Below are 55,815 nucleotides of genomic sequence, written 5' to 3'. Positions count from 1 at the left end.
GGAGGCCGAGGAACAGCGCCAGGCCGAGGAGGAGGCCCGTCGCCAGCAGGAGGCCGAGGAGCAGCGCCAGGCCGAGGAGGAGGCCCGCCGCCAGCAGGAGGCCGAGGAACAGCGCCAGGCCGAGGAGGAGGCCCGCCGCCAGCAGGAGGCCGAGGAACAGCGCCAGGCCGAAGAGGAGGCCCGCCGCCAGCAGGAGGCCGAGGAACAGCGCCAGGCCGAAGCGGAAGAGGCCGCTCGCCGTGCCGCCGAGGCGGCCAGCCAAGGCCTGGACCGAGCGATAGAGGGCGAATCCGACGCCGTCGCCAATGCTCGTCAGGCCCAGGAAGCGGCAAACAGCTTCATCAACCTGGTACGACGGGCCGTAGAGCAGGCCTGGGTGATCCCGCCGGGGGCAGAGGGTGGGTTGGATGCCACCGTTCAGGTTCAGTTGGGCCCCTCAGGGGAGCTATTTGGCGTTACCATTAGTCAGAGTAGTGGTGACAGTGCCTTTGATCGTTCCGCCATACAGGCGGTGGAAGCCGCCGCACCTTTCAGTGAGCTGCGCCAATTGCCCGCAACGGCACAACGAGACTTCCGTCAATTCAACCTGCGCTTTAGACCGGGAGATGTACGCTGATGAAAGCCCTGACGACCGCCTTGCTGAGCGCCATGTTGCTGATATTCAGCACTCTGGCGCAGGCTAATTTGACCATCGAGATCACCCGTGGCAGCGACCGGGCGACACCCATCGCCGTGGTGCCTTTTGCCGCAGACGGGGAAAGCCTGCCGGAAGACGTGGCCCAGATTGTCAGTGATAACCTGGAGCGCAGCGGTTTCTTCGAGCCCCTCGAACGTGGCGCCATGTACGACCAACCCACCAGTAGCGAGGAAGTGGGCTATGGGCAGTGGCGGGCGCTGGATGTTCGCTATCTGGTAGTGGGGCGCGTTGCCCGTGAAGGCGAGGGTTACCGGATTCGCTACGAGCTGATGGATGTCAGCGGCTCTCGGCGCATGCTGGGTGAAACCGTTACCGCAAGCAGCAATGAGCTGCGTGGCGGTGCCCACTACATCAGCGACCAGATATTCGAGGCGATCACTGGCATACGGGGGGCATTCTCGACCCGCATTGCCTATGTCACCGCCCAGGGCGCAGGGGATGACATGCAGTTTGCGCTCTATGTCGCCGATGCCGATGGCCGCAACAGTCAGCAGGTATTGAATTCGCGTGAGCCGATTCTTTCGCCGGCATGGTCGCCGGATGGGCGTAAGCTGGCGTATGTTTCCTTCGAGACCGAGCGACCTGCCATCTATATCCAGGAGCTGTCCAGCGGCCAGCGGGTCAGGGCGACTGCCTTCGAGGGTGTCAACGGTGCACCGGCCTGGTCGCCGGATGGTCGGAAGCTGGCCATGTCCCTGTCCAAGGACGGTCAGCCCGAGATCTACGTGATGGACGTGGCGGAACGCAGTTTCGAGCGGATCACCAACAGTTCCAGCATCGACACCGAGCCCGCGTGGGCCCCGGACGGACGCAGCCTGCTGTTCACGTCGGATCGCAGTGGCGGGCCACAGATCTATCGCCATGATCTGGGAAGCGGTCAAGTGGAGCGTCTGACCTTTACCGGCAACTACAATGCCCGTGGGCGCTTCGCTCCGGATGGTCAATCGCTCTTCCTGGTCCATCGCAGCAACAACGGCTATCAGATAGCCCGGCAGGATCTCGAGTCGAGCCGGCTAGTGGTTCTCAGCGATTCACACTGGGATGAATCGCCCAGTGTTGCGCCCAACGGGACCATGGTAATCTTCGCCACCCGGCAAGGAAACAGTGGGGTGTTGGGAGCCGTATCGGCCGATGGACGCGCGTCCTATCGGTTGCCATCGGCACAGGGTGACGTACGCGAACCCGCGTGGTCGCCGTTTCTGAATTAACGCTCAATCTACGTGTCATTCGTATCCATCAAGGAGTTTGACGATGCAATTCAAGTCGCATGCCAGGAGCCTGGCACTCGTATTGTCCCTGGTTCTCGTGGCCGGCTGTTCCAGCAGGGGCGGCACTCAGGACGGCAGCATGGATGGCACCAACGGTGGCGCCGCCGGTACCGGCGTGTCTGGCACGGGCCAGGTCAGCGGCACCGGAACCGGAACCAACGGTGACCGTGCCGGCCAGCAGGCCGATGGCCGCATCCCTGAAGTCCGCATCATCTATTTCGACTTCGACCGCGACAACATCCGGTCCGAGTTCGAATCGGTGCTGGTGGCTCACGCTCGCTACCTGCGCTCCAATGGCAACGCCCGCGTCGTGCTGCAGGGCCATACCGATGAGCGCGGCACCCGTGAATACAACATGGCTCTCGGCGAGCGGCGCGCGAACTCCGTAAAGCGCTTTCTCGAAGTTCAGGGCGTCTCTCCCTCCCAGCTGGAAGTCGTCAGCTACGGTGAAGAGCGTCCGGCGGTGCGTGGCCACAATGACGCTGCATACGATCAGAACCGCCGTGTGGTCTTCGCCTATTGATCGAACAGATGCCTTTGCGCATCGATGGAGACATGCATGAGACACAGTCTGAAGAGGCTGTGCGGCGCGGGAGCCCTGGTGCTCCCGCTGTCCGTCATGAGCCTGGCGGTAGCACAGCAAGGCCCGGTGGTCGAGGACCTGACCTCCCGGTCCGGTGGCGGATTCCTCGACCAAGCGGAAATCCGTGAGGAGGCTGGCGGCAGCCTGGTGATTTTCAATCAGGTCCAGGAGCATCAGCGCGAGATCCAGCAACTGCGTGGCGAGATCGAGGAACTGCGTCATCAACTGCAGCAGTTGCGCAACCAGACACGGCAGCAGTATATCGATCTCGACGAGAGGATCATGGCCGGTAGCGCCGGTATCGAGGCAACGCCCGAGGTCGACCAGGAGTCCGCCCGACAGGTCGCCGAAACGCCATCGCCAAGTGGTGCGAGTCCTGATGCCCAGGCTGCCTACCAGGCCGCCTTTGCCAAGGTCCAGGCACGCGAATTCCAGGAGGCGATCCAGGCCTTCGAAACCTTCGTTGCCGAGCACCCTGACAACAACCTCACCGCGAATGGTCACTACTGGCTGGGTGAGCTGCACTCCGCCGAGTCGAACCTGGGCGAAGCGGAAGCCGCCTTCCGCCAGGTGATCGACAATTACCCACAAAGCAGCAAGGTGCCCGATGCGCTCTACAAGCTGGGTCTGATCAAGGCTCGTCAGGGTGAGCCGGACGAGAGCCGAGCGCTGCTGGAGCGGGTGCGGGACGACTATTCCGACAGCGCCGCCGCCGGGCTTGCCAATGACTTCCTGCGCCAGTCCCTGTAAGGGCCGGCCTAGCTCTAGGAGCCGAAATGATCTGCAAGATTGACTACCAGGCGCCGGGCGACCTGCTCGAGGGCCGTGTCATTCTGGTGACCGGCGCCGGGGACGGCATCGGGCGTGCGGCGGCCATGACCTTTGCCCGCCACGGTGCCACGGTCATTCTGCTTGGGCGCACCATCGGCAAGCTGGAAAAGGTTTACGACGAGATCGAAGCCGCGGGCGGCGCCCAGCCGGCCATTTTCCCGCTCAATTTCGAGGGCGCCACGCTCAAGGATTACCACGACATGGCCGAGACGCTCGACAAGGAGTTCGGACGGCTCGACGGCATCCTGCACAATGCCGGCCTGCTGGGTCGTATCACGCCGTTCGAGCAGTACAACCCCGAGCTTTGGGAACAGGTGATGCAGGTCAACCTGAACGGCCCGGTCTGGATGACCCAGGCACTGTTGCCGTTGCTGGAAGCCTCGGCCGATGCCTCGGTGGTCTTTACCTCATCAGGGGTGGGGCGCAAGGGCCGTGCCTTCTGGGGTGCCTATTCGGTATCGAAGTTCGCCACCGAAGGCTTCATGCAGGTGCTGGCCGATGAGCTGGAGCACCGTGGCACCCTTCGCGTCAACTGCATCAATCCCGGCGCCACCCGAACCCGCATGCGTGCCAACGCCTACCCCGGCGAAGACCCCGAGACCCTGCGTGCCCCGGAAGAGATCATGCCGACCTACCTGTGGCTGATGGGGCCTGACAGCCGTGGTCATAACGGCGAGAGCTTCGACGCCCAGCCACCTCGCTCATAGCCAGGCCCCGCGTGCAAAAAGCCCCGCCCAGGGTTCAAGGGCCGGTTGAGGGCAACAGCGCCTTCACCAGCTCCTCGCTGGTCTCGAACCAGAGGTCGGCGGGCCAGTCGTGGAAGTCGTCACCCTCTTCGATGTAGCCGTAGCCCACGGCCACGGCCGGCATGCCGGCGGCGCGGGCTGCCTGCATGTCGCGTAGATGATCACCGATATACCAGCACTGCTCCGGTGGCACCTCGAGCCGGCGCGCGGCCTCCCACAGTGGTTCGGGAGCCGGTTTCTTGACGGAGAGGTCATCGGCACACAGCAGCGCACCGGGCACCAGTCCCAAGGCATCGATCAACGGCGCGGCATAGGCGCGGGGCTTGTTCGTCACGATTCCCCAGGGGCGGCGCAGAGCCTCCCAGCTTGCCAGCAGTCGCTCCAGCGGCGCGAAGACCCGACTCTCCTCGGCCACTGCCTGGCCATAGGCTTCCAGAAGGAACTGACGCGCATCGTCGTGCTGCGGATGCGCCTGTTCGAATCCCAGTGCCAGCATCACCAGGGCGCTTCCCCCGTTGGATACCTGGGAACGAATCATCGGGTAGGGCAGGGGAACCAGGCCATGGTGGGCACGCAGGGCATTGGTGGCCCGAGCCAGGTCGGGGGCCGTGTCGACGAGTGTGCCATCGAGATCGAAAAGCAGTGCCCGTGGCGTCGCCATCACGCCGACTCCCGACGACAGTGCATCAGGTAATTGACGGAGACATCATGGGGCGACAGCCGATACTGGCGGGTCAGCGGGTGATAGACCAGGCCACTCTGTTCACGCACGTCAAGGCCGGTTTCACGACACCAGCCGGCCAGTTCGGAGGGGCGGATGAACTTGCGATACTCATGGGTGCCCCGGGGAAGCATCTTCAACAGGTACTCGGCGCCGACAATGGCCAGGGCGTAGGCCTTGGGATTACGATTCAGGGTGGAAAAGAAGACGTGTCCGCCCGGCTTCACCAGGGTGGCGCAGGCGTGAATGACAGAGGCTGGGTCGGGTACGTGCTCCAGCATTTCCAGGCAGGTCACGACATCGTATTCACCGGCATGCCCGGCCGCCATTTCCTCCGCACTGGCCTGGCGATAGTCCACCTCGACGCCGCTTTCCAGGGCATGCAGACGCGCCACGCCGAGGGGTGCGTCTCCCATGTCGACGCCCGTCACACGGGCGCCACGGTGGGCCATGGCCTCAGCCAGAATGCCGCCGCCACAGCCGATATCCAGCACCTTTCGCCCCGCCAACCCACAGCGGGCATCGATGAAATCAAGACGCAGGGGGTTGATGTCGTGAAGTGGCTTGAACTCGCTCTCCGGGTCCCACCAGCGGCTGGCCAACGCCTCGAACTTGGCAATTTCGGCCTGGTCGACATTGTGGTGATGGAGGCTTGCGCTCATGTGTTCTCTCCGTGTGAATTGATCGGGCGCCCTGGCAACATTCAGCGCCTTCGGTATCATGCTTTATTCTACCCGTAGCTGCCCGGGCTTCCCATGACCGAATCGACGACCTGCCCGGGTGGTCATCCACCCAATGACAAGGAAGGCATAATGATTCGCAAGGCCGTTCTCCCCGTGGCCGGTTTCGGCACCCGTTGTCTGCCGGCCTCCAAAGCGATTCCCAAGGAAATGATCACCATCGTCGACCGCCCCGTCATCCAGTATGTGGTGAACGAAGCGGTAGCCGCCGGCATTCGAGACATCGTGCTGGTCACCCACGCCAGCAAGAGCGCCATCGAGAACCACTTCGACAAGCACTTCGAGCTCGAGGCCAGCCTGGAAGCAAAGGGAAAGCAGGAGTTGCTCGAGGAACTGCGTGCCATCGTGCCCGAGGATGTCAACATCATCAGCGTTCGCCAGCCCGAGCCCCTGGGGCTGGGTCACGCGGTTCTCTGCGCCCGCCCCGTGATCGGCGACGACGAACCCTTCGTGGTGCTGCTGCCCGATGTCCTGGTGGATGACGAAGGACAGCCCCATAATGACCTGGCGGGCATGATCGACGCCTACGAGACCACCGGGCGCTCGCAGCTCATGGTGGAAGAAGTGCCCTGGGAGCAGGTCCACAAGTATGGCATCGTGGATCCCGCGGGGGATGCCCCGGCCCCGGGCGAGTCCTGCCCGCTGGCTGGGGTGGTGGAGAAGCCATCCCGGGAGGAGGCGCCCTCCAACCTGGCGGTCATCGGCCGCTATGTCCTCCCCGGCAGCATCTTCACGCTGCTCGCCGACACCCCGCCGGGGGCCGGTAACGAGATCCAGCTCACGGACGCCATCGAGACCCTTCGACAATCCGAAGGTGTCGATGCCTGGCGCATGCGTGGCAAGACCTATGACTGCGGTCACCAGCTCGGCTACCTGGAAGCCATCCTGGTCTATGCTCGTCGCCATCCCCGCTTTGGCGAGGGCTTTCGTGAGCTGCTCGCTCGCTACAGCCAGACGGAGTAAATGCCATGCGCCTCGAAGTACATGGAAGCGAACTGGCGGCGGCCACGGCCGCCGCGGCTCTTTCCTGGGTAGGACACCAGGTGCACTGGGTTCCCCACGAAGCGATGCCCTGGCCGGCGCTGATGGAGGCCGACTGGCTGCGGCGGGAGCCGGATATCCTGGCCAGCCTGGCGGAAGGGCGTGAGCAAGGCACCCTGACGGTAGCCGGTAGCGATACGCCGAGGATGACCGGCCGTATCGATATTCTCTGGCTCGCGCTGTCACCGGAACAGCGGGACGGGGCCGGCGATCTGGTGGAGCGGGCGGCACGTCAGCACGGTGGCCCCCTCGTGCTGATCAACAACTCCACCTTTCCGGTGGGGGAGACCGAACGCCTGGAGGCCCGGCTTGGTGGAGCGGACCGTCGAGCCGTGTCCCTGGTCGATATGCTCGAAGAGGGCAGGGCCTGGGCCAGCTTTACCCGCCCGGGGCGCTGGCTGCTGGGCTGCGACGACGACCACGCCGATGCCCAGGTGCGCGAACTGCTGCGTGCCTTCAACCGCCGCCGTGATGTGGTCCAGCGCATGCCTCGCCGAGCGGCAGAGCTGACCAAGTTGGCAACCATCGGCATGCTGGCCACCCGCATCAGTTACATGAACGAGATTGCCGGGCTTGCCGATAGCCTGGGTGTGGATGTCGAGCACGTTCGCCAGGGCATGGGAGCCGACTCCCGTATCGGCTACGAATATCTCTATCCGGGCTGCGGTTTCGGTGGCCCCAATTTCTCTCGCGACCTGATGCGTCTGGCGGACGTTCAGGAAGCCAGCGGACGACGGTCGGCCCTTCTCGAGCAGGTACTGGACATCAACGAGCAGAAAAAGGAAACCCTGTTCCGCAAGCTTTGGACGCATTTCCAGGGGCGCCTCGAAGGGCGCACCATGGCGATCTGGGGAGCCGCCTTCAAGCCGGGGTCGGCACGCATCGACCATGCCCCGGTGCTGACACTGCTCGATGCCCTCTGGGCCCAGGGCGTCAGGGTACAGCTGCATGACCCCGCCGCCACCCCCGCATTGCGTGCCGAGGTAGGCGATCATCCCCTGCTGCGGCTGTATGATGGCGACCCCTACGCAGCCTGTGAGGGCGCCGACGCCCTGATGCTGGTAACCGAGTGGAAGCATTACTGGAACCCGGACTGGGCACGCCTTGCCGGACAACTGCAAGAACGCTTGCTGCTGGATGGCCGCAACATTTACGATCCTGCCCATGTGGCCGGCTGGGGACTGACCTACCGCGGTATCGGCCGTCGCGCCGACCCACCCGAACAGCGTTCATCTCGTTGAGGCGGCGGCGTGCGCGCAGGCGTCTTTCCCGCCTACAATGGGCAGGCGCCCGTCGTCGCCGCTAAAAGGAGTCTGCCATGCCCGAACCGCGTCCGCCCGAGCGACGCCCTATCGTGCCCGATCCGGATACCAGCCTGTCACGCGCACGTCGACAAGCCCAGCCGGTTCCCAGGCTATGGCCGCTGCAGCTCATGGTGCTCCTGTTGGTGATCGGCCTGGTCGGGCTGGCATGGTTCAGCTGGCAGGAGCAGCAGCGGTTCGATGCCCGATGGCAACAGCTCTCCGCCGAGATATCCAACGTCCATGCCCGCTTCGATGCGGAAGAAGGGCGAGGAGACCGACTGGAAGGATTGGCGTCTCGTCTGGCGTCCGTGGAAGGCCGGGGTGATTCCCTGGAAGCACGCACGTCGAACCTGGAGCTCGACGTGCGGCAGGTAGCCGAAGGCGAAGGGGCCGAGCTCAGCTCGCTCGGTGAGCGGCTGGACGAAATGGCGGTCCGCTTGGATACGCTGACCGACGAGGCCGATACCCGCGACGCCTTCCTCTCTGCCACGCAAGTTTCCCTGGATGCGCTCGAACGGGCCGGAGAAGAGGGTCGACAGGTGTTGGCAACGCGCATCGAGACCCTGGCCGAGACCAATGAGCGCCAGGCCGAGCAGTTGGACGCCTGGCAATCGCGACTCGATGAACTGGCTGACATGCGAGAGAATATCCAGTCTTCGCTGGAGACGGAACTTGCGGCCGTGGACGAACGGGCCCAGTCACATGTCGGGCAGGAGCTGGTAGCATTGGAAGGGCGACTCCAGGAGCGGGATGGCGTTCTGGAGAGTCGTCTTGATAGCATGGCAGGACAGTTGGAAACCGTTTCCGAGGAGCTCGATGCCTTGGCGTCAGGTCAGCAGGATGGCCAGCAAGCCGTCTCGGGATTGCAGGGTAGAATTTCCGCCATCGAATCGGAATTGATCGAGCTGCGACAGGCGCAGCTTGCCCTGAGTGCCGGGCTGGAGGCCCTGCAGTAAGTTGTTTCCTGTGCGAGTCGTCGGCTCGCCAGGTGATCATGGAGTCAGTCAGGAAGCCGTTGATATGGGAAGATGCGTGTTATCACGCTTGGGAGCAGCGGCCTTGTGTCTTGGCATGACTCATGGAGCGCTGGCCCTCGAAGCCCGCATCGATGGGCTGGAAGGCGATGTTGCGGACAACGTTCGCTACTACCTGGGTAGTCTGGATGCCTCTCAGTATGGCAGGCAACGTCTGGAGGGCGAGGTCCTGAGGCGAACCCGGGAAGCGATGCGTGTCTATGGGTACTACGAGCCCCAGGTCTACCAGCAGTTGGAGGACCGGGATCCCCCCCGCCATGTCACGCTCACCATCGAGCCTGGGTCCCAGGTGGTCATCGAGGTATTGGAGATACGCCTTGAAGGGGCCGCTGAGAATGACCCGCCTTTCCGTGACGTCGTGGACGCGTTTCCTCTCTCTGAGGGCGACGCGCTGCAGCATGCCCCCTGGGACCGAATGCGCAACCGGCTGGCCAACCTGGCACTGGAACGTGGCTACTTCGATTGGCGCTTCGATGACCGGCGCATGGAAGTGCGGCCCTTCGACGAGAGCGCCCGGCTCTACCTGAGCTTGAGCAGTGGTCCCCGCTACCGGTTCGGCGACGTCACCATCCAGGGCAGCCACATCGAGGAAGAGCGGCTACGCAACATGACGCCCTTTACCCCGGGAGAGCCCTATCTGGCCGGGGACGTGGCGCTCTATGCGCAACGGCTTGGGCAGGCCGGCTGGTTCAGCTCGGTCAGCGTACGCCCGCGACTGGATGCCCGGCGCCAACTGGCACTGTCGCCCCCCACGGTGGGATGGTGGAACGAGGTCGGTACCGAAGGCGAGGCGGCACTGCCACGTGACACCGCGGCCCGGGCGCAAGCCCCCGTGGGGCCCCGGCTCTCGGCCGAGGCGCTTGCCGCCGTCACCAATCTGCATGCCCCCTCCCAGCCCGAGATGCCGATCGACGTGTCGCTGACGCCCGCCGAACGGCATCAGTTCGAGGTCGGCGTCGGCTATGCCACCGATGTGGGACCACGGCTGCGCTTCGCCTGGTCACAGCCATGGATAAACCAGCTGGGCCATAGCCTCAACCACGAATTCTTCCTTTCACAGCCGGAACAGCAGTTGACCGGTACCTATCTGATGCCGCTGGCCGACCCACTGCGTGACCAGTATCGACTGCAGTACGGCCTGCGCCACCGTGATAGCGATGACACCCGCACCAGCGAAAGCACGATAGAGTTTGCCCGGCGCTGGGAGTTCGATAACCGTTGGATACAGACACTTTTCGTACGGGCGACGTTCGAGGATTTCACCCAGGGTGGCGAGGCCGATAGCGTATTCCTCTATTACCCCGGCGTCAGTTGGTCCCGCACCCGCACCCGCGATCCCCGCTTCCCCTCCTGGGGGGATCGCCAGCGCATCGCCTTCGAATATTCCGACTCCATGTGGGGCTCGGATGCGGATTTCCTGCGCATGACCGGTGACACGGAGTGGATTCGAATGTGGAGCGAGGACCTGCGCTTCGTGACCCGAGCCGGGGTGGGTGCCATCGAGACCAGTGATTTTTCGCAGATTCCCCCCTCGCTACGTTTCTTCACTGGCGGCGACCGCACGGTACGTGGCTACAGCTACGAAAGCCTGGCTCCACGCAACGAGGAAGGGCGGCTTCGCGGTGGGCAGCAGCTATTGACGGCCAGTGCCGAGATTCAGCGTCGCGTCACCGGCAACTGGTGGGGCGCCGCGTTCGTGGACACCGGGGATGCCTTCGATGACTGGGGCCCCGGCTCGCTCAATACCGGCGCCGGCCTCGGTGTTCGCTGGATATCGCCGGTCGGCCCCGTACGTTTCGACGTTGCCCACCCATTCGATGACGAGGATAACGCGTGGCGCCTTCATTTCGCCATCGGCCCGGAGTTCTGAGGACACGATTGCTGGTCTGGTCACTCTTGCGGCTGCTGATCGTGCTGCCGCTATGGTTTCTGGGCTTGGCGATCCTGGCCCTGGGCATCGCCCTGTCGCCCTGGGGGGCGGGGCTGTTGCTGGAAGAGGGAGCCAAACGGGGCTTCTATCAGTTGGAGAGTGCCGAAGGCGCCCCCCTGGATCGCCTCGTCCTCCACGGCCTGCGGCTGGAAGCCGGCCCAGCCTCGGTGTCGCTGCAACGTCTCGAGCTGGCCTGGGCCGACGACTGTCTCCTCAGGGGACGGCTATGCATCGAGCGCCTGGCCGTGGAGGGTGCCCGCATACGACTGACGGGCGGGGAAACCGCCCCTGCCACGACACCGGAAGCAACGGCAAGCGAGCCCATGGCGGATATCCAACTGCCGTTTCCCGTGGCGATACGGGCGCTGTCACTGGTCGACGTAGACATCGAGCTGGCTGACGGTACACGAGTTGTCGTCGATGAATTCTCTTCAGGCATTGACGCTCGAGCATCGCATCTGACCCTGCTACCTACACGCCTGGCCGGCCTGGGGGTTCACCTCCCCGTGTCGCCCGGCGCCCGGTTGGCCCTGGAAGATACCGGTGACGACATGCCACGCCTGGCCGCCGATGCCATCGATGCCACCATCGCGCTACAGTCACCGGCGACCGTGCCCGAAGCCGCAACCGACGTGCCACTGGACGAGCGGGAGCGGCTGAGACTTCCGGAGGTACACCTTCCGCTGTCGATATCGATTCCTCGTCTCAGGGTGGAGGACATCGAGCTGACCGGGCCGCTCGACTATGCGATACGTCATGTCACCCTCGGCCTCGAGGCCAGCGGACGGGAAGTCGAGATAACGTCCCTGGACGTCGCCACTCTGGATATCGATGCGCATCTCACGGCCAGGGTCGAGCTGCGGGAGGATTACCCGCTCCAGGCCCGCCTTCAGGCGGCGCTCTGGACGCCGGAGATCATGCCGGAGCTGGCGGGCCAGCGCCTCGAGCTGTTGCTGGATGGCAGCCTGGGAGACCTCACGGTCGAAATGACGGCAACCGGGCCCTTCGATGCCGACCTTTCGGCGCGTCTCGATGCCCTGTCGCCAACGCTACCGTTCACTGCCGCGCTGGATAGCGAGCTGCTGCAGTGGCCTCTGCCAACCCGCCTGACCACCGAAATGCCTGACCCGGTGGAAGCGATACACACCGATCCCTACGTGGTCGAGGACCTGGCGCTGCGCCTCTCAGGCAGCCTGGCGGACTACAGTGCCTCCCTGTCGCTGTGGCTGGAAGGGCCCGAGATGCCGCGTAGTCGGGTGGCGCTTTCGGGCAGTGGCGACCTCGAGCATTTCGCCTGGCTGCCGTTGTCGCTGACCCTGGGCAATGCCTCACTGGTCAGCCGTGGGCGAGTCGAGTGGTCCGAGGGGCTGGATATCGGTGCCGTCATGCGCCTCGACAACGTCGATCCCGGTCTCTTTACCGACGCAATCGAAGGGCGGTTGAATGGCGACATCGAACTTGCCTTTGCCCAGGGGCCCCATGGCTGGCAGTTGGACGTGCCGCGCCTGGAAATCGGTGGCGAATTGCAGTCGCTGCCGCTTTCCCTGCAAGCCCGTCTGACCGGTGACAGCCAGATGCGCTGGGATATCGCCCAGTTCGATTTCCGACAGGGCGACAATCGACTCAACGCCAGCGGCACGCTCTCCGAGCAGCGCATGGACCTGGACGGTGACATCAATCTGCCCGACCTTGCCAGCCTGCACGACGAGTTGGGGGGCAGCCTCGTCGGACGCTTTACCGGTGCGGGCAGCCTGGAGGCGCCTCAGCTCGATTTCTCTCTCGACGGCGACAGCCTGGCCTTTGCCGACAACCGCATGGAGTCCCTGAGCCTGGCTGGGCGCGTGCGCGGACTCGACGATCCCGCTCTTGATGTCAGTCTCGCCATCGAGCGGCTCAATGCCGGTGGCCAACGCTTCAGCGAGGTAACGGCCAACCTGGATGGCCGCCTGTCGGCTCACCAGTTGCGGCTGGACGCCGTGGCGGGCCGCGCCATGCCGCTCTCACGGGCCGCCCTGGCAGTGCAGGGCGGCCTCTCCGAGGACCGCCAACGCTATGCGGGGCGAATCGACCCGCTGGAAGTGGATAGCGACTTCGGCGACATGCGTCTCGACGATGCGCTGGTATTCAATGCCGACCTGGAGGCCGGCAGTGCCACCGTGCAGCCATTCTGCCTGCGTCGGGAGCAGGGTGGTCGCCTTTGCCTGGACGAAACGCTTCAGGCCGGTGCCGAACAGGGTCGTGCCGCGCTCACGATTCGCGACCTGCCGATGGACATGCTGGATGAGCTATTGCCGGAGGACTGGAGCGCCGCTGGCGAGACACGCCTGGAGTTGCTGGCGGAATGGCGCCAGGGTGGAGCCCAATGGCGCGCCGTGGGTGACATGCAAAGCGACCTGTCCTTGCAGGGACTGGATATCTATGGTCAGCCCTGGTCGTTGCCGGATGCCCGATTGAGCGTGGCGCTGGATGCCAGCCAGGTACGCGCCGAGCTTGGCGCGACCCTGCAACTGGCCGAGTCCGGTCAGGCGAGTCTTGCGCTGGCGATCAACGATCCCATGGGAGCCGGTGAGCTGGAAGGCAGCTTCACTCTCGATTCGCTGGACCTGTCTCGCTACCGTACCCTTGCCGCCGGTATTGACACCCTTGAAGGGGTCCTCGATGGCCGCGTCCAGATCGCCGGTGCCCGTGAAGCCCCCCGCCTGGACGGCGCCATCGAGCTGACCGGCCTGCGGGTGAGTGGCATTGACGTACCGCTGATCGTGCAGGATGGCCGCATACGGGTGGAACTGACCGGCGAGAGCGCTCGCATCATGGGCTTCGTTGCAAGTGACGAGGGGCGGCTCGTCATCGATGGCGACGCCGCCTGGCCATCGCCGGACGACTGGCGTATCGCCGTCGACCTGGATGGCACACGGCGGCCGCTGCTGGTCACGATGCCCGAGTTCGGTCGCCTGCGTGTCGCACCGGCAGTCCGCGTTCGGATCAACCCGAGCCTGCTGCAGGTCCGCGGCGCGGTGCAGGTACCCTGGGCTCGACTCGAGATAGGCGAGTCACCGCCCGCCGCGGTCAGCCCCAGCCCGGATGAGATCATCATCACACGCCGCGATGAAGCGCGTGCCAGACGCGCCGCCGAACTGGCGGAAGATGCCGGTCAGGACGAGGCGGCTGCCGTTGCCTTGCGCGAGGCGGGCATGGCTCTGGACGTGCTCATCGAGCTGAACCTGGGGCCCGACATGATACTGGATACCATGGGGCTGGTGACCGGGCTGCGCGGCACGCTCGAGGTGCGCCAGCAGGATGGGCCGGTTCAGCTGTTCGGCGATGTCACACTGACCGACGGGCGATTCCGTGCCTTCGGCCAGGATCTGTTGATCCGCCAGGGCCAACTGCTCTTCAGTGGACCACCGGACCAGCCGCTGCTCGACTTCGAAGCCATCCGCAATCCGGACATCACCGAGGACGATGTGATAGCCGGCCTGCGTGTCGGGGGTTTTGCCGCGGAGCCCAGCCTGACGATTTTCGCGGAACCCGCCATGGACGAAGCACGGGCGCTCTCCTATCTGCTCCGGGGGCGGGCACCCCGTGACGGTGATGCCGATGGCGCCCTGACATCGGCGCTGGTAGGGCTGACGCTGGGGCAGACGGGTGGTGCCGTAGGCGCCATTGGCCAGGCCTTTGGCATCGACGACCTCGCGCTCGAGACCGCCGGTACCGGTGATGAAAGCCAGGTTGTGGTGAGCGGCTATCTCACCGAAGATCTACGTATCAGCTACGGTGTGGGTATCTTCTCGCCCATCGCCGAGCTGACCCTGCGCTATACCCTGTGGCGCAACCTTTACGTGCAGGCGGTATCCGGGGCGGCCCAGGCGGTTGATCTGGTCTACACCTTCAGCCGGCCCGGCAGGCCGCCCCGGATTGATTGACGCCCCATAGCCGAAGCGGTGCGACATTCGCGCCAGGAGACCGAACATGATCATCGACCCAAGCCGCGCCTTGCCGGGGCGCGATACCCCTCTTGCCATCTCCGGCATGCATGCCGTCAATGGCCGATCCATGCTGCCCCCCTTTCCGGAGGGCACGGACAGCATCGTGCTGGGGCTGGGGTGTTTCTGGGGCGCGGAGCGACTTTTCTGGCAGCTTCCGGGGGTGTATGTCACTGCCGTGGGTTATGCGGGCGGCGTCACGCCCAACCCCACCTACGAGGAGACCTGCTCGGGCCAGACCGGACATGCCGAAGTGGTCAAGGTGGTCTACGATCCATCGACAATCGATATCGAGCTGCTGCTGCGAACGTTCTGGGAAGCCCACGACCCGACGCAGGGGATGCGACAGGGTAACGACATGGGGAGCCAGTACCGCTCGGCCATCTATACCACCAGCGATGCGCAGCTGGCGGCGGCCAGGCGCAGCCGGGATGCCTACCAGTATTCACTGGCGCAGGCGGGGAAGGGGAAGATCACCACCGAGATAACCCCGCTCACGGATTTCTATCCGGCAGAGGAATACCACCAGCAGTACCTGCACAAGAACCCGGGCGGCTACTGTGGATTGAAAGGTACCGGAGTCAGCTGTCCGATCGGCTGACAACCCTGCCCCGGCGCTCCTGCCAGGGCAGGGAGGGGTCTCCCCAGGATTCCAGCTCCCTGGCCAGGCGCCGGGCCAGCCAGGGTCGCAGGCGTCCATTGCGCCACTCCATGAAGCCCACATGCCCGCCATGGCGGGCGATTTCCAGGCGCACGGCATCGGATGGCGCGGGCAGGTTCTCGTAGAGGCTGGCCGGCATGAACGGATCGTCATCCGCATGCAGAATCAGCGTGGGGAGTTCGATCGCTCCCAGCAGAGGACCCGCGGAAGCACGCTGATAATAGTCCTCGGCGCCGTCGAAGCCATGCAGGGGAGCGGTTACGGCATCGTCGTAAGCGCGCAGGCTGTCCAGCTCCGCCAATCCATTCAGATCCAGCGGCAAGGGAAGCGCGCCTTGTTCGAGCTTGGTGCGAACCTTCCGTTTCAGTGCTCTCAACAGGTGTGACTCGTAGAGACGTGAAAATCCGCGATGCAGGGTATCGGCACTGGCCGCCAGATCCAGCGGAGCACTGACGATGATCGCGCCAGCCAGGTCGAGGCCGTCGCCGCCCTGTTCCGCCACCAGCTTCAGCAGCATGTTGCCACCCAGCGAGACACCGGCCGCCACCTTGAGCGCCTGGGGAAATCGATGGGACAGGTGGCCGAACAGCCAGTAGGCGTCGGCGGTATCGCCGCTATGGTATGCCCGCGGCAATCGGTTGGGATAGGCGCCGCAGCCACGAAAATGCATGAGCACCGCACGCCACCCAAGCCCCATGGCCGCTGCCAGCAACCAGCGGGCATAGGGCGAGTCGAAGGAGCCTTCCAACCCATGGAACAGGACGAATATCGGAGCCAGGGGGTCTTCTGTCACCGGTTTGGCCCAGTTGAGCTCTACGAAGTCGCCATCGGGGAGTTCGAGCACCTCCACGTCACGCGGTAGAAACGGGCGCGGCATGAGGCGGGGAAGCAACGTTTGCACATGAGCGTTGGAAAGCCCGCGTGGGGGGAGGAAATCGGCGATGTGATACGGCTCGCTCATGATGGCGTCACTCGGCCTCGCGCGTCAGGTTTTCTGCTCCATTCACCGTGATCAACAGGTCGTCCTCGATCCGGATGCCTCCATGAGGGGCGAGCCGGTCGACGTTATGCCAGTTTACATCACGACTGGCCGGCCCCTGTCTCAGGGGGTTCAGCAGCATGGGTATCACATAGAGACCTGGTTCAATGGTGACCACCATTCCCGGCTCCAGTTCACGCGTCAGACGCAATGCAGGATGGTCGGCAGGCGCTGGCAGGGGAGTCCCGTCAGCGGTGCAACGTCCCGCCACGTCATGCACCTGGATGCCAAGCAGGTGACCGAGCCCATGGGGGCAGAAGGCTCGCGTGATGCCAGTCGCCACTGCGGCTTCGACAGAGCTCGTGACGAAGCCGTGCTCGACCAACAGTGCTGCCAGCCCCTGGTGCATGTGGCCATGCAACTCCACATAGTCGGTCCCGGGGCGCAGCCCGGCGATCAGGCGCTGCTGCAGCCCGGCGACCCCCTCGACAAGTGCTGGAAACGACGCGTCTGCCTGGGGACCCGCCCAGGTGCGGGTAATGTCCGCGCAGTATCCGCGAAAGCGATGGCCGGCATCCACCAGCAGACTATGTCGTCTTGCGGGTGGTGTCGTGTCGTAGTGCTGATAATGAAGCACGCCGCCATGCTCATTGATGCCGACGATATTCCCGTAAGGCACTTCGCCTTCCCGTTGTCGCGAGGCCTTGAGGTAAGCAAGCTGCACGTCCAGCTCGGCACCGCCAGCCAGAAAGGCGTCGTGCGCCGCGCCATGTCCGGCCATGGCCTGTCGGTTCGCCTCGCCAATGCAGGCGACCTCGAACCCACTCTTGCGTACACGCCCCTCATCCAGGGCTACCAGCAGCGCCGGGGGATTCGCTTCGGCGCCCATGGACTCGGCCCTGGTCGCACTCACATCCCCAACGACCGCCAGCCGACCGTGGGGCAGGGCGGGAGGGACTTCGAAACGCCCTTCTACGATGTCGACACGCTCCGTCCAGGCCTCGTCCGGTAGCCGGGCGGGCAGGTGCCAGAAGTCGTCGGGAGCGTGCAGGTAGAGCACCGGGGTGTGGCCCGGGCGAATCAGCAGCCAGCTGAAGGCGAGGTAGGCCTGGCCGATCCAGTGCTGGAAATGGCCATAGGCCTGGAAACTGGCGAACTGATCGTCGCCGTAGTGACGAGCGGGATGACCGCTGTAGATCAGCACGCCATCGTAGCCCAGGCGGGACAGCACCTCGGCATAGTGCCGTTCGAGACGGTCGAGGTGCTGGAGCTGGAGATCGGCAATCGTGTCAGTCATGAAGAGGAGGCCTTCCGGCAGTCTGGAATCCAGGCCAGTGTAGCGCTCTGGACGAAGTTCGCGCGAGCCCGGAACTTGCCAACTCAGCGGAGACTGGAGCCTCACTCAGCGGAGGGCAGGGGGTCGATGCGATCGATCCGATAGAGCGTCTCCACCTGATCCAGCCCCTGGACGGTGCACTTGAGATCGGTGATACGACCATCCCCGAGCCCGTAGATCCAGCCATGGACAGCCAGTTGCTGGCGACGCTGCCACGCAATCTGAAGGATCTTGGTACGGCAGAGGTTGTTCACCTGAGCCTTGACGTTGAGCTCGCACATGCGGTCGACCTGGACGTCAAGCGGCAGGCCCTCCAGGGCTTCCCGGTGACGGCTATATAGCTCGCGTACCGAGTGGAGCCAGTAGTCCACCATGCCGCACTCGCCACCGGCCACCGCCGCGCGGACCCCCCCGCAGCCATAATGGCCGACGATCATGATGTGTTTCACCTGCAGGACATCCACCGCATACTGGACCACGGAAAGGGCATTCATGTCGTTGTGGTGGAGCAGATTGGCCACATTGCGATGGACGAACACCTCGCCGGGTGGCAGCGAGATGATCTGGTTGGCCGGCACCCGACTGTCGGAACAGCCGATCCAGAGGTAGTCGGGGTTCTGCTGGCGAGAGAGCCGGGCGAAATAGTCCGGATCTTCCTGGCACATGCGTTCGGCCCAGGAGCGGTTGTTCTCGAGCAGAGCGTCGATTTCCTTCGTCATGTCAAAGCATACCCGGTGTGTGAGAGGAGCGGTCTTCAAGCCAGCCAACCTCTTGTACCGCCGGCCGGAGCGGTGGTCAACAGTCACTCTCCCTGACAGGGGCCAGCACTGGTATTATCGCCACCATCCCAATGGGCTCCGGATCGGGCAGCCCGGTGTGACAAGGAGAACTTCGTGCCAGATTTCGACTATGACCTCTTCGTCATCGGTGCCGGCTCCGGTGGCGTACGGGCTGCACGCACCGCAGCGGCGACAGGTGCTCGAGTGGCTGTTGCCGAGGACCGCTATCTGGGCGGCACCTGCGTCAACGTGGGGTGCGTTCCCAAGAAGCTCTACTCCTACGCGGCCCACTTCCACGATGCCTTCGAGGATGCGGCAGGCTTCGGTTGGCGCCTGCCCGAACCGCCAGTCTTCGACTGGAGCACATTGCGCGACAACAAGACGGAAGAGATCGAACGCCTCAACGATATCTATGGTCGGCTGTTGGAAAACGCCGGCGTTCGTCTGATCAGCGGGCGGGCGCAAGTAGTGGATGACCATCATGTGGCAGTGTCCGGCGAGACCTTCAGTGCCGCCAAGATTCTGGTGGCCGTGGGTGGCTGGCCCTGGGTGCCGGAGTTTCCTGGCAGCGAGCTTGCGTTGACCTCCAACGAGGTCTTCGACCTCGACCAGTTTCCGCAACGCTTCCTCGCGCTGGGCGGTGGCTATATCGCCGTGGAGTTTGCCAGCATCTTCAACGGATTGGGCAGTGAATCCCACCTGGTCTATCGTGGCGAGCTGTTCCTGCGCGGCTTCGACCGCGAGGTAAGGGAATTCACGCGGGAGCAGATGGAGCAGAAAGGCGTCAGGCTGCATTTCGAAACCACTATCGAATCCATCGAGAAGGTCGAGACAGGTCTACTGGTTTCCCTGACCAATGGCGAGACGATAGAGGTGGATGCCGTGCTGGCCGCCACCGGACGCAAGCCGCATCTGGCGGGCCTTGGGCTCGACGATCTGACGATCCAGCTGAACCCTGACGGCACCCTGAAGGTGAATGACCGCTTCGAAACCTCGGTACCGTCCATCCTCGCCCTGGGCGATGTCACGGGTGGCCCGGAATTGACACCGGTGGCCCTGGCCGAGGCAATGCATCTGGTACGGCAACACTTCACGGATTCGCCGGCACCGCCGCTGGACTACCACAATATCGCCACAGCGGTGTTCTGCCACCCCAATATCGGTACCGTGGGGCTATCCGAAGAGCAGGCGCGTGAGCACTGCGGGGCCATTCGTGTCTACCGGACCGACTTCCGGCCGATGAAACACACCCTGTCCGGAAGCCAGGAACGCTGCCTGATGAAGCTCGTCGTCGATGACGCCAGTGACATCGTGGTAGGCGCTCACATGGTAGGAGAGGAGGCTGGTGAGCTGATCCAGGGCATCGCCATTGCAGTGCGAGCCAAACTCACCAAGGCGGACTTCGACGCCACGGTCGGGATTCACCCTACGGGAGCCGAAGAGTTCGTCACGATGCGCAGCGTGACCCGGCGTTGATGGGCGGGCGCCCCCGATGGGGCGCTTTACACGTCATTGACCGATGCTCGTCGTCTACTCCATTTGCACGAAATGCCCAGGGGCGACCTCGCGATAATTGCGCTTGGGTGGCTGATAGCCGCGTGGACGGACGGGGTTCTTCAGCTCGTCCACGGCAATGTTGCGTTTCATGCTCCTGCGAGCGGGGTCGGGCACTGGCACTGCGGCAATCAGCTTCCTGGTATAGGCGTGCTGCGGATTGCCGAATACTGCCGCACGGGGACCGATTTCGACGATCTCGCCGAGATACATGACGGCGACCCGGTGGCTGACACGTTCCACCACCGCCATATCGTGTGAGATAAACAGGAAGGCGAGACCGAGGCTTTCCTGAAGGTCGAGGAGCAGATTGCAGACCTGTGCCTTGATCGAGACGTCGAGCGCCGAGACGGACTCGTCGGCGACGATCACCTTGGGCTCGAGGGACAACGCGCGAGCGATGCTGATGCGCTGTCGCTGCCCACCGGAGAATTCATGCGGGTAGCGCCGCATCATGTCGGTGGTCAAACCGACACGTTCAAGGAGATCGGCCGTTCGCTCGCGCGCCTGCGCCTTGCTGCCGAGACCATGGGCGAGGAAGGGCTCGGAGATGGCGGTGCCCACGCTCATCCGCGGATTGAGGCTGGCGAATGGGTCCTGGAAGACCATCTGAACGCTGCGCCGCATGCGGCGCAGGTCCCTGGGGCCGAGCTTGAGGACATCGTAGCCGTCCAGTTGCACCTCACCGCTGCATGGCTCGACCAGGCGCATGATCGAACGCCCCGTGGTCGACTTGCCACAGCCCGATTCACCTACCAACGCCAGCGTCTCGCCCTGGGCAAGATCGAAGGAGACGTTCTCGACCGCATGTACGGCCGCCGTCTTGCGCTGCAAGAAGCCGGAGCGGATATCGAAGCGAGTGACGAGGTTGCGTACCGAAAGGATCGGCGTTCGGCTTCTATCGAGCGTGCCGGCCACCTCGGTCGGCTCGCTGGCCTGGCCTGTCTCGATGTCGACGATGGGAAAGCGCAGTGGCCAATCTCGATCGCCCATCGAACCGAGACGTGGCACGGAGCTGAGCAGTGCTCGCGTGTAAGGCTCGCGGCCACGGCGAAAGATCCCTTCCGTCGGTCCACTCTCCACCACATCGCCCCGGTACATGACCAGGGTGCGCTCGGCGATTTCCGCCACCACGCCCATGTCATGCGTGATGAACAGTATCGACATGCCATCTTCCTCTTCTTGAAGAAGCTTGAGCAGATCGAGGATCTGTCCTTGTATGGTCACGTCGAGCGCAGTGGTCGGCTCGTCGGCGATCAGCAGTTTCGGCTTCGATGCCAGCGCCATGGCGATCATCACTCGTTGGCGCATGCCACCGGAGAATTGGTGGGGGTATTCCCTGATGCGGGCGCGGGCGTTGGGAATACGCACCTTCTCCAGCAGCTCGATCGATTCGACCTTTGCCTGTGCCGCCGATATCCGCCGATGGCGGATCAGTGTCTCGGCGATCTGCCGTCCGATAGTGAAGGTCGGGTTGAGACTGGTCATCGGCTCCTGAAAGATCATCGCGATGTCGTTGCCCCTCACATCGCGCATTTGCTCCTCCGGAAGAGCGAGGAGATTTTGTCCGTTGAGCAGCACCTCGCCCTCGATACTGCTCGCCCCCTTCGCCAGCAGGCGCATGATGGCCAGTGATGTCACGCTCTTGCCGGATCCCGATTCACCAACGATCGAGACTGTTTCGCGTGGACCGACGTCGAAGGAGACGTCCCTGACCACAGGACGCCAGATATCGGCGGAACGGAAGGAGACGGTGAGATTACGCACCGATAGCACCGGTTCGGTCATCGCTGAGTCGGTCATGGCATTTCCTTCGGGATTACTGTCGGTGATCATACTCATCTGCCGATGGCGTAGGCTTGCATCAGACGCGGCGTGGCGGCTGCACGGAGCAGCCCGTCGCCATCGCGCCGTGCGGCGGTGAGTCGACCGATCGACCAAGGGTCGGCGACACTGACCAGGTGACCTTTATCCTTCAGTTCGCGCAGTGCTGCGGTGCCAATCGTTTCCTCGACCATCAGATTGCCCGGGCTGCGGGTGCGTGGATAAAAGGAACTCGGGAAGTGGGTGGTATGAAACAGCGGTTGATCGATGGTCGCCTGCAGGTCGCCCCCGTGGTGGACATAGCGCAGGAAGAAGGCGAGCTGCCACTGGTCCTGCTGGTCGCCGCCGGGGGTGCCGAAAGCCAGTGTCGGCACACCATCGCGCAGGGCGATGCTGGGAGTGAGCGTGGTACGTGGGCGCTTGCCGGGAGCGAGCGAAGTGGGTAGTCCCGGCTTCAGCCAGAACATCTGGGCACGCGAATTGAGGCAGAAGCCAAGGCCAGGGATGGTCGGTGACGACTGTAACCAGCCACCCGACGGTGTCACCGAGACCATGTTGCCCTCGCGGTCGATCACGTCGACATGGACGGTGTCGCCACGCTTTTCGCTTAGATGCGCCATGGTCGGTTCATATATCGCTCCCCCGATCATCCCTGCCGTATCCAGCATCGCCATCGTGGCGTCATGCTGAGTTTCGAAGCCGGATAGCCGACCGGGGCGCAGTTCGAGCGATGCGGTATCGCCAATCAGCCGGCGGCGCACATCGTTGTAGTCATCCGAGAGCAGTCGCTCGATCGGTATCTCGGCGAAGGCCGGGTCGCCGTAATAGACTTCGCGGTCGGCATAGGCGAGCTTCATCGCTTCAATGACCGTATGCACGAACTCGGCACCGGTCGGGTCCATGTCACCGACATTCAGTCCCTTGAGCAACGCCAGTGACTGGAGCAGCACCGGCCCCTGGCCCCAAGGCCCGGTCTTGGCGATCGTCCAGCCATGGTAGTCGTAGGTCTGCGGTATCTCGATGGTCGGCTTCCAGCGATCCAGGTCGTCGGCGGTCAAGACCCCCTTATGACGCGCACCGCTGGCGTCCATCACCTCTGCATGGCGGAAATAGTCGCTGATCGCCTCGGCGACGAAGCCGCGATAAAAAGCCTCACATGCCGCCTCGATCTGCGCTTCTCGTCCCTGTCGACTCTCCGCTTCGGCCACCATACGCCGCCAAGTCGCCGCCAGGGTGGGATTGCGAAAATTGGCGTATGGAGCGGGCGCCGTTCCATTGGGTAGCCAGGTCGCGAACGACGTCGGCCATTCGCGGCGAAAGAACTCGCCCAGCCCCTCGATGGTTGCGGCCACGCGCGGCAGCAGAGGATGTCCATGCTCGGCGTAATGGATCGCCGGTTCCAGTACGTCGCGCACCGACAGCTGGCCATATTCCTTGAGCATCAACATCCAACCGCCGAAAGCGCCGGGAATGACCGTCGAAAGCAAGCCATCGCCGGGAATGATCGACAAGCCCTCGCCAGTATAATGCTCGATGGAAGCGCCAGCCGGTGCGGTGCCTTGCGCGCATAGCACCTCCACCTTGTCCTTCGCTTTGGAATAGAGCAGTGCAGGCATGTCGCCGCCGGGGCCGTTCAGATGCGGCTCCACCACCTGAAGCACGAAACCGGTTGCTACCGCCGCGTCGAAGGCGTTACCGCCTTTTTCCAGAATGCTCATGCCGACGGCAGAGGCGATCCAATGGGTGGAGGTGACAACCCCGAAGGTACCGAGGATCTCGGGACGGGTAGTGAATGTTGGCATGGTGGACCTTTCCAGTAGAGGTTCGTGGTGCTGAACGGCGTTGATCCGATGTCTGACGGTTATACGTCAGGATTCGCGAGGATCGAGGGCATCGCTCAGCCCATCGCCAACCAGGTTGAAGCCGATCACCACGAGAAAGATCGCAGCACCTGGCCATACCGCCATCCACGGCGCCTGTGACATGAAGTTCATGGCAACGTTGAGCATCGAACCCCAACTGGGATTGGGTGGCTGCTGACCGAGACCAAGGAAGGAGAGACTCGCCTCGGCGATGATCGCCGTGGCCACGGTCAGCGTCGCCTGGACCAGTATCGGGGGGAAGACGTTAGGCACGATGTAACGACGCAGGATCGCCAGGTTGCCGAGTCCGATCGAACGCGCTCCCTCGACATAGTCTTCGGTTTTGACCGATAGCACCTGGCCGCGGGTCAGCCGCACGAATATCGGCATTGCAGAGAGGCCGATGGCGATCATGGCGTTGGATAGACTCGGCCCCAGAAACGCGGCCAACGCGATCGCAGTGATCAGGAAGGGCATGGCGAGGAAGGCTTCCGTCACCCGGGAGATCAGCATATCGATCCAGCCGCCGAAGTAGCCCGAGACGAGACCGATCGGTACGCCGATCACGACGGCGATCGTGACGGAGAATATCCCCGCCATGAGCGAGGCCTGCGCCCCCCAGATCAAGCGTGAAAGCAGGTCGCGCCCTATCTCGTCGGTACCCAGCCAATGGGCGGCGGAAGGAGGCTGACGGATCGCCGACCAGTCAGTCGCGATCGGATCGGCGATCGGTAGGATTGGGGCAGCAAGCGCGAGCAAGGCGGAGATCAAGATGATACAGAGTCCAACCAGCGCCGCCTTGTTGGCCTTGAACTTGCGCCAGGCGCGGCGTCCAGGCGTCTCCTCGTGCGTCACCGGTAGCGCATGGGTAAGAGGCATCATAGCGAGGCCCTCATGCGAGGATTGAGCAGGACGTAGAGAATGTCGGCAAGCAGATTCATCAGGATGAAGGCAGCCGCGGTGCAAAGGACCACGCCCTGTACCACCGCGTAGTCGCGGTTGAAGACGGCGTCGACGATGAGCTTGCCAAAGCCGGGGATGGTGAATATCTGCTCGGTCAATACCGCGCCGGCAAGAAGGTCACCGAACAGCAGGGCAGACAGCGTGATGATGGGCAGCAACCCGTTGCGGAGGCCGTGCTCGATCACTACCGTGCGTTCTGACAGCCCCTTTGCCCGCGCGGTGCGGATATAGTCGGCGCGCAGCACACCGAGCATCGAGGAGCGCGTATGGCGCATCAGCATCGCGGCGAGTGGTGTCGAAAGGACGAAGGCTGGCATGACCATGGTCTTGAGCGAGCGCAGCGGGTCGACGAAGAACGGGTAGTAGCCCGAGGCGGGAAGCCAGCCGAGGTGAACGGAGACGAGAAGAATCAACATGATACCGAGCCAGAAGTTCGGGATCGACAGGCCGGAAAGTGCGACGAGATTGGCGAGGTAGTCCAGGGCCGTATTCTTGTGTACGGCGGCGAGAATTCCGGCAGGGATGCCGATCAGTACCGCGAAGATCATCGCCATCACGGCGAGTTGAATGGTGACCGGTAACTTCTGCAGAATCAGTTCCGTCACCGGCTGATTGGTCCGCAGCGAGGTGCCGAGATCACCACGCAGTACGTCACCGAGCCAGTAGAAATATTGGTAGACTACCGGGTCGTTGAGCCGATATTGCTCCCTGAGATAGGCGATGACCTCGGGGTCGCGCTCCTCGCCCGCCATGGCCAGTACCGGGTCGCCCGGCAATAGCTTCTGGAGCAGAAAGACGAATATCGAAATGATCAGGAGCGTTGGAATCGCAACGAGCAAGCGCTTGGCTATATAAGCGTACATGAGAGCATCGACCGAGTCAGAGAGACTGGAAGGGGCGCTTGGATCATCGGGCCCGTGCGCCCCCGCGAGGCAAAAGGCTACTCGGCGATCTGCATGCCGGTCAGTCGGATCATGCCATCCGGAGAGGGAACGAAGCCCTCGATGGCCTCATCCATCGCCCAGATATAGGACTGGTGGCCAAGATAGATGACTGGCATGTCGTCCTGAAGAATCTGCGTCGCGGCGTCGTACCGCTCCTTGCGCGCCGACGGCTCGGTGAAGGTGCGCGCCTCATCGAGCAGTGCGTCGACCTCGGGATTGCAGTAACGCACGTCATTGATGCCGCCTTCGCAAGTGACGAACTGGTGAAGGTTACCGTCTGGATCGATGCGCCCGGACCAGTCGGAACGGCTGAGCTGGAAGTTGCCAGCGGTCTGCTCCGACAGCAGTGTCGTGTATTCGGTCGCCTGGAGGCGTACGTCGAAGCCGGCTTCGGCCACCATCGATTGCACGACCTGCATCATCTGCATCTGCACGGGATTGTTGCCGACCTGCAGCTCGACTTCCAGTCGCTCGAAGCCAGCCTCCTGCATCAGCGCACGGGCCGCCTCGACGTCACGTTCGGGAACGGGAATGTCGGCGTTATACCAGGGGCTGCTCGGTGGGAAGGGTTGGTTACCGGGCGACTGGGTGCCCTCGAAGACGACCTGATTGATGGCATCGCGGTCGATGGCCAGCGAGAAGGCCTGACGCAGCCGGTTGTCGTTGCCCATCGGGTTGTCGGCGCGCGGGCCGTTATCGATATTGACGTAGAGTGCCTGGTAGCCAAGGCCAACGACTTCCTCGTAGGTAAGGTTGGCAGCATTCTGGACAGCCGTCGCATCGGAGGCGGCCAGGCGTTCCAGCATATTGATATCGCCGGAGCGGAGATTGGCGAGGCGCACCGTGGCATCCGGGATAGGTAGATAAGTTACGCGGTCGATGAAGATATTCTCCGCGTTCCAGTAGTCCTCGAACTTCTCCAGGACGATTCGGTCCTGTTGCACGCGTTCGACGAAGCGCATGGGGCCGGAGCAGACCGGATTGGAGCCAAAATTCGCGCCCATCTCCTCGAAGGCTTCGGGTGACAGCATCATCCCTGCTCGATCGGTGAGCTGGGCCAGTAGCGATGCATCCGGGCTCGTCAGCGTGAAGGTGACCTGATAGTCGCCGGTTGCCTCGACGGTGTCGACGGAGGCGAGTTCGCTCCGGCGGCGCGATTCCGGCAGCGTCATGGCGCGCTCGATATTGGCGACGACGGCCTGAGCATCGAATGGCGTGCCATCATGGAAGACGACGCCTTCGCGAAGGTCCATGACCAACTGCGAAGCGTCGTCCGACCATTCCCAATCGGTGGCGAGTTGGGGCACGATCTCGAGCTCCGGAGTAATGTCGACGAGCTTGTCGCAGAGCCCCGCATAGACGATACGACCGACGAAGGTGCGCGACTGGTGGGGATCGAGAACGTCCGGGTCGTCCTGAAGACCGATGCGCAATTCTGCCGCCATGATGGGGAACGAGAACAATACGCCTGTCAGCGCACCACCGATGCAAGTCAGTTTTTTCATACTGTTACCACCCTCTGTCATAGCCTGGTTGTTGTTGATCGTCTTGCGTTCCATTCCTGGCTGGGGCGTCCTGCAGATATTTATTCTTGTTATTCGGGCTGAAGTTTGTCGGGTCTGGGGTTAGAGCAACCGGGCGGGCATACTTCCGATTGACTCATCGATGTCGTTCATTTCCAAATGGTCCATCGATGTCTGACGGATGATGCTCTCCTGAAGTCTCAGCAAATGGCAGCGCATGGCTTCTCCAGCGCGTGCGGGATCTCTTGCCTCGATCGCCTCGATGATCGCGAGGTGCTCGGAATAGGAGCGTTGCCGTGTATTTTCAGCCAGCCGGGCGCGTTGACGGATGGCTCGCCATGCTTCGTCTTGACGAACACGATTGACGACTTCGAAGAGTGAGAGGAAGAACTGATTTCCCGCACTCTGGGCGATCTGGCGGTGTAGTGCTCCATCCCACAGCTCACGGGCATCGGAATCCTCACCTTCGAATGTCTTGTCGGCGAATCGGCGCATCGCCGCAGCTTCCTCACCCTTTGCACGCATGGCGGCCAGCTGTGCCAGCTGCGGCTCGATTCTGAGCCGTACCTCCATCACCTCCATGAAATTGGTCCCGGCGACGATGGTCTCGACCTGCTCATCCCAGCCATCGGGCTTGCGACCGGTGTAGGTCCCTGAGCCCTGCCGTCGCCAGATCGATCCTTCGGCTTCCAGTACCTCAAGCGCGCGCCTCACGGCTCGACGGCTGACACCAAACATCTCTGACAGAGTACGCTCGGTAGGCAGCTTGCCATCGGGGGCGAACCGGTCCGCCTTCAACAGATCATGAAGCTGTTCGAGCGCGAAATTGGAGTTTTCATGCATGTCAGCGGCTCTTTCTTGATTTGTTCCGGACCAATACCTCATTGGTCCAATGTGTTGTAGGGGGAAGAGGAATGTCAAGAATTAAATCAACTTTTTTAAGATATACTTTCCAAAAATAGATATGGCCCACCTTCCCAAGAACCTGGCCCCCATGAATCGAATCGGACATGGTGGATGCATGGACCCTGACATGGGTGAGTGATAGACAGGCGTCGGAGAGCAGCGCGAAGCGGCAAGCGAGACGAAGAGGGGGAGAGGCGGAGAGGGGGAGAGGGAGGAACGAAAATAAGCATACTGCCAGGCGGCTTTTGTATAGCTGGCCGCTAGCCAATGATCGTCTAGACTTGTTTCAGGGTGCCTCCCGGCCCAAGGCGCCGTGACAGAGGAATTGGTCACGGGTATAACCAAGGATTATGGATCGCATGCCACATGATAAAGGGCTTTTTGATTTCTCCATAAGTGCTTGTTATCATATGGCACAAATTCGCCAACTGCGGAGCATAATGATGAGCGTATCCGCACAGCCGTTTACGACCTCCGCCGACCTTGCCCGCCCCAGCGTGGCCGACGCCGTAGTGGGCAGCGATGCTGCCCCGCTGTTCATCCGCAAGCCCAATCCCGATGATGGCTGGGGTATCTACGAGCTCATCAAGTCATGCCCGCCCCTCGACGTCAATTCCGCCTACGCCTATCTGCTGCTGGCGACACAGTTTCGCGATACCTGTGCTGTCGCAACCAATGCGGAAGGCGAGGTAGTCGGCTTCGTTTCCGGCTACGTGAAGAGCAACGCGCCGGACACCTACTTTCTCTGGCAGGTGGCGGTCGGCGAGAAAGCCCGCGGCACCGGCCTGGCACGGCGTCTCGTCGAAGCGGTCATGAGCCGCTCCGAGCTAGGCGAAGTCCACCATCTGGAAACCACCATAACGCCTGACAATCAGGCATCCTGGGGGCTCTTCCGTCGCCTTGCCGATCGTTGGCAGGCTCCCCTCAACAGCCGTGAGTACTTCTCCACGGACCAGCTTGGCGGTGAACACGACCCCGAAAACCTGGTACGCATCGGTCCCTTCGAGACCGGTCGCCTCTGAGTCCCACCTGATGGAAGCGGGGCGGCTATCATGTCGTCATGGCTCTCTACGCTTACCCTACGCTTTTTCCACCCTCACCAGGAGGTCGCATGATGCAGACCCAGACGCTTGAACGCATGGAATCCAATGTCAGAACCTATTCCCGATCCTTCCCGGTCGTGTTTACCAAAGCCCTCAACGCCCGGCTGACCGATGAGGATGGACGCGAGTACATCGACTTCCTGGCGGGGGCAGGCACCCTGAACTACGGCCATAACAACCCGCACCTGAAGCAGGTGCTGCTGGACTATCTGGCAAGCGACGGTATCGTTCACGGCCTGGATTTCTGGACGGCTGCAAAGCGCGACTACATCGAGACCCTGGAAGAGGTGATCCTCAAGCCACGCGGCCTGGACTACAAGATCCAGCTTCCGGGGCCGACCGGCACCAACGCCGTCGAGGCAGCGATTCGCCTGGCGCGCGTGGCAAAGGGACGCCACAACATCGTGACTTTCACCAACGGGTTCCACGGTGTGACCATGGGGTCTCTTGCCGCTACCGGCAACCGCAAGTTCCGCGAAGCCACGGGAGGCATACCGCTCCAGGGTGCGGCCTTCATGCCCTATGACGGCTACCTCGGCGATCAGGTCGATACGCTGGATTACTTCGAAAAGCTGCTTGCCGACAAGTCTGGTGGCCTGGACGTGCCGGCGGCGGTCATCATCGAAACCGTGCAGGGCGAAGGCGGTATCAACGTTGCCGGCCTGGACTGGCTCAAGCGCCTGGAGCGGATCTGCCGCGACAACGATATCCTCTTGATCGTCGACGACATCCAGGCGGGCTGTGGCCGTACCGGCAAGTTCTTCAGCTTCGAGCATGCCGGTATCAAGCCGGATATCGTCACCAATTCCAAATCCCTCTCCGGCTTCGGCCTGCCGTTTGCCCATGTGCTGATGCGTCCCGAACTCGACAAGTGGAAGCCTGGCCAGTACAACGGCACCTTCCGTGGTTTCAACCTGGCCTTTGCCACCGCAGCGGCCGCCATGCGACAGTATTGGACGGACGATACGTTCGAGCGTGACGTACAGCGCAAGGGCAGGGTGGTCGAGGAGCGCTTCCAGAAGCTTGCCGCCTGGCTCGGCGAGCATGGCATCGACGCAACCGAGCGCGGCCGCGGCCTGATGCGTGGTATCGATGTCGGCACCGGCGAGATCGCCGACAGGATCACGAGCAAGGCCTTCGAGAATGGTCTGGTCATCGAAACGAGCGGTCAGGATGGCGAAGTCGTCAAGTGTCTCTGTCCGCTGACCATTCCCGATGAGGACTTGCAGCAGGGCCTGGATATTCTCGAAAAGAGCATCAAGCAGGTCATCGCCTGAGCGGACCCACGAGTCCACCTGCTAGAGTATTGGCCGGTTGCGAAGGCAGCCGGCCCGTTAGTTGGTTACCCGTCGATTGAAAAACAGGGAGTGACACTCAATGATCGTACGCAATCTCGAGGAAGCACGTCAGACCGACCGTCTGGTGAAATCCGAGAGCGGCACCTGGGACAGCACCCGCCTGGTGCTGGCCAATGATGGCGGAAACTTTTCCTTCCACATCACGCGTATCTACGAAGGTACCGAGACCCACATTCATTACAAGCATCACTACGAGTCGGTGTACTGCATCGAAGGAGAAGGCGAAGTCGAGACGCTGGCCGATGGCAAGATCTGGCCGATCAAGCCAGGCGACATCTATATCCTCGATCAGCACGACGAGCACCTGCTGCGCGCTCACAAGACCCTGCACCTGGCTTGCGTCTTCACGCCGCCCGTTACCGGCAACGAAGTCCACCGTGAAGATGGTTCCTACGCGCCGGTTGACGAGATCTGAGCACGGGCCAGGTAGTGGCAAGGTAGGGAGACTCGCGCCTCTGAATCCCTGGATTGGATCGGAGGCGCCGTCGTCTATCATCCGCCTGCGTGGATTGGTCAGGTAGGCCGTGGTCCCGCGGATGGCCATTGGTTCGTATAATGTATATTATGTTAAATTGAGGATCTCTCGACTCGGGACGTTGGACAAGCCTGCCGTCTACTCCTTATCATTTCACGTCGCGCCCACTCACTCCCCCGACCCGGAGGTTCCACTCGTCATGCGACCGACACGCCTGTCCGCTGCTGCTCTCTGGTTGCTGACTCCATTGTTGCTCACCGGTTGCGCCCTGGCACCTGCCCCCCAGGCTGAGTCCGAACCCGATCCCGTCCTTTCCCCCGACGCGTTCGAGGCACGCATCGAGCAGCTCGAGCACAACATTGCGCTGCGCTGCGATCGACAAGACGACCGTCTCTCCCGGCAGGGCCAGCGCCAGGGTCAACTGATGGCGGACGTCCAGGACGTCGGCTACCTGCTTCGCCAGATCCAGGGAAACATCGAACGACTCGAACAGCGCGGCGACGAGCCTGTCGTGGTCATGGCCGAGTGCAACGAGCAGGCCAGCGAGGCACTCGACGACAAGGAACTGGTGGGACGCGCCGAATGGATCGGCCTTCCCGATGTCGGCACCTATCTGCGGGCTCGGGTCGACTCCGGGGCCAATACGTCATCGCTTTCCGCCATGGACATCACCCGCTTCGAGCGTGATGGAGAGGATTGGGTGAGGTTCAAGCTGGGCGTGAACGATGACGATGTCGTGATCGATGACGTTCGTGATGAATGGATCGAGAGGCCCGTCATTCGCCGAGTGCGCATTCTCCAGGCCGCCGGTAGCGAATCCCGCCCGGTTGTCAGCCTTCTGATGACGCTGGGGCCAATCCGTGAGCAGGTGGAATTCACCCTCAATGATCGTACCCACCTCAATTTTCCCGTACTGCTGGGACGTCGCTTCCTGATGGACATCGCCCTGATCGATGTGGCCGAAAGCTATCTGCACTCGCGTCCTGAATTTCCTGGTGGACGGCCCGCTGACGAGGCGTCCCAGGACGAGATCAATGACCAGGACGAAGAAGAAGGTTAAGCCCTTCACTCGTACCCCAGCAAGGACGTTACATGTCGCGACTGCCCTTTTATCTTATCGTCGGACTGCTGATAGCCCTGGGCATCGGCACCAGTGTGCATCGTCACGTGCAATTCGAAGTGCCCTGGACACCCGGCGAGCAGCGGCAACTCTGGGAGATCGAGGCTATCGTCGATTTTTCCGCCCTGGGCGATCCCGTGCGGGTCGACCTCGCCCTTCCCTCCCACCAGCGAGGCTATCGGATACTGACCGAAAACACGGCCTCGCCTGGATACGGCCTCTCGTTCCTGCAGGATGAGACGGGGCGGCGGGCCCAGTGGTCCATCCGCCATGCGGCCGGCGATCAACAGCTGTATTACTCCGTACGCATGTTGTCGACGGATGACACCCGTACCCAGACCATGCCCCGCCCGGAGTTGAGGGATGTTGGCTGGGAGCGTCCTTACGATACGGCCGCGGCGCAGGTCATCGAGCGCGCCTGGGCACGAAGTGCCGACCCCTATACCTTCGCGCGTGAGCTGATTCGTGACTTCAGCGAGGAGCGCCAGGGCGAGAATGCACGGTTGCTCCTGACGCAATTCGAGCGTACGCAGCTGCTGGTTCGTCTGCTCAACCAGGCTGGCGTGCACGCGCGGGAAGTGAGCGGTCTTCTGCTGGAGGACGGGCGGCGACGCCAGTCCCTGACCCAGTGGCTCCAGGTGTACGAGGACGAACAGAGCTGGGCGCTCTTCAATCCTGCCACCGGGGGACAGGGCCAGCCAGAGAACCTGTTGCTGTGGGAAAGCGGCGATCGCGCCGTGCTGGAAGTCCAGGGAGGCACCAATTCCCGGGTCACCTTCTCGATGCTGTCGCGAAACCAGCCCGCCGCCGCCGCGGTGCGCAATCAGCTGGCGGGCGATTCCCTGCTGAATTTCTCGATCCATAGCCTTCCACTGGAAGAGCAGGCACTGTTTCAAACCATCCTGCTGATCCCCATTGGCGCCCTGGTGGTGGTCTTCCTGCGGATCCTGGTGGGCGTGAAGACCTCCGGCACCTTCATGCCCGTCCTGATTGCCCTGGCCTTCATCCAGACCACCCTGCTCACCGGTCTCATCGGTTTCCTGATGATCGTTGCCATGGGCCTGGTGATTCGCAACTACTTGTCTTACCTGAATCTATTGCTGGTTGCGCGAGTATCGGCGGTGATCATCACGGTCATCGCCATCATCTCCATCTTCGCTGTCCTTTCCTACCGCATGGGGCTGAATGCCGGCCTGACCATCACCTTCTTCCCGATGATCATCCTGGCCTGGACCATCGAGCGAATGTCGATCCTGTGGGAGGAGGAAGGCCCCAAGGAGGTGCTGATTCAGGGCGGCGGCAGCCTGATCACGGCGGTGTTGGCCTATCTGGCCATGAACAACCCCTGGATTCGCCATATCACGTTCAACTTCCTGGGCGTTCAACTCATACTGATGGCTCTGATTCTGCTTCTTGGCAACTATACGGGCTATCGCTTGCTCGAGCTGAGACGCTTCAAGCCCGCGACCGAGGATTGACACCATGTGGGCACGCCCCAGCCAGCTCTTCCGTCGCGGCATCATCGGCATGAACCGGCGCAATATCCGCTACATCGGGCGCTACAACAGCCGCCGGCTCTATCCGCTGGTCGATGACAAACTGAAGACCAAGTTGCTGGCCGAGAAATTCGGCATCACCACCCCGGCACTGATCGCTACCGTTACCACCCAGTTTGGCGTCAAGCAGATCCAGGAAATGATCGCCGGACATGAGGGTTTCGTGATCAAGCCTGCCAAGGGCAGCGGCGGCAAGGGTATCCTGGTGATCGAGCATGTCGAGAATGGCGTATTCATCAAGCCCAGCGGGATGCGCCTCGAGCTCAAGGATCTTCAACGACATGTCTCCAACATCCTCTCGGGACTTTACTCCCTGGGGGGAACGCCCGATGTGGCCATGTTCGAAACCTTGATCAACTTCGATGAAAAACTGTCCGAATATACCTATGAAGGGGTGCCCGACATTCGGGTCATCATCTTCAAGGGCTATCCGGTAATGGCCATGATGCGCCTGTCCACGGCAGCCTCTGACGGCAAGGCCAATCTGCACCAGGGTGCCGTGGGTGTGGGGCTGGACATCGCCACCGGCACAGCCGTGCGAGGCGTGCAGTTCGACCGCCCCCGCCAGGACCATCCCGATACCGGCCACGAGCTGGCCAGCCTGCTGATCCCGGACTGGAGGAACCTGCTGGTACTGGCGGCGGGCTGTTACGAGATGACCGGGCTCGGCTATCTGGGGACCGATATGGTCCTGGACCGGAATCGTGGGCCCATGCTGCTGGAGTTGAATGCTCGTCCCGGGCTGGCGATCCAGATGGCCAATGGTGAAGGGCTCAGGCCACGCCTGGACCTGATCGAGCAGCAGCCGGACGGCGTGGGTGTGGAAGCCCGTGTGGCATTTGCGCAGCATCACTTTGCCCGCCGCGGCGAGCTGAGGGCGGCGCTGGCCGAGCACGTGCCCAGCGCGTAGAATGAACCCCTGTTCTCACCAGCACCGGGTCACCCATGACCGACTCCAGTACCCTGCTCGCGCAGGCCGAACGCCAGTGTCAACGCCGCGGGGTGCGCTTCACCCCGATTCGCCGCCGCGTGCTCGAAATGATCGCCGGCACCAGTGGCGGGCTGAAAGCCTATGAGCTCCTGGATCGCCTGGCCGTGGAACATGCCGCTGCGCGACCACCGACCATCTATCGTGCCCTGGACTTTCTGATCGAACAGGGCCTGGTCCATCGCATCGAATCACTCAACGCCTATGTCGCCTGTCCGTGCCCCGAGCATGCCCATGGTTTCCAGCTTCTGATCTGTCGTCATTGCGGCCGGGTCGAGGAGCTGCACCTGGACGACGTCAATGCCCAGCTCGCCGCTCGGGCCCACAACCTCGGCTTTCGTGTCGAGCGCCAGACCATCGAACTATTGGGAAGCTGTGACGCCTGCCTGAGCGCCACAGCCAACGCCTGATTTCATCTCGTATGACGGAAATGCCATGGCCGACACCTTCACGGAACTCGAGCGTGCCGAGCAAAATGCACGCCGCCCCATCGTAGCCATCCTTGATGCCATTCGCTTCAATTCCGACGGCCTCATACCCGCTATCGCCCAGCAGCATGACAGCGGCGACGTGCTCATGATGGCATGGATGAATCGCGAGGCACTGGAAGAAACGCTGCGTACCGGGCGGGTCTGCTACTGGTCGCGTTCCCGAAGCCGCCTATGGCGCAAGGGCGAGTCCTCGGGCCAGCAACAGCACTTGCGGTCGGCCAGCCTGGATTGCGATGGCGACACCGTGCTGCTGCAGGTGGAGCAGACGGGTCCCGCCTGTCATACCGGTAGACGCAGCTGCTTCTATGTGACGCTGGAAGGTGATGTTGCCCGCATTGCCACCGACCCGCTCATCGACCCCGACACGCTCTACCGGAAGCAGAAGCCCCCGGCAGGGAGCTGACCAATGCCCTGCCTGGCTGTCTGGCTGCACCGGCTTGGTCGCCTTCTGACCCGTGGCCTGGGGCTGGCGATGATCGCGCTGGTAAAGCTGTACCAGGTCACCGTGAGCCCCCTGCTCGGCCCGCGGTGTCGCTTCTGGCCCAGCTGCTCACACTACACGGTCGAGGCAATCAAGGTTCACGGGCCGATCCGTGGCGGTTGGCTGGCAGGTCGGCGCATCGTCCGCTGTCATCCCGGCAGCGAAGGCGGCATCGACCCGGTGCCCGGCGGTCCCAGCGAGCAGCTCTGTCGGGACGACCCCGAGCTGGATGAGCATTTTTGCCGGCGCGACTAGCCTTCCCTTTCAAGCGGCTTCTTGTTCCGCCACCTCATGGATCTTCTGGATCATCGCATGCAGGCCATTGCTACGCGTCGGTGAGAGATGCTTGTCGAGCCCCAGATCCTGCATGAAATGCGGGTTCGTGTCGCGAATCTCCTGCGCCGGGCGGCCATTGTAGATGCGCATGAGTACGGCGATCAGGCCAGACACGATGGCGGCATCGGAAATGGCATCGAAGTGCAGTACATCGCCGTCCCGGCGATGGTGCATCCAGACATTGGATTGACACCCCTGAATCTTCTTGTTCGGGGTCTTCCACTCTTCGGGAAAGTCCGGTAGCTGCTTGCCCATGTCGATGATGTACTGGTAACGATCCATCCAGTTGTCGAACATCTCGAATTCATCCAGCAGCGCCTGTTGGGCCTGTTCAGCGGTTGCTTCGGTCGTCATGGGAACTCCGTTGGTATCGATGGCATCATTATACCGCCTCATCCCCGGCGGCGTCCGCACTCAGCCTCAGGCCGTGCCCCGAGAGCTGGCGATGCCACTCCTCATCCTCAGCGTGCAGGTAGCGAGCGGTCGTTTCGAGTCGTGAATGGCGTGCCGTGCTGGCGAGAAATCGCAGTTCGACTCCCGCCTGGGCCTGATGCGTCAAGGCCGTATGACGCAGCCAGTGAGGCGTTGCCAGCCGTAATCGCTGGACCTCCGCCCAGGCCTCCTTCCCCTGCTCCGCCTCCAGCGCATCGGCCGCCTGGCCGAGGGTTTCACGAATCAATCGATACAGCTGGTTGTCGCCGAGACCGCGCTGGCCATTCAGGCCACGCAGCAACGCGGCGTCTTCATTCGGCTCGGGCATGGCGGCCAGCCCCAGGAGGCTCCGCCACCCCCCGAGCAGGGTCACCATGTCCTTCGGCACGGGTATGCACGCCGCCTTGTTTCCCTTGCCCACGACGCGCCACCACCAGCGCCCTTCTCGCCGGGTGAAGTCCGCCATGCGTGCCGCTGCCATCTCGCTGATGCGCGGGGCCAGCAGGTAGGCAAAGCCAAAGATCATTCGGCGTCGCGCCCAGGCATAGTGTGCCCGGTGGCTGGCGCCCTCCCCTGGCGGCTGCTCCAGCCATTGCCATAGCCACTCCCAGAGCGGACGCTCCAGGTAGCGCTCGATGCTCCCCTGACGGTTATCCAGGCGCCGCCGCTTGTCACGCATCAGTCTGAAGGGATTGTGTGTTACCCAGCCCGCCTCCACCAGCCAGGCAAACAGCCCCTGCAGGATCACCAGGCTTTGCCGGCGACTGGCTGGAGACAGCGGTCCGCGAAAGGGGCGCCAGTCGGGAGCATGCCGGGGACGTGACGGCCCTATCCATTGATCGCGGGGAGAGGGTGAAGCCAGAAAGGCCTCGAAGGCATCGAGATCCTCCCGCTGGAGTTCTCCGAGCCCCCTGCCCTGACCGCCCAACCATAGCAGCAGACGCTCGGCCTCGCGCCGATAGGCACGCAGGGTCTGGGGGCTGGCCCGATACTCCGCCAGCCAGCGGGCAACGGCCTCCGCATCGCTGCCGGCCTGAATACGGACGCCAGGAAGCAGGTTGGCGTGACTGCGCTCCTCCTCGGCAACCTTTCTTATGACAGCCTTTCCAGAAACGTCTTCCACTCTATACCTCGGTTGGTCGTCCACCCTGCGCCCGTTCGCCCTGCCGGTAAAGTGTCGACCTGTCGGCGGATAAATTCAAGATAAGACGCGTAATCTTGAATTTTTTATGATTTTGTAATGTAAATTACGTAATGTTTATATATGTAATTTCCTTTCTCTCCACCCGGAATGCAGCTATCCTCTTATTGCCCGGCGCATGAGTACGGCGGAATGGCGATGCCGGTCACTGCCCATGGAGTGGACCGCAATAACATGCAAGGAGAACGTCATGGCACGTAGTGGTGTGCAGTACGAGGACGTGAAGCGCGCGATCGATGTGCTGCGAACCAAAGGGGAAACCCCCAGCGTTCAGAAGATCAGAGAGGTGCTGGGCACCGGCAGCTTCACCACCATCAGTGATCACCTCCGTGAATGGCGCGCGCATCGCGAGACAACCCGTGATGCGCCGCTGAACCAGGGCATACCCGAGCCGGTACAGCGGCTTGTCGGAGGATTGTGGGAGAAGGCGCAGGAAGCTGCTGGCGATGCGCTGGCCCATTATCGGGAGGAAGCCGACCGCCAGATCGCCGCTTCACACGAGGCCATGCAAATCGCGCAGCGTCAGGTCGAGGATGCCAGGCAGCGGGAAGCGGCCCTGTCCACCCACCTGGCCGGTATCGAACAGCGCCTGGAAACGCGGAGTGCCGCCCTGGCCACGGCCGAAGCCGAACGCGACCAGGCTCTCGACAAGGCACGACAGCTGGGTGAACGACTGGCTCGCAGCATCCAGCAGCTAGAACGACTTCAGAAAGACAGCGAATCGCAACTCCAGGCCCATCAGCAATCACTGGCCGAGCGGGAAACACAGCATCAGGCGCGGCAGCGTCAGGAAGAACAGCGCCACGAGGCGGCCGAAGCAAGGCTGATGAGCCTGTTGGACGAGTCTCGCCAGGAGCGACTCACGGCCGAGAAGCGCCATGCGGCAACGCTTCAGCAGCTAGAGAAACGGCAGGAGTCTCTACTGAAACAGGTCCAGGAGTCGCAAAACGCCCTGGCCAGGGAGGAAAAGCAACACCGCGAAACGCAGTGGGCCAGGACACGAGCGGAAGAACGGGCCGATACCCTGCGACATGAGCAGTCGCTGCTGCAGGCACGCATCGACGACCAGAAACGCCATCTGGATGAACAGGCCGGCCGCTTGCGCACACTGGAGTCAGAGATGGCGCGCCGGATCTGGCAAGCGCCCGAGCAGGACCAGGCGATCGCCCGATCGGTCCCTGTAAAAGCGGAAGGCTCCGCCAGTGCGGAGCCGTCGGCAGCCTCACCCGACAAGAGCGGGTAAGGTGGCCTAGCGATAGTAGGCGTTGGTGGTATCGGTGTGGTCGGTCACGTCACGAATACCGGCCAATTCGGGTATGCGTTCCATCAACGTCTTCTCCACCCCCTCCTTGAGGGTCAGGTCGACTGCCGCGCAGCCCTGGCAGCCGCCACCGAAAGCCAGTACCGCCACCTTGTCCTCGGTCAGCTCCGTCAGCTTGATCTCACCGCCATGAGCCGCCAGGCCGGGGTTGATCTCGCTGTAGAGAATGTAGTTGATACGATCCTCCAGGGGGCTGTCCGCATTGACCTTGGGCATCTTGGCGTTGGGCGCCTTGATGGTCAATTGCCCCCCCATGCGGTCGGCATTGAAATCCACGACGGCCTCGTCGAGAAAAGGCAGGCTGTTCTTGTCCAGCAGCACGCCTATCTTCTCGAGCTCGAGCCGCTCGTCGGTCGGTTCTTCCTCGCCGGGCCGGCAATAGGCCAGGCAGGTCTCGGCGTAGGGCGTTCCCGGCTGCGTGATGAAAATGCGTACGGCAATGCCTTCGACGTTCTGCTTCTCGAGAAGCTCGGCCAGGTACTCCTGGGCGCTGTCGGTAATCTGGATGCTCTCGCTCATGGTGTTCTCGCTGGTCGGGCCCGCCCTACCGGGGAGGCCGTAAGTGACATACCCCAATGGTAAGCAAAACCTTGGAGCGAGACAATCCCGACTATTTTGGTCGGCTTTGATCAGCCCTGCCCTAGCGCCGCCGCTTTTGCTACCATGGCCACCGACACGGCCGCCCATGAGAAGACGCCTCGAGGCGCTTGAGCGGCCGCCTACCTTGGACGTGACTTCGCTGGAGACCGACTCTACCCATGGCCGCCGTTCCCTCTGCTGTGACCGCCACCCTGACCGAGCAACTTGGCAAACGTATTCTGATGCTCGACGGTGGCATGGGTACCATGCTGCAGAATGCCAACCTCGACGAGGCCGATTTTCGTGGTGAACGCTTCACCGACTGGCCTTCCGACCTCAAGGGCAACAATGATCTGCTGGCACTGACCTGCCCCGAGCTGGTCAGCCGCATTCATCGGCAGTACCTGGAAGCCGGCGCCGATATCGTCGAAACCAACACGTTCAACAGCACCCGTCTATCCCAGTCCGACTATGGCATGGAAGAGCTGGTGGTGGAACTCAACCGGGAGTCGGCGCGCCTGGCCCGCGAGGTGTGTGATGCGGTAGCGGCGGAAACCGGTGTACCGCGCTACGTTGCCGGCGTGCTCGGCCCGACCTCACGCACGGCGTCGCTCTCCCCGGACGTCAACGATCCCGCCAGGCGCAACGTCACCTTCGATCAGCTGCAGGAAAACTATTATGAGGCTGCCGAAGCGCTCATCGAGGGTGGCGCCGACCTGATCCTGATCGAAACCATCTTCGATACCCTGAATGCCAAGGCGGCCATCTTTGCCCTCGAAGCGCTGTTCGCCGATCGCGGCGAGCGTCTTCCGGTAATGATCTCAGGAACGATCACCGATGCGTCGGGCCGCACCCTGTCCGGGCAGACCACAGAGGCGTTCTGGAACTCCGTACGCCATGCCCGGCCGCTCTCCATCGGCCTCAATTGCGCACTAGGCGCCGAGGAGCTCCGTCCTTACGTGGAGGAGCTGGCCACCAAGGCCGATACCTTCGTCTCGGCGCACCCCAACGCAGGGCTTCCCAATGAGTTCGGGGAATACGACCAGACCCCGGACGAGATGGCCGCCATCGTCGCCGAATTTGCCGAGAGCGGCCTGGTCAACATCATTGGTGGATGCTGTGGCAGTACCCCCGAACACATCGCTGCCATTCATGCCGCTATCAGGGGCATGACGCCACGCAGGGTACCGGACCGCCCCCGTGCCTGCCGCCTCTCCGGTCTCGAGCCCTTCAACATCGAAAAGGGATCACTGTTCGTCAATGTCGGCGAGCGCACCAACGTGACCGGCTCGGCCCGCTTCAAGCGCCTGATCGTCGATGAGGACTACAATACCGCCCTCGAGGTGGCGCTGGAGCAGGTGGAAAACGGCGCCCAGGTCATCGATATCAACATGGACGAGGGCATGTTGGAGTCCGAGGAAGCCATGGTGCGCTTCCTCAATCTGATCGCCGGCGAGCCCGACATCGCCCGGGTGCCGATCATGATCGACTCCTCGAAGTGGGAGATCATCGAAGCCGGCCTCAAGTGTGTCCAGGGCAAGGCGGTGGTCAACTCGATTTCCCTCAAGGAAGGCGAAGCCTCCTTCCTCGAGCAGGCCACGCTCTGCCGCCGCTATGGTGCGGCCGTGGTGGTCATGGCCTTCGATGAGCAGGGCCAGGCCGATACCTTCGCCCGCAAGACAGAGATATGCCAGCGCGCCTACCAGATCCTGGTCGATGAGGTTGGCTTCCCGCCGGAAGACATCATCTTCGACCCCAACATCTTCGCCATCGCCACCGGTATCGAGGAGCACAACAACTATGCGGTGGACTTCATCGAGGCCACCCGCTGGATTCGCGAGCACCTGCCTCACGCCATGGTCTCCGGTGGCGTTTCCAACGTATCCTTCTCGTTTCGCGGCAACAACTCGGTGCGCGAGGCGATCCACTCGGTCTTTCTCTACCATGCGATACATGCCGGCCTGAGCATGGGGATCGTCAATGCCGGCCAGCTTGCGGTCTACGACGACTTGCCGGCCGAACTGCGCGAAGCGGTGGAAGATGTGGTGCTCAATCGTCGCGACGACGGAACCGAACGACTGTTGGAGCTCGCCGACCGCTACAAGGGCGATGGCAGCGGCGCCGCCAAGAAGGAGGACCTGGAGTGGCGCGGCTGGGAGGTGGAAAAACGCATCTCCCATGCCTTGGTCAAAGGCATTACCGCCTTCATCGAGGAAGACACCGAGCTGGCCCGCCAGCGCGCCGACCGCCCCATTGAAGTGATCGAAGGGCCGCTGATGGACGGTATGAACGTCGTCGGCGACCTGTTTGGCGCCGGCAAGATGTTCCTTCCCCAGGTGGTCAAGTCGGCTCGCGTCATGAAGCAGGCAGTCGCCTACCTGATCCCCTTCATCGAAGCCGAGAAAAGCGGCGATGCCCAGGCCAAGGGCAAGATCGTCATGGCCACGGTCAAGGGGGACGTCCACGACATCGGCAAGAACATCGTCGGCGTGGTCCTGCAGTGCAACAACTACGACGTGGTCGACCTTGGCGTCATGGTGGCGGCAGAGAAGATCCTGCAGACGGCCCGGGAAGAGAAGGCCGACATCATCGGCCTGTCGGGACTGATCACGCCTTCGCTGGATGAAATGGTCCACGTGGCCAAGGAGATGCAGCGGCAGGGCTTCGAACTGCCGCTGCTGATCGGCGGTGCCACCACATCCAAGGCGCATACGGCGGTGAAGGTCGAGCCCGGCTATGCGCAACCGGTCATTTACGTGGCGGATGCCTCACGGGCCGTCGGGGTGGTGGGCAAGCTGCTTTCTCCAAGCCTGAAGCCGGCCTATGTCGCCGAGATCCGGGCCGAGTACGAGCAAGTGCGCGACCGTAACTCACGGCGGCGTCCCAAGGCAGCCGATCTCAGCTATGCCGAGGCGCGGGAGCGCAAGCTGCCCATCAACTGGGCCAGCTATACACCGCCCCGCCCTGCCCTTACCGGCCTCAAGGTGTTCGATCACTACGATATCGAGGAACTGATCGAACGCATCGACTGGACTCCCTTCTTCATGAGCTGGGAGCTGGCCGGCAAGTACCCGAAGATTCTGGATGACGCGGTAGTCGGCGAGGCGGCGCGGAGCCTGTTCGCCGATGCCCAGGCCATGCTGCGCAAACTGATCGATGAAAGGCATATCGAGGCACGGGGCGTGATTGGCCTGTGGCCGGCCAACACCGTCGATGACGATGTCATCGAGGTCTATGGCGACGAGTCACGGACGGAGGTAGTCGAGCGGCTGCACCACATCCGCCAGCAGACCACCAAGAACCGGGACGGCGTCTGCTATAGCCTGGCCGACTTCGTCGCACCCAAAGCCAGCGGCAAGCCGGACTGGATCGGCGGGTTCGCCGTGACCACCGGTCACGGCGTCGAGGCGCTGGCCGAGCGCTACAAGGCCGCGGGGGACGACTACAGTGCCATCATGGTACAGGCACTGACCGACCGTATGGCCGAAGCCTTCGCCGAGCGCATGCATGAGCGTGTCCGCAAGGAGTTCTGGGGCTATGTGCCCGACGAGACGCTGGACAACGATGCCTTGATCGCCGAGAAGTACCAGGGCATTCGACCGGCGCCGGGCTATCCGGCATGTCCCGATCACACCGAGAAGAGCACGCTATTCCGGTTGCTCGACGCGACGAAGAACGCCGGCCTCGACCTGACCGAGAACTTTGCCATGTGGCCGGCGGCTGCGGTCTCCGGCTGGTACTTCTCGCATCCCCAGTCGAAATATTTCTCCACCGGCAAGATCACCCGGGACCAGGTCGAGGTCCTGGCGACCCGCAAGGGCATGAGCCTCGAGGAACTGGAGCGCTGGCTATCACCCGTGCTTTCCTACGATCCGGCGTGACCGAAGCTGGCCAGCGCCCGGCCCGTGCGGGTGCGGCTGGCGAAACTCGCAGTGGCAGGCGGTGGACTTGACTCTTTATATTACTTTCCGTATAAAAAATATGACTATTTATTCTTTCATAGAATAATGCCGGGGCGTTAAGGTGCCCCCTGACGCTTCGCCACTCTCATAGCAGCAGGACCGGCTGAATGTATCGCTACGACAACCACGATCAGACCCTGGTCAATGAACGCGTCGCCCAGTTCCGCGACCAGATGAACCGTTATCTGGCAGGGCGACTCAGTGAAGAGGAATTTCTGCCGCTGCGCGTGCAGAACGGCCTTTATGTCCAGCGGCACGCCCCCATGCTGCGCGTCGCCATCCCTTACGGCATGCTGGCCTCCTACCAGCTGCGCAAGCTAGGGGATCTGGCCCGTGACTATGACCGCGGATATGGCCACTTCACGACCCGGACCAATCTCCAGCTCAACTGGCCCAAGCTGGAAACGGTCCCGGACATGCTGGCCGAGCTTGCCAGCGTACAGATGCACGCCATCCAGACCAGCGGGAACGACATTCGCAATACCTCGAGCGACCAGTTTGCCGGCGTCGCCGAGGATGAGGATGTCGATCCACGCCCCTGGTGCGAACTGATCCGCCAATGGTCGACGTTCCACCCGGAGTTCACCTACCTGCCGCGCAAGTTCAAGATCGCCGTGACCGGCTCCTCCGAGGATCGTGCCGCCATCCAGGTTCACGATGTCGGCCTGCGCCTGTGGCGTGACGACCAGGGCGAAGTCCGGATCAAGGTGCTCGCAGGTGGCGGCCTTGGCCGTACGCCGATGATCGGTGAGGTCGTTCGCGAGGACCTGCCCTGGCAACACCTGCTCACGTATCTGGAAGCGCTGGTTCGGGTCTACAACCAGTTCGGGCGGCGTGACAACAAGTTCAAGGCGCGTATCAAGATTCTGGTCAAGGCGCTGGGTGTCGATGAATTCCGTCGCCGTGTCGACGCCGAGTGGGCGCATCTCAAGGATGGCCCCCAGACCCTGACGCGGCAGGCCGTCGAGAATATGCAGCAGTACTTCGTCGATCCCGAACGGCGCCCGATCAGCGAGGACGCCATCGCCGGCTTCGAAAGGCTGCGCCACGAGAACCGCGCCTTTTCGCGCTTCGTGACCAATAACGTCCACGGCCACAAGGTGGCTGGCTACAAGGCGGTTACGCTGTCGCTCAAGCGAAGCGGCCACTCGCCCGGCGACCTGACCTGGGAGCAGATGCACCAGGTCGCCGATCTGGCCGACGAGTACAGCCATGGTGAGCTTCGCGTCACCCATGAACAGAACCTGGTACTTTCCGACGTCGCGGTCGACCAGTTGGAATCGCTCTGGCAGCGTCTCGGCGAGCTCGGCCTGGCCAACCCCACCGTGGGTACCCTGGCCGATCTCATCTGCTGTCCCGGCGGGGACTACTGCAGCCTGGCCAATGCCAAGTCGATCCCCGTTGCCCATGCGATCCAGGAGCGCTTCGAGGACCTCGACTTCCTCTACGACCTGGGTCCGGTGGAGCTGAACATTTCCGGCTGCATGAACGCCTGCGGTCATCACCATGTCGGCAATATCGGTATTCTCGGCGTCGACAAGAAGGGAGAGGAGTGGTACCAGATCTCCCTTGGCGGGGCCCAGGGCAACGATGCCTCGCTGGGCAAGATCCTCGGTCCATCCTTCAGCCGCGAAAACGTGCCCGAGGTCATCGACAAGGTACTGCAGGTCTATGTCGGCCAACGCATGGAAGGCGAGAGTTTCGTCGAGACCTATCGCCGGATTGGTCTCAAACCCTTCAAGGAGCGGGTCTATGCCTGATCAAGAGACTTCCCGCCGCCCCTTCATCCATCAGGGGCGGCCGGCAGAGGACCGCTGGGCGCTGATTCGCGACCTGGAGACACCACTGCCGGACACCGTTGCCATCGTGCCGTTGGCTCGCTGGCGGGAACGTGCCGGTGATGAGCGATTGGCGCCGCTGCTGGGCAGTGATACCGAACTGACCCCGGCACTGGCAGCCGAACTGGCGGATGCCCCTCTGATTGCCATCGATTTCCCAAGGTTTACCGATGGCCGGGGCTACAGCCTGGCACGCCTGCTGCGCGAGCGTCACGGCTTCACGGGCGAGATTCGTGCCGTGGGCGACGTGCTGGTCGATCAGGTTTTCTTCCTGACCCGCTGCGGATTCGATGCGCTGTCGCTGCGCGAAGACCAGTGGCTGGAAGATGCCCTGAATGCCCTCAACGCCTTCAGCCGGGCCTATCAACCGGCCGTGGATGAACCGGAACCGCTGTTCCGGCATCGGCTGCGCGAAGCCATCAGGGAAGCGGAACCCTCTCTGGCATAAGCCCTTGTTCTGGCATGGGACATGGTATCGGCATGACGACGCCGTCCGACCGGGCCGGCGTCGTCATGGGGTTCAACCACGACGCTTCTGCTGTCGCTCCCGGTTGGCCGCCCTCGCCCGCTCGCTCTTGCGCAGCATGACCCAGGTGGCACCCAGGCCACCATCGGCCTGCTGGGCCGACACGAAGGCCTGCACTTCCTCGAACTGAACCAGCCACTTGGCGAGGTAGGAACGCAGCACGTTGGGAGGGCTGTCGATTTCCCGGCCACGACCATGCACGATCAAGACCGAGCGCAAGTCGAAAGCATGGGCCTCCTGAATGAAGGACGGCAGCACCCGGCGACATTCCGCCAGGGGACGGCGCAACAGGTGCAGGCGGGACTGAGCGACATAGCCGCCGTGCCGTAGCCGGTCCACCACGGCCTGCTGTATACCGTCACGCCGATATTCCATGGGATCGAAAGGTGGCAGCAGGTCAACGAAATCGTCGGAAAGGAAGCTGTCCTTCCCGGTCATGGCCTGGGCGCTGGCCCGGCGAGCCAACTGGGCTTCGGTGGGCCGGCGGCGGCGTGTCCCGGGATCCGCTCGGTTGCCAACACCGGTCAATGGCTTCACATCGCCCATGAGTGCCCGAAAGTCCTGGTCGTTACGTGCCGACTGCGTCATGAGCCACCTCCGTGATCATCAAGCCCAGCCCCATCCTATCAGAGCTCGGTTTCCCGTTTGAACCAGACACCGACAGCCTCTCATGGCAAGATAGCGCATGCGTCATTGGCGAAGGAGTGCGTATGCGGCGGTTGCGTTATCTGCTGGCGGGCATGGTAGCCCTGCCATTCGCTGTTCTGGCCTGGCTCTGGCTCACCATGCTCAGCCCCTTTACCTACGACCGACCCGATCACCTGCCGGATGTCGATGGAGGACCTCATGAAGTTTTCGTCTACGGGACGCTGCGCTTTGCACCGGTGCGATGGGTCGTGATGGGGCGTGCCGGGGAAACCCGATCCGCCATACTGGAAGATTTCCGCCGGGATGGCCTCGACATCGCCGAGGCACCCGAGGAACAGGTCGAAGGCAAGGTGGTGGTCGTCAGCGACCGGGAACTGGAAAGGCTGGATCGCTATGAGCGACTGGGCATCCGCTATGGGCGCATGAACAGACGTCTTGCCGACGGCAGCGAGGCGTGGGTCTATCAGAGGCTGGCCGATGAGCCCGAAACGGTAGAACCCCGGTAACCACCCTTCTACAATACCCGCCAGCCATTCCAAGGATCGAGGAACCTGCATGACCATTACCCTTTACCACAACCCTCGCTGCTCGAAGTCCCGCCAGGCCCTGGCACTGCTTGAAGAAAACGGCGTCGAGGTGACGATACGCCGCTACCTCGACGAACCGTTGAGTGAAGAGGAGCTGCGCGACCTGATGTCACGCCTCGATGCCGATGGCGAGGCCCTGGTACGCACCCAGGAGGCCGAATGGAAGGAACGGGACGCCAATATCCAGGATCAGGAGCAGGTCATCGCGGCGCTCCTTGCCCACCCACGGCTGCTGGAGCGGCCCATTGCCGATGATGGCAAGCGCGCCGTCATCGGCCGCCCGCCGGAAGACGTGCTCGCCCTCGTCCATCATGACTGACGGGGCCCAGCTTCCCATCGCTATCAGGAGCCACGATGAGCGACTCTCTACCCTACGTGCTGATTCTGTACTATTCCCGACACGGCGCCACCCGAGCCATGGCCGAACAGCTGGCTGCCGGCGTGGAGTCCTGCTCCGGTGTGGCGGCCCGGCTGCGAACCGTCCCGGCGGTTTCCACCACCTGTGAGGCCGTGGAACCGGCGATCCCTGCTGAAGGCGCCATCCATGCCGAGCTCGATGACCTGCGTCACTGCTCGGCCCTGGCCCTGGGTAGCCCGACTCGATTCGGCAACATGGCAGCCCCTCTCAAGTATTTCATCGACGCGACCAGCGGGCTGTGGATCAACGGTGCTCTGACCGACAAGCCGGCTACCGCCTTCACCTCCACCTCGAGCCTGCATGGCGGCCAGGAGACGACGTTGATCTCCATGCTGTTACCCTTGCTCCATCACGGCATGGTCTATGCCGGTCTCCCCTATCGGGAAACCGAACTGATGGAAACGACCGGGGGCGGAACACCGTATGGTGCCAGCCATGTCGCCGGCCAGCGCAGCGATCAGCCGCTGACGGAGAGTGAACGCCGCCTGGCCCGTGCGCAGGGCGAACGATTGGCACGCCTGGCCTTGGCACTGCGCAGCCTGCGGGAGGCGTCATGAGGCGGTGGCTCGAAGAGATGGAAGCGCGTCACGGCCTGGACAGCCTGACCGAACGCGCCAGGCAACTGGTGCTGGGCAGCTTCGTTCTGCTCCTGATCCTGCTGGTGTGGAGCGGCCTGTCGATGCAGGCGGGCGACAACCCCCTCACTCCGATCCTGGTGCGGGTCCTGCCGCTGTTACTCTTCCTGCCGTCGATCATCGGCCAACGCCCGCGAGGGCATGCCTGGCTTGCCTTCGTCAGCCTGCTCTATTTCACCCAGGGGGTCATGGTCGCCACCCTGCCGGGGCAGGCACTGCTGGGCGGCCTGGAAGCCATCAGTGCGCTGGGCCTGTTCACCGGCTGCATGTTCTATGCGCGCTTCCGCAGCCGCCAACTGAAAGCCTCTCGCTAACGGGAGTTGTGCTGCGCTCCGACAGCGGCCACCATGAGAAAAATCACGAGGAAAACGCCATGACACGTAACATCGCCGATATTCGGCGCGACTATGAGGGTGGCCAGTTGGAAGAGGACTCGGTCCCCGGCGACCCCATGGTGCTGTTCGACGAATGGATGACCCTGGCCCTGGATGCCGAAGGTGACGACGGCAATACCATGACGCTGGCCACCGCCGATAGCCAGGGCCTGCCCCATGCGCGCATCGTTCTGCTCAAGGGATATGATGACCGGGGAATGGTGTTCTACACCAACTACCACAGCCACAAGGGCAGCGAACTGGCCAACGTGCCCCACGCGGCCCTCGTGTTCTGGTGGCCATCGCTGAGCCGGCAGGTCCGGATCGAGGGTCGGGTCGAACAGGTGGACCAAGAGGAGTCGAACGCTTACTTCAACAGCCGCCCCCGGGCCAGCCAGCTAGGCGCCTGGATTGCGACACAGAGTGTGGTGATTCCCGGACGCCAATGGATCAAGGAGCGTCAGCATCGCTTCGAGCAGGCGTACGAGGGGCAGGAAATTCCCCGCCCCGTCCACTGGGGGGGCTATCGTGTCACTCCGGAAATGATCGAGTTCTGGCAGGGTCAGCCCAGTCGCCTGCACGACCGGATCCGTTACGAACATCGTGACGGCAGCTGGCATTGCTTCCGGATGGCGCCCTGAGCGCTCGCGACCCTTCAGATGGCCAGGGGGGCCCTGATCTCGTCTCCTCGATCAGGGCCCTCAGTCGGGCAGGCTCGCCAGTCGATGCTCCTGCCATTCACTTTGCGGTTCATTGAGCCTCATGACGGCATCGACCACCTGCTCCTCCATGTTGTAGCTGCAGCGGAAGCCCAGGTGCTTCATCAGCGCCCGCATGGGGTGGTTGTCGACCATGATCTTGCCGACCATCTCCAGAGTGCCCACGCTTCGGCAGTAGGCGATCATCTTCTTCATGAGCAGGCTGCCAAGGCCCTGCCCTGCCATGTCGTCACGAACGATGACCGAGAATTCGGTACGGATGTTATCGGGATCGTTCCATACCCTGACGACGCCGAGCATTTCCTTGCTGCCATCTTCCCGCCGGTGTTCCGCAATGAAGGCCATTTGCCGGTCATAGTTGATATGCGCCAGTGTCGATAGGTCGCGCTGACTGAGATCGGCCTTGTTGTGGAAGTAGCGGAAGCGAATGCTCTCCTCGGACAGCTGACCATGAAAGCTGGTAATCAGTGGTGCGTCCTCGGCGCGAATCGGACGCACTTCCACCGCCATGCCGTTGTTGAGAGTGGTCCACTCCCGAAGCTCCTCCGGATAGGGCATGATGGAGAAGCGTGCCGGATGTCCCAGGTCGATGGCGAAGTCCACCGCATACATGCCGTCTCGATTCAGCAGCAGCGGGTTGAGTTCCAGACCATGCAGCTCCAGCAGGTCGGAAGCCATCTGCGACAGCTTGACCAGCAGCTGACACAGCCGTTCCAGGTCCCGCTCCGGATCACCGGAGTGCTCACGGATCAGGCGTGCGGCATGGGTACGGCCCACGACATCGGCCGCCAGCGTCATGTTCAGTGGCGGCAACGCCACCTGGCGGTCGGCCAGCACGTTGACCTTGTACCCTCCGATACCAAACACGATCAGTGGGCCGAATATCGGGTCGCGGGTGATACCGGCGCAGATCTGCATGGAATGCTTGCCCCGCTGCATGGGCTGCAGGCAGTACTCGCGGATTCTCACCGGAGGAAACTTCTCGTGCACCTTGTCGCCGAGCCTGGTGACACCCTCGGCTGCCTGTTCCGGAGTGTTCAGGTCCTGCAGGAGCCCGGCGGATAACCGATGCGGATGCTTGCGGTAGCGGAACGGACGGCAATTGCCTTCGTGCACCACCTTGAGCGCCATGGGGCCATCGATCCTGCTCGCGGCTTCAAAGGCCTCTTCCGGTGTCTGTACGTGATGACTGGGGGCAATGGGGATCCCATAGGCCTCCAGCACCTGCGCCGTCTCGGAGTGCGACAGCGTATCGCGCCCTTCTGCCTTGGCCTCCTGGATCAGGGTACGACAACGGGCACGTATGTCCGGTGTGGTGGAGAACGGCAGGCTGGGCGGCGTCTCCTGCAGCAGGGCCTGTACCCGCTGGTAATCCACCATATGCATGAATGCCTTGACCGCCTTTTCCGGCGACACATAGGTGGGGATGCCGGCCATGCTGCATTCATGCCGGGCATAGAGTGCCCCTTCCAGCCCCATCCAGCTCGTCAGGAGGTTGCGACGAAAGCGCTTGCGGTTGGCGATCACCGCCTGGGCCGTGATTTTCGATGGAGCCAGACGCGTCGGTGCGTGCACCACCAGGACGGCGTCCACCCCCGGGTCGGCGGCCACGATCTCCAGCACCTCCACCAGCTTCTCGGGCGTGGCGTTGCCACCCAGGTCGACAGGATTTTCACCAGGCTTGCTCATGTCGGAATCGCCCTTCCTCAGGGCGCGGCGGGTCTCGTCACCGAATCGGGCCAATCTGCCACCGGCACTGATCAACTTGTCGATGGCCAGCATGGCCGGCCCCAGGCCGTTGGAGACGATGGCCAGGCGGTCGCCCTTGAGCGGCTTCATCTGGGACAGCGTCATCAGCGCGTCGAAAAGCTCGTCCGAGTCGTTGACGCGGACGACGCCCGCTCGGGAAAACGCGGCATCGAACACCACATCCCGGTTCGCCACGCCCGGCGTGGGTGGCACATTGGACAGGTCGGACTCGGGCGTTCGACCGCTCTTGATGGCCAGGACCAGGCGATGGCGCGAGGCATCGCGCAGCGCGGTCATGAAATGCTGGGAGTCGTGGATGCGTTCCAGATGCAGCAGGATGGCCTGCGTGGGGGCGTACTGATTGATGTAGTCGATGAGATCGGGAAGCATCACATCGACACTGTCACCCACGGTTATCAGATGGGAAAACCCGATGCCCCGCCCCGCTGCCCAATCGATCATGGCATTGCCCAGCATGCCCGACTGCCCCAGATAGGCGACCTTGCCCGCCTTGACCGGTTGGCTGGCATAGGAAGCATTGAGCTTTCGGCTCGGAACGATCAAGCCCATGCACTCGGGCCCAAGCACGCGAATGCCCGACTCCCGTGCCGCTGCCAGCATCCGCTCCCGGATCGAGCCCTTGTCTTCCCGGGCTTCGTCAAGGCGCGACCCGCCGGACAGCACGAGCGCGGCCCGGATGCCGATACGCCCCAGGCGGGATATCACCTTCGGCAGGGTATGTGCCGGCGTACAGACCACGGCGAGGTCCGGTGCTTCCGGCAGCTCACGGATCCGCGCCACGCCGGGCTGACCGAATACCGTCTCGTATCCCTTGAGATTGACCGCCCAGATGGTCCCGGGAAAACCTGCTTCTTGCAGGTTGCGGATCACCAGGCCGCCTATCGAATGAGGTTTTTCCGAGGCGCCGATCACCGCTATGGTACGAGGCTCGAAAAAGTGCCGCAGAAATCGGGTACCCAAATCGTTCCCTCCCACCAGATCAGTTTCCTGCCACCCTGTGTACGACTTATTGACACTGTTATGCAAGGGCTTACGCGCTTTATGGTGACTTCTGTCACTCTGGAGCCCCCATTAATGATAACGGCCTACATTACGCACCCCAATTGTGATCTCCACCATATGGGCCCGGAGCATCCCGAAAGTCCCCTGCGCCTGGAAGCCATTCGTGCCCGTCTGGCCCTCTCCGGATTGCTGCAACAGACCATGCAGTCGGATGCCCGCGAGGCCACCGAGCCTGAACTGGCCAGGGTTCACCCGCTGCGTCACCTTCGCGCGCTGGACAAGTGCGTTCCCGAGTCGGGTATCGTCACGCTGGACAGTGACACCATGATGAACCCTGACAGCCTCCAGGCCGCCCGGATGGCGTCGGGAGCCGTCATCAGAGGTGTCGAGCAGGTCTATCGGGGCCAGGCCGACAACGTCTTCTGCGCCGTGCGCCCCCCCGGCCATCATGCCGAAGCGACCGACGCCATGGGTTTCTGCTTCTACAACAACGTTGCCGTTGGTGCGGCGCACGCTCGGGCCAAATACGGTACACGACGTATCGCCATCCTCGATTTCGACGTGCATCAATGCAACGGCACCATCGATATCTTCAAGGACGATCCCGATATCCTGATCTGCACCAGTTTCCAATACCCGTTCTATCCTTGGCGTTATCTGCGCAGTGAATGGCAGAACGTGGTCAACACTCCGTTGGACGCTGGCACCGACAGCGCCGCCTTCCGTCGTGCCATCGAGGATGACTGGCTTCCGGCGCTGCATGGCTTCAAGCCCGAGCTTGTGCTGGTGTCGGCCGGCTTTGACGCTCATCGAGAGGATCCAATAGCGGAGCTATGCCTGGAAGACGAGGACTTCTACTGGGTAACGCACCTGGCCATGGAAATTGCCGCGCTCTATGCCGACAATCGCCTGGTATCGGTGCTGGAAGGGGGCTACGACCCGGCGTCACTGGGGCGCAGCGCCGAGGCTCACGTCAAGGCACTGCTGGGCCTGCCCTTCAGCAAGTGAGACATTGTGCCGGGCTGTCGCAAGCGGGCGTGCCCATGTCGCCCTGGCGGTGCGTACCGCACCATTTGTGGTACGCTTTGGGGAAACTCTGTTTCCTATAGTGAACCTGCCAATGCCCGCCAACACCGACCAGCAGACCGCCCTGCGCATCGCTTCCGGCCGCAAGCCATTCGTTGAGCCATTGCGCCTGGGTGAGCGTCTCAAGGAAATTCGCCTGGCCAACCAGTGGACCCTTGAGGATGTGAGTCAGCGCACCGGGCTGGCTCGCTCGACGCTGTCCAAGATCGAAAACAGCCAGATCTCTCCCACCTTCACTGCCGTCCAGAAGCTGATCAATGGTCTTGGCATCGATCTGCCACAGTTGCTCACGCCACCGCGGGTCCAGCCCCGCACCATGGGCCGACGAGACCTCACGCGCCAAGGTGAGGGCCAGCATCATCCGACTCCGACCTATGAACATGAACTGCTCAGTTGTGAGCTGGCGCAGAAGCGCATGATTCCGTTCAAGACGATCGTGCGGGCCCGTCAGTTCGATGAATTCAACGAGTGGGTTCGCCATGACGGCGAAGAATTCCTGATGGTGCTGGAGGGCGAAATCCGTCTCTATACCGAATTCTACGAACCGCTGCAGCTGACCCGGGGTGACAGCATCTATTTCGACAGCGACATGGGGCACGCCCTCGTTTCGGTCAGCGAGGACGACGCCGTGGTGCTGTCGGTTTGCACCCGGGGGGACAGCGCCGCCTAGTCGGCTGCCCCAGCCGACTACCGGCGATCGCCCGGCCGTTTCGGCGGCACGGCATCGAGCACGAGACGATCAGTGGCGTGAATGGCCTGAAAGTGGCGCCCCTTGGCGCGGGCGACCAGCATGACACCGAAGCGATCGGCGAGCTCCACGCCCTTCTGCGTCACCCCCGAGCGGGACACCAGCACACTGATGCCCATCTGGGCCACCTTGAGGACCATCTCCGACGTCAACCGCCCCGTCGTATAAAAGATATCGGCAGCATGGGCCTGGGACATGCCCAGCCATTGCCGCCCGGCCAGGGTGTCCACGGCGTTGTGTCGCCCCACGTCTTCGACGAAATCCAGCACGTCGGCCTGGCGGCACAGCGCACAGCCATGTACCGCTCCTGCGCTTCGATAGGTCTCGTTATAGTCGCCCAGGCGCTTCAGCAGCTCATAGAGCACCGACTGGGACAGCGAGGTGTCGGGCAATACCCGAAGCGAGGTCGAATCCAGCAGCCGGCCGAAGACCGTTCCCTGGCCGCAGCCGGTCGTCACGGTGCGTTGCCCCAACCGGGTCTCCAGATCATCGGGAAGGTGGCGTGTCACCACGGCAGCCGCCTCCACCTCCCAGTCCACATGCACCGCCAGAAGGTCGTCCCGGGTCGTCAAGAGCCCCTGGTTGCGCAGATAGCCGACGACCAAGGCTTCCGGGTCGGCACCCAGCGTCATCAAGGTGACGATCTCACGCCGATTGAGATACAGCGTCAGGGCACGTTCGGCCGCAATGGCCTGACGACGGCGCTCACCGAACTCGTCGAGGACGTCGACTTCCAGTGTGGTAGGCAGGCGAGCGTGGCTGCGGCTCAGGTTCCTCATGAGAGGGGCGTTCCCTTTCCTCCGGATCGGCTTGACCATGATGGCATCCTCCGGCCTTTCGCTTCAATCCGGGACACCCCCCACGAGGGGTGTCTTTTGCTATCCTTGACCGCGTCCATGACCACTTCAGGTCAATAGCATGCAGGGAGATAAGCCATGCAGCATCTCAATGACGCCACTCGCACCGAACTCGAAGCCGCCGCGTTTCGCCGCTTGCTCAAGCATCTTGACGAACACAAGGAAGTGCAGAATATCGACCTGATGATTCTGGCCGACTTCTGCCGCAACTGCCTCTCGAAATGGCTGGTGAATGCCGCCGATGAACGTGGTGCCGAGCTCGACTACGACACCGCCCGCGAATATGTCTACGGCATGCCGTATGAGGACTGGAAAGCGAAGTACCAACAGGAGGCCACGCCTGAGCAATTCGCCGCCCTCGAGGCACACCAGGCACGCAAGCAGGAGCAGGAAGGGACATGAGCGAAGCCATGATACCGCTGAAGATCGCGGTACTGACCATTTCCGATACGCGGGATCTGGATACCGACCGCAGCGGCGCCCTGCTCGCCGAACGGCTCGAGGCCGCCGGCCACCGGCTTGTCGATCGCCGAATCGCGATCGATGACGTCTACCGTATTCGTGCGGTCGTTTCCGAGTGGATCGCCGACCCGGGAGTCCAGGTCATTCTCACCACCGGTGGGACCGGTTTCACCGGGCGCGACTCCACCCCCGAGGCGATATCGGTGCTGCTGGACAAGCGTATCGAAGGTTTCGGCGAGCAGTTCCGCCAGCTCTCCTTCCAGGAAATCGGCAGCTCCACGATACAGAGCCGCTGCCTGGGCGGACTGGCGAACGCCACCGTGGTCTTCTGCCTGCCCGGCGCGAGCGGCGCCTGCCGCACTGCCTGGGATGGCCTGCTGGCGGAGCAGCTCGACAGCCGGCACGAGCCCTGTAACTTCGCCAACCTGGTCATTCCCGAGAGAGGCCAGCATGCGTGAGATGACCGACAGCCGGCACGAGCCCTGTAACTTTCTACAAGTTCAGGCCAACCTGGCCATACCCGAGAGAGGCCA

At 62.7% G+C, this 55,815-nt stretch carries 51 protein-coding genes; 34 read left to right on the top strand and 17 right to left on the bottom strand.

The genetic code is table 11. The annotated features are described in order from the left end of the window. From tolA to C1H69_RS09400, 5 genes are all read left to right on the top strand, one after another. The coding region (gene tolA, locus C1H69_RS09420) for a cell envelope integrity protein TolA (protein ID WP_102653151.1) at positions 1-616 on the top strand (616 nt) is incomplete at its 5' end. Further along, on the top strand, positions 616-1,905 hold the full coding sequence (gene tolB / locus C1H69_RS09415; protein ID WP_102653150.1) for a Tol-Pal system beta propeller repeat protein TolB: 1,290 nt from the start codon (positions 616-618) through the stop codon (positions 1,903-1,905). The genes tolA and tolB, both read left to right, overlap by 1 nt. A gap of 43 nt (positions 1,906-1,948) precedes the next feature. After that, positions 1,949-2,488, top strand: coding sequence for a peptidoglycan-associated lipoprotein Pal (gene pal / locus C1H69_RS09410; RefSeq protein ID WP_102653149.1), 540 nt, complete (start codon positions 1,949-1,951; stop codon positions 2,486-2,488). 36 nt (positions 2,489-2,524) lie between these two features. Further along, positions 2,525-3,298 carry a tol-pal system protein YbgF gene (gene ybgF, locus C1H69_RS09405; protein ID WP_102653148.1) on the top strand — a complete coding sequence of 258 codons (774 nt, stop codon included), beginning with the start codon at positions 2,525-2,527 and terminating at the stop codon, positions 3,296-3,298. 26 nt (positions 3,299-3,324) lie between these two features. Then, positions 3,325-4,086, top strand: a complete 762-nt coding sequence (locus tag C1H69_RS09400) for a YciK family oxidoreductase (RefSeq protein ID WP_102653147.1) — start codon at positions 3,325-3,327, stop codon at positions 4,084-4,086. A 34-nt stretch (positions 4,087-4,120) separates the two neighbouring features. On the opposite strand, the gene C1H69_RS09395 is transcribed toward C1H69_RS09400, so the two are convergent. Further along, positions 4,121-4,786 carry an HAD-IA family hydrolase gene (locus C1H69_RS09395; protein ID WP_102653146.1) on the bottom strand — a complete coding sequence of 222 codons (666 nt, stop codon included), beginning with the start codon at positions 4,784-4,786 and terminating at the stop codon, positions 4,121-4,123. Then, complete coding sequence (gene ubiG, locus C1H69_RS09390; protein WP_102653145.1) at positions 4,786-5,508, bottom strand: bifunctional 2-polyprenyl-6-hydroxyphenol methylase/3-demethylubiquinol 3-O-methyltransferase UbiG; 723 nt, start codon at positions 5,506-5,508, stop codon at positions 4,786-4,788. The genes C1H69_RS09395 and ubiG overlap by 1 nt, the downstream gene beginning before the upstream one ends. A 150-nt stretch (positions 5,509-5,658) precedes the next feature. On the opposite strand from ubiG, the gene galU reads away from it, so the two are divergent. The 6 genes from galU (at position 5,659) to msrA (ending at position 15,479) form a co-directional block, all read left to right on the top strand. Next, complete coding sequence (gene galU / locus C1H69_RS09385; RefSeq protein WP_102653144.1) at positions 5,659-6,549, top strand: UTP--glucose-1-phosphate uridylyltransferase GalU; 891 nt, start codon at positions 5,659-5,661, stop codon at positions 6,547-6,549. A gap of 5 nt (positions 6,550-6,554) precedes the next feature. After that, complete coding sequence (locus C1H69_RS09380) at positions 6,555-7,868, top strand: UDP binding domain-containing protein (RefSeq protein WP_102653143.1); 1,314 nt, start codon at positions 6,555-6,557, stop codon at positions 7,866-7,868. Between the two features lie 77 nt (positions 7,869-7,945). Continuing rightward, complete coding sequence (locus tag C1H69_RS09375; protein WP_102653142.1) at positions 7,946-8,887, top strand: DUF8104 domain-containing protein; 942 nt, start codon at positions 7,946-7,948, stop codon at positions 8,885-8,887. A gap of 64 nt (positions 8,888-8,951) precedes the next feature. After that, positions 8,952-10,835 carry an autotransporter assembly complex protein TamA gene (gene tamA, locus C1H69_RS09370; RefSeq protein ID WP_102653141.1) on the top strand — a complete coding sequence of 628 codons (1,884 nt, stop codon included), beginning with the start codon at positions 8,952-8,954 and terminating at the stop codon, positions 10,833-10,835. Continuing rightward, entirely contained in the window at positions 10,799-14,818 is a 4,020-nt protein-coding gene (gene tamB, locus C1H69_RS09365) for an autotransporter assembly complex protein TamB (protein WP_240609891.1), read from the top strand. Before tamA ends, tamB begins: the two co-directional genes overlap by 37 nt. 46 nt (positions 14,819-14,864) lie before the next feature. Further along, on the top strand, positions 14,865-15,479 hold the full coding sequence (msrA, locus tag C1H69_RS09360; RefSeq protein ID WP_102653140.1) for a peptide-methionine (S)-S-oxide reductase MsrA: 615 nt from the start codon (positions 14,865-14,867) through the stop codon (positions 15,477-15,479). Here the strand turns inward: msrA and C1H69_RS09355 are convergent. The 3 genes from C1H69_RS09355 to can all read right to left on the bottom strand — a co-directional run bounded on the left by C1H69_RS09355 (position 15,460) and on the right by can (position 18,573). Further along, the gene (locus C1H69_RS09355) at positions 15,460-16,500 is read right to left on the bottom strand and encodes a hydrolase (protein ID WP_102653139.1); all 1,041 of its coding nucleotides are present in this window, start codon (positions 16,498-16,500) and stop codon (positions 15,460-15,462) included. The two genes, msrA and C1H69_RS09355, sit on opposite strands and share 20 nt — an antisense overlap. 7 nt (positions 16,501-16,507) lie before the next feature. After that, positions 16,508-17,815 carry a Xaa-Pro dipeptidase gene (pepQ, locus tag C1H69_RS09350; RefSeq protein ID WP_102653138.1) on the bottom strand — a complete coding sequence of 436 codons (1,308 nt, stop codon included), beginning with the start codon at positions 17,813-17,815 and terminating at the stop codon, positions 16,508-16,510. A gap of 101 nt (positions 17,816-17,916) precedes the next feature. Further along, on the bottom strand, positions 17,917-18,573 hold the full coding sequence (gene can, locus C1H69_RS09345; RefSeq protein WP_102653137.1) for a carbonate dehydratase: 657 nt from the start codon (positions 18,571-18,573) through the stop codon (positions 17,917-17,919). Positions 18,574-18,747: 174 nt separating this feature from the next. Between can and gorA the strand changes: the two genes are divergently transcribed. Further along, positions 18,748-20,109: a glutathione-disulfide reductase gene (gene gorA, locus C1H69_RS09340; protein ID WP_102653136.1), complete on the top strand. Its 1,362-nt coding sequence runs from the start codon at positions 18,748-18,750 to the stop codon at positions 20,107-20,109. Positions 20,110-20,163: 54 nt separating this feature from the next. On the opposite strand, the gene C1H69_RS09335 is transcribed toward gorA, so the two are convergent. The 6 genes from C1H69_RS09335 to C1H69_RS09310 all read right to left on the bottom strand — a co-directional run bounded on the left by C1H69_RS09335 (position 20,164) and on the right by C1H69_RS09310 (position 28,224). Then, positions 20,164-21,990, bottom strand: coding sequence for an ABC transporter ATP-binding protein (locus tag C1H69_RS09335; protein ID WP_102653135.1), 1,827 nt, complete (start codon positions 21,988-21,990; stop codon positions 20,164-20,166). Positions 21,991-22,025: 35 nt separating this feature from the next. Next, on the bottom strand, positions 22,026-23,813 hold the full coding sequence (locus C1H69_RS09330) for a gamma-glutamyltransferase family protein (RefSeq protein ID WP_102653134.1): 1,788 nt from the start codon (positions 23,811-23,813) through the stop codon (positions 22,026-22,028). A 66-nt stretch (positions 23,814-23,879) separates the two neighbouring features. Beyond that, complete coding sequence (locus C1H69_RS09325; protein WP_102653133.1) at positions 23,880-24,755, bottom strand: ABC transporter permease; 876 nt, start codon at positions 24,753-24,755, stop codon at positions 23,880-23,882. Then, the gene (locus C1H69_RS09320) at positions 24,752-25,699 is read right to left on the bottom strand and encodes an ABC transporter permease (protein WP_102653132.1); all 948 of its coding nucleotides are present in this window, start codon (positions 25,697-25,699) and stop codon (positions 24,752-24,754) included. Before C1H69_RS09320 ends, C1H69_RS09325 begins: the two co-directional genes overlap by 4 nt. A 77-nt stretch (positions 25,700-25,776) precedes the next feature. Continuing rightward, complete coding sequence (locus C1H69_RS09315) at positions 25,777-27,285, bottom strand: ABC transporter substrate-binding protein (protein WP_102653154.1); 1,509 nt, start codon at positions 27,283-27,285, stop codon at positions 25,777-25,779. A gap of 120 nt (positions 27,286-27,405) precedes the next feature. Next, complete coding sequence (locus tag C1H69_RS09310) at positions 27,406-28,224, bottom strand: FadR/GntR family transcriptional regulator (protein WP_205738446.1); 819 nt, start codon at positions 28,222-28,224, stop codon at positions 27,406-27,408. 428 nt (positions 28,225-28,652) lie between these two features. Between C1H69_RS09310 and ectA the strand changes: the two genes are divergently transcribed. The 9 genes from ectA to yidD all read left to right on the top strand — a co-directional run bounded on the left by ectA (position 28,653) and on the right by yidD (position 36,036). Continuing rightward, positions 28,653-29,231, top strand: coding sequence for a diaminobutyrate acetyltransferase (gene ectA, locus C1H69_RS09305; RefSeq protein ID WP_102653130.1), 579 nt, complete (start codon positions 28,653-28,655; stop codon positions 29,229-29,231). A 92-nt stretch (positions 29,232-29,323) separates the two neighbouring features. Then, positions 29,324-30,589 (top strand): diaminobutyrate--2-oxoglutarate transaminase, encoded by a 1,266-nt coding sequence (gene ectB, locus C1H69_RS09300; protein WP_102653153.1) that lies wholly within the window; start codon positions 29,324-29,326, stop codon positions 30,587-30,589. A 100-nt stretch (positions 30,590-30,689) separates the two neighbouring features. Next, a complete protein-coding gene (locus tag C1H69_RS09295; protein WP_102653129.1) occupies positions 30,690-31,085 on the top strand; it encodes an ectoine synthase in 396 nt (131 codons plus the stop codon). A gap of 259 nt (positions 31,086-31,344) precedes the next feature. After that, a complete protein-coding gene (locus C1H69_RS09290) occupies positions 31,345-32,205 on the top strand; it encodes an ATP-dependent zinc protease family protein (RefSeq protein ID WP_240609890.1) in 861 nt (286 codons plus the stop codon). 32 nt (positions 32,206-32,237) lie between these two features. Beyond that, complete coding sequence (locus C1H69_RS09285; protein WP_102653127.1) at positions 32,238-33,743, top strand: inactive transglutaminase family protein; 1,506 nt, start codon at positions 32,238-32,240, stop codon at positions 33,741-33,743. 4 nt (positions 33,744-33,747) lie between these two features. Further along, positions 33,748-34,731 (top strand): alpha-L-glutamate ligase-like protein, encoded by a 984-nt coding sequence (locus C1H69_RS09280; RefSeq protein ID WP_102653126.1) that lies wholly within the window; start codon positions 33,748-33,750, stop codon positions 34,729-34,731. A gap of 35 nt (positions 34,732-34,766) precedes the next feature. Continuing rightward, the gene (locus C1H69_RS09275) at positions 34,767-35,219 is read left to right on the top strand and encodes a transcriptional repressor (RefSeq protein WP_102653125.1); all 453 of its coding nucleotides are present in this window, start codon (positions 34,767-34,769) and stop codon (positions 35,217-35,219) included. Positions 35,220-35,244: 25 nt separating this feature from the next. Further along, positions 35,245-35,703: a phosphoribosyl-AMP cyclohydrolase gene (gene hisI / locus C1H69_RS09270; protein ID WP_102653124.1), complete on the top strand. Its 459-nt coding sequence runs from the start codon at positions 35,245-35,247 to the stop codon at positions 35,701-35,703. Positions 35,704-35,706: 3 nt separating this feature from the next. After that, the gene (gene yidD, locus C1H69_RS09265) at positions 35,707-36,036 is read left to right on the top strand and encodes a membrane protein insertion efficiency factor YidD (RefSeq protein WP_102653123.1); all 330 of its coding nucleotides are present in this window, start codon (positions 35,707-35,709) and stop codon (positions 36,034-36,036) included. 9 nt (positions 36,037-36,045) lie between these two features. Here yidD and C1H69_RS09260 read toward each other — a convergent pair whose 3' ends face one another. Then, positions 36,046-36,471, bottom strand: a complete 426-nt coding sequence (locus C1H69_RS09260) for a SufE family protein (protein WP_102653122.1) — start codon at positions 36,469-36,471, stop codon at positions 36,046-36,048. 28 nt (positions 36,472-36,499) lie between these two features. Next, a complete protein-coding gene (locus tag C1H69_RS09255) occupies positions 36,500-37,645 on the bottom strand; it encodes a tyrosine-type recombinase/integrase (RefSeq protein WP_165789451.1) in 1,146 nt (381 codons plus the stop codon). Positions 37,646-37,940: 295 nt separating this feature from the next. Between C1H69_RS09255 and C1H69_RS09250 the strand changes: the two genes are divergently transcribed. Beyond that, positions 37,941-38,993: a DNA-binding protein gene (locus C1H69_RS09250; protein ID WP_165789450.1), complete on the top strand. Its 1,053-nt coding sequence runs from the start codon at positions 37,941-37,943 to the stop codon at positions 38,991-38,993. Between the two features lie 6 nt (positions 38,994-38,999). On the opposite strand, the gene nfuA is transcribed toward C1H69_RS09250, so the two are convergent. Beyond that, entirely contained in the window at positions 39,000-39,590 is a 591-nt protein-coding gene (gene nfuA, locus C1H69_RS09245) for a Fe-S biogenesis protein NfuA (protein WP_102653119.1), read from the bottom strand. A 239-nt stretch (positions 39,591-39,829) separates the two neighbouring features. Between nfuA and metH the strand changes: the two genes are divergently transcribed. The 3 genes from metH (at position 39,830) to C1H69_RS09230 (ending at position 45,898) form a co-directional block, all read left to right on the top strand. Next, positions 39,830-43,531: a methionine synthase gene (metH, locus tag C1H69_RS09240; protein WP_102653118.1), complete on the top strand. Its 3,702-nt coding sequence runs from the start codon at positions 39,830-39,832 to the stop codon at positions 43,529-43,531. 188 nt (positions 43,532-43,719) lie between these two features. After that, the gene (locus tag C1H69_RS09235; protein ID WP_102653117.1) at positions 43,720-45,372 is read left to right on the top strand and encodes a nitrite/sulfite reductase; all 1,653 of its coding nucleotides are present in this window, start codon (positions 43,720-43,722) and stop codon (positions 45,370-45,372) included. After that, a complete protein-coding gene (locus C1H69_RS09230) occupies positions 45,365-45,898 on the top strand; it encodes a DUF934 domain-containing protein (RefSeq protein ID WP_102653116.1) in 534 nt (177 codons plus the stop codon). Before C1H69_RS09235 ends, C1H69_RS09230 begins: the two co-directional genes overlap by 8 nt. A 72-nt stretch (positions 45,899-45,970) precedes the next feature. Here the strand turns inward: C1H69_RS09230 and smrA are convergent, their stop codons facing one another. Further along, entirely contained in the window at positions 45,971-46,564 is a 594-nt protein-coding gene (gene smrA, locus C1H69_RS09225; RefSeq protein ID WP_102653115.1) for a DNA endonuclease SmrA, read from the bottom strand. A 122-nt stretch (positions 46,565-46,686) separates the two neighbouring features. On the opposite strand from smrA, the gene C1H69_RS09220 reads away from it, so the two are divergent. The 5 genes from C1H69_RS09220 to pdxH are packed head-to-tail and all read left to right on the top strand — an operon-like array spanning position 46,687 to position 49,279. After that, positions 46,687-47,130 carry a gamma-glutamylcyclotransferase family protein gene (locus tag C1H69_RS09220; protein ID WP_102653114.1) on the top strand — a complete coding sequence of 148 codons (444 nt, stop codon included), beginning with the start codon at positions 46,687-46,689 and terminating at the stop codon, positions 47,128-47,130. 49 nt (positions 47,131-47,179) lie between these two features. Beyond that, on the top strand, positions 47,180-47,530 hold the full coding sequence (gene arsC, locus C1H69_RS09215; RefSeq protein WP_102653113.1) for an arsenate reductase (glutaredoxin): 351 nt from the start codon (positions 47,180-47,182) through the stop codon (positions 47,528-47,530). Positions 47,531-47,565: 35 nt separating this feature from the next. Further along, the gene (gene wrbA / locus C1H69_RS09210; protein WP_102653112.1) at positions 47,566-48,186 is read left to right on the top strand and encodes an NAD(P)H:quinone oxidoreductase; all 621 of its coding nucleotides are present in this window, start codon (positions 47,566-47,568) and stop codon (positions 48,184-48,186) included. Then, positions 48,183-48,578 (top strand): DUF2069 domain-containing protein, encoded by a 396-nt coding sequence (locus C1H69_RS09205; RefSeq protein ID WP_102653111.1) that lies wholly within the window; start codon positions 48,183-48,185, stop codon positions 48,576-48,578. The genes wrbA and C1H69_RS09205 overlap by 4 nt, the downstream gene beginning before the upstream one ends. Before the next feature lie 59 nt (positions 48,579-48,637). Further along, positions 48,638-49,279: a pyridoxamine 5'-phosphate oxidase gene (gene pdxH / locus C1H69_RS09200; RefSeq protein WP_102653110.1), complete on the top strand. Its 642-nt coding sequence runs from the start codon at positions 48,638-48,640 to the stop codon at positions 49,277-49,279. Between the two features lie 60 nt (positions 49,280-49,339). On the opposite strand, the gene C1H69_RS09195 is transcribed toward pdxH, so the two are convergent. Continuing rightward, on the bottom strand, positions 49,340-52,087 hold the full coding sequence (locus C1H69_RS09195) for a bifunctional acetate--CoA ligase family protein/GNAT family N-acetyltransferase (protein ID WP_102653152.1): 2,748 nt from the start codon (positions 52,085-52,087) through the stop codon (positions 49,340-49,342). A gap of 114 nt (positions 52,088-52,201) precedes the next feature. On the opposite strand from C1H69_RS09195, the gene C1H69_RS09190 reads away from it, so the two are divergent. Then, complete coding sequence (locus C1H69_RS09190) at positions 52,202-53,137, top strand: histone deacetylase family protein (protein WP_102653109.1); 936 nt, start codon at positions 52,202-52,204, stop codon at positions 53,135-53,137. A 112-nt stretch (positions 53,138-53,249) separates the two neighbouring features. Beyond that, on the top strand, positions 53,250-53,885 hold the full coding sequence (locus C1H69_RS09185; protein WP_102653108.1) for a helix-turn-helix domain-containing protein: 636 nt from the start codon (positions 53,250-53,252) through the stop codon (positions 53,883-53,885). 17 nt (positions 53,886-53,902) lie between these two features. On the opposite strand, the gene C1H69_RS09180 is transcribed toward C1H69_RS09185, so the two are convergent. After that, positions 53,903-54,742, bottom strand: a complete 840-nt coding sequence (locus tag C1H69_RS09180) for a formate dehydrogenase accessory sulfurtransferase FdhD (RefSeq protein WP_102653107.1) — start codon at positions 54,740-54,742, stop codon at positions 53,903-53,905. Between the two features lie 156 nt (positions 54,743-54,898). Between C1H69_RS09180 and C1H69_RS09175 the strand changes: the two genes are divergently transcribed. Further along, positions 54,899-55,222: a DUF1244 domain-containing protein gene (locus C1H69_RS09175; protein ID WP_102653106.1), complete on the top strand. Its 324-nt coding sequence runs from the start codon at positions 54,899-54,901 to the stop codon at positions 55,220-55,222. Continuing rightward, positions 55,219-55,740 (top strand): molybdenum cofactor biosynthesis protein B, encoded by a 522-nt coding sequence (gene moaB / locus C1H69_RS09170; RefSeq protein ID WP_102653105.1) that lies wholly within the window; start codon positions 55,219-55,221, stop codon positions 55,738-55,740. The genes C1H69_RS09175 and moaB overlap by 4 nt, the downstream gene beginning before the upstream one ends. Positions 55,741-55,815 lie beyond the last annotated feature (75 nt).

Source organism: Billgrantia endophytica (assembly GCF_002879615.1).
Lineage (GTDB): Bacteria > Pseudomonadota > Gammaproteobacteria > Pseudomonadales > Halomonadaceae > Halomonas > Halomonas endophytica.
Note: the sequence above shows the minus strand (reverse complement) of the source record. Positions and strands in the feature narration are given on the sequence as shown.

Coding starts and splice junctions, on each gene's coding strand:
- tolB (WP_102653150.1), top strand. CDS start 616: ATGAAAGCCCTGACGACCGCCTTGCTGAGCGCCATGTTGCTGATATTC.
- pal (WP_102653149.1), top strand. CDS start 1,949: ATGCAATTCAAGTCGCATGCCAGGAGCCTGGCACTCGTATTGTCCCTG.
- ybgF (WP_102653148.1), top strand. CDS start 2,525: ATGAGACACAGTCTGAAGAGGCTGTGCGGCGCGGGAGCCCTGGTGCTC.
- C1H69_RS09400 (WP_102653147.1), top strand. CDS start 3,325: ATGATCTGCAAGATTGACTACCAGGCGCCGGGCGACCTGCTCGAGGGC.
- C1H69_RS09395 (WP_102653146.1), bottom strand. CDS start 4,786: ATGGCGACGCCACGGGCACTGCTTTTCGATCTCGATGGCACACTCGTC.
- ubiG (WP_102653145.1), bottom strand. CDS start 5,508: ATGAGCGCAAGCCTCCATCACCACAATGTCGACCAGGCCGAAATTGCC.
- galU (WP_102653144.1), top strand. CDS start 5,659: ATGATTCGCAAGGCCGTTCTCCCCGTGGCCGGTTTCGGCACCCGTTGT.
- C1H69_RS09380 (WP_102653143.1), top strand. CDS start 6,555: ATGCGCCTCGAAGTACATGGAAGCGAACTGGCGGCGGCCACGGCCGCC.
- C1H69_RS09375 (WP_102653142.1), top strand. CDS start 7,946: ATGCCCGAACCGCGTCCGCCCGAGCGACGCCCTATCGTGCCCGATCCG.
- tamA (WP_102653141.1), top strand. CDS start 8,952: ATGGGAAGATGCGTGTTATCACGCTTGGGAGCAGCGGCCTTGTGTCTT.
- msrA (WP_102653140.1), top strand. CDS start 14,865: ATGATCATCGACCCAAGCCGCGCCTTGCCGGGGCGCGATACCCCTCTT.
- C1H69_RS09355 (WP_102653139.1), bottom strand. CDS start 16,500: ATGAGCGAGCCGTATCACATCGCCGATTTCCTCCCCCCACGCGGGCTT.
- pepQ (WP_102653138.1), bottom strand. CDS start 17,815: ATGACTGACACGATTGCCGATCTCCAGCTCCAGCACCTCGACCGTCTC.
- can (WP_102653137.1), bottom strand. CDS start 18,573: ATGACGAAGGAAATCGACGCTCTGCTCGAGAACAACCGCTCCTGGGCC.
- C1H69_RS09335 (WP_102653135.1), bottom strand. CDS start 21,990: ATGACCGACTCAGCGATGACCGAACCGGTGCTATCGGTGCGTAATCTC.
- C1H69_RS09330 (WP_102653134.1), bottom strand. CDS start 23,813: ATGCCAACATTCACTACCCGTCCCGAGATCCTCGGTACCTTCGGGGTT.
- C1H69_RS09325 (WP_102653133.1), bottom strand. CDS start 24,755: ATGATGCCTCTTACCCATGCGCTACCGGTGACGCACGAGGAGACGCCT.
- C1H69_RS09320 (WP_102653132.1), bottom strand. CDS start 25,699: ATGTACGCTTATATAGCCAAGCGCTTGCTCGTTGCGATTCCAACGCTC.
- C1H69_RS09315 (WP_102653154.1), bottom strand. CDS start 27,285: ATGAAAAAACTGACTTGCATCGGTGGTGCGCTGACAGGCGTATTGTTC.
- ectA (WP_102653130.1), top strand. CDS start 28,653: ATGAGCGTATCCGCACAGCCGTTTACGACCTCCGCCGACCTTGCCCGC.
- ectB (WP_102653153.1), top strand. CDS start 29,324: ATGCAGACCCAGACGCTTGAACGCATGGAATCCAATGTCAGAACCTAT.
- C1H69_RS09295 (WP_102653129.1), top strand. CDS start 30,690: ATGATCGTACGCAATCTCGAGGAAGCACGTCAGACCGACCGTCTGGTG.
- C1H69_RS09290 (WP_240609890.1), top strand. CDS start 31,345: ATGCGACCGACACGCCTGTCCGCTGCTGCTCTCTGGTTGCTGACTCCA.
- C1H69_RS09285 (WP_102653127.1), top strand. CDS start 32,238: ATGTCGCGACTGCCCTTTTATCTTATCGTCGGACTGCTGATAGCCCTG.
- C1H69_RS09280 (WP_102653126.1), top strand. CDS start 33,748: ATGTGGGCACGCCCCAGCCAGCTCTTCCGTCGCGGCATCATCGGCATG.
- C1H69_RS09275 (WP_102653125.1), top strand. CDS start 34,767: ATGACCGACTCCAGTACCCTGCTCGCGCAGGCCGAACGCCAGTGTCAA.
- hisI (WP_102653124.1), top strand. CDS start 35,245: ATGGCCGACACCTTCACGGAACTCGAGCGTGCCGAGCAAAATGCACGC.
- yidD (WP_102653123.1), top strand. CDS start 35,707: ATGCCCTGCCTGGCTGTCTGGCTGCACCGGCTTGGTCGCCTTCTGACC.
- C1H69_RS09260 (WP_102653122.1), bottom strand. CDS start 36,471: ATGACGACCGAAGCAACCGCTGAACAGGCCCAACAGGCGCTGCTGGAT.
- C1H69_RS09250 (WP_165789450.1), top strand. CDS start 37,941: ATGGCACGTAGTGGTGTGCAGTACGAGGACGTGAAGCGCGCGATCGAT.
- nfuA (WP_102653119.1), bottom strand. CDS start 39,590: ATGAGCGAGAGCATCCAGATTACCGACAGCGCCCAGGAGTACCTGGCC.
- metH (WP_102653118.1), top strand. CDS start 39,830: ATGGCCGCCGTTCCCTCTGCTGTGACCGCCACCCTGACCGAGCAACTT.
- C1H69_RS09235 (WP_102653117.1), top strand. CDS start 43,720: ATGTATCGCTACGACAACCACGATCAGACCCTGGTCAATGAACGCGTC.
- C1H69_RS09230 (WP_102653116.1), top strand. CDS start 45,365: ATGCCTGATCAAGAGACTTCCCGCCGCCCCTTCATCCATCAGGGGCGG.
- smrA (WP_102653115.1), bottom strand. CDS start 46,564: ATGACGCAGTCGGCACGTAACGACCAGGACTTTCGGGCACTCATGGGC.
- C1H69_RS09220 (WP_102653114.1), top strand. CDS start 46,687: ATGCGGCGGTTGCGTTATCTGCTGGCGGGCATGGTAGCCCTGCCATTC.
- arsC (WP_102653113.1), top strand. CDS start 47,180: ATGACCATTACCCTTTACCACAACCCTCGCTGCTCGAAGTCCCGCCAG.
- wrbA (WP_102653112.1), top strand. CDS start 47,566: ATGAGCGACTCTCTACCCTACGTGCTGATTCTGTACTATTCCCGACAC.
- C1H69_RS09205 (WP_102653111.1), top strand. CDS start 48,183: ATGAGGCGGTGGCTCGAAGAGATGGAAGCGCGTCACGGCCTGGACAGC.
- pdxH (WP_102653110.1), top strand. CDS start 48,638: ATGACACGTAACATCGCCGATATTCGGCGCGACTATGAGGGTGGCCAG.
- C1H69_RS09190 (WP_102653109.1), top strand. CDS start 52,202: ATGATAACGGCCTACATTACGCACCCCAATTGTGATCTCCACCATATG.
- C1H69_RS09185 (WP_102653108.1), top strand. CDS start 53,250: ATGCCCGCCAACACCGACCAGCAGACCGCCCTGCGCATCGCTTCCGGC.
- C1H69_RS09180 (WP_102653107.1), bottom strand. CDS start 54,742: ATGAGGAACCTGAGCCGCAGCCACGCTCGCCTGCCTACCACACTGGAA.
- C1H69_RS09175 (WP_102653106.1), top strand. CDS start 54,899: ATGCAGCATCTCAATGACGCCACTCGCACCGAACTCGAAGCCGCCGCG.
- moaB (WP_102653105.1), top strand. CDS start 55,219: ATGAGCGAAGCCATGATACCGCTGAAGATCGCGGTACTGACCATTTCC.